We start from the raw sequence: 55,040 nt of genomic DNA on the forward strand, positions 1-55,040 counted from the left end.
GGCGGGCGCCAAGCCGGGCATCGAGTTCCAGCGCGCGGGCGGCCAGGCGGTCATTCGATTCGGCGATGGCCGCGCGGTCCAGCAGCGCGCCGGCGGCGGCCTGGTCCGCGGCCTCCGCCCGCTGCCGGGCGCGGTCGGTGAAGAAGCCCACCAGCGCCGCGGCGCAGGGCCAGGCCAGGGGTTCCACCCAGGCATTGGCGGTCCAGGCCTCGCTCGACAGCGCGATGCCGATGCGCAGCAGCCCGGCGGTGAGCGCGATGGCGACGCCCGGCACCAGGCCATGCCGCGCCGCGACGTAGAGCACCGGCAGCGCGAAGGGGGAGACGGGCCAGCCGCCGAAGCCGTTGCCCCGCATCGCGAGGTCCAGCAGCAGCAGCGCCACCAGCGCGCCGAAGCCTTCCAGCAGGGGACGGAGCGGCAGGTCCGCGCCGCCGGCGGCGCGGGGCGCGGGCGGGGGCTGGTCGGCGGCGGGATCGGGATCAGGCTCGGGGGCCGGTGCGGCACGGTCCGCCTTGCCGCCCTGGGTCTTTCCCCCAAGGGCCCGGAGCCGGTCCGCCGCTTCCTCCGCCGGCTTCGGCGCGCGGGACCAGGGCAGGCGCCGGCGGGTTGCAGCCTCGGGTGCCGCCGGGGGTGCCGTTGGGGGAACCGCCGGGGGAGCCGCCGCTGCGGTCGCGGCGGAGTCCGGCGCCCGCGCGGGGCGCGGGGGGGGTGCGGGGGTTTCCGGCGGTGGGGCCTGGCGGGGGGAGGGTTCGGGGCGGATCAGCGGCGTGGCGCGCGGCGGCGGCGTGGTGGCGGCGTTGCGGGCGGGCACGGGGGAACCCGCGCCCTCCAGCCCCGCCATCGCGGCATGGGCGGCCCAGGGATCGGCGCCGGACAGCTTGCCGCGTGGCGCCATGACGGGTTCCGCCATCGGCGGCGCGACCGGGTCCGTCCGCAGCAGGCCCGGGCGGGGTTCCGGCGCGGCGGCGGGGCGGGGCCGCGCCGACTGGGGCGGGGCCTCCTCCGCGCTCATCGCGGGCGGGTCTCGGCGCCGGCCCGACGAGGCCGTCGGCATCTTCACGCCAGCATCCCCGCCACCATCCCCGAACCTGCCTTCATCCGAGCCCCGATCGCCTGCACCGGTTGCCAGCCCCCGTTTGCCATCCGGCCCGCGGGATGGCCGCGACCGTCGCATGAACAGGTGCTTATCGGGAAGGATGGCCCAGCGCCAGGGTGGTATCCCTGGTCGCCATCCCCTGGCGGGGTGCCGTCTGCATCCCCCTGGCGGGGGGCGGGCCAGGGGGGTAGGTGTTGCGCGCCACCGATCCGGGTCCGATGTCCGCCACCGCCGCGCCCCCTGATGTGTCACCTGGCATGCCCCCTGGGATGTCCCCTGGCCTGCCGGCCCGCGACGGGCGGCATTTCGCGTTGGCCTTCGCCGCCGCGTCGCTGGCGGCGATCGGGGCCATGGCGCTGCTGCCCGCCCCCAGCGCGCCACGCCCGGCCCGCTTCGTGGAAGCGCCGCCATCGCCGGCCGATCGCGCCGCCGCCACGCTGGAACGCGCCTCCGCCGCCCGGCCGATGGATGCGGAGGCGCTGCGCCGCCTGGCCGACCAGCTGCGGGCCACCCACCGGCCCCTGCAACTCGCCATCGCGCTGGAACGGCTGCATGCGCTGACCGGGGAACCCGCGCCGCTGCGGGAGGCGATGGAGCTGCGCACGGACCTCGGTGACCAGGCGGCAGCGCGGGCGGCGCTGGACCGGCTTTCCGCCATCGGCGCGACGACGGAGGCGGAGGCGCTGCGCCTGGCGGCGCTGCGGATCGAGGGCGGCGACGCCGCCGGCGCGGTATCCGGCCTGATGCAGGCGCTGGCGCGGCGGCCGACGCCGGAACTGGCGCTGCGCACGGTGCAGGCGGCGATGCGGCTGCCGGAGCCGGGGATCGCGCTGCGGGCGCTGGGCGCCGCGCTGTTCCAGGGGGCGCCAGACCTGCTGGAGGCGCTACGCCGCGTGCTGATGGGCGATGCGCGCCCCGATCTGGCGCTGATGCTGCTGGAAGGCCTGCCCCTGCCCGCGCAGGCCGATCCCGCCACCGCCTTCGCCCTGGCGCAGGCGGAAGCGCGGGCGGGCTGGGGGGGCGCGGCGCTGGCGCGGCTGCTGGCGCTGCGCGCGACCGATGGCCTGCCCGCCGGCGCCGGCGCGCTGCTGGTGGACCTCGCGCTGCGGGAGGGCAGGCTGGACGAGGCCTTCGAGGTCGCGGCCCTGCTGCCCGCGGAAGCCTGGCCCGCCACCCTGCCGGGCCGGCTGGCGGAAGCCGCGCGGCTGGCGCAGCGGCCGGAGCTGCTGCGCCGGATCGACCCGCAGCGCCTGGCATCCCGCCCCGAGATGGCGGCGCAGGTCGCGCTGGCGCGCGGCGACCGGGTGGCGGCCAGGCGGCTGGCGGAACTCGCGGCGGGGCGCCCGCCGAATACCATCGAAGGCGCGCGCGGCCTGGCGCTGGTGCTGCGCGATGCCGGGCAGGACCAGGCAACCTGGGACCGGCTGCGGCGTGACCTGCAGGGCCCTCGCCCCGATCCTGGCGCGTTGAGGTTGTTCGCCGAACTGTCGATGACGCCGGCGCGCAGCGGCCCGGGACTGGCGCTGCTGGAGCGCCACCGCGCGGATGGCCCGGCGGCCGGGGAGGCCTGGCTGCGCCTGGCCCTGGCGGAGGAACGGGGCGAGGAGGCCGCGCGCTTCCTGGCGGATGGCGGACCGGCCGGGGGTTCTCCCGTCGGCGCCGGCGCGCTGGTCGAAGCGCTGTCCCAGGCGGCGCGGCGGCGCGACGCCGGCCTGGCCGATGCCGCCGCGGCGGCGCTGCGGTCCCGCCGCGAATGGCCGGATGGCTGGACGGCGGAGGAAGCGCGGGTGACGGCGGCGCTGGCCCGGCCACTCGGCACCGGCAGCCTTGGCCTCGCGCTCGACATGCTGGACTGGGCGTCGGAGCAGGAGGCGCGCAACCGCATCGTGCTGCTGCTGGCCGCGGCGCCGGAGATTGGCGCCATCGCGGCGCAGCTGTCCCAGGTGGCGCAGCACCCCGCGCTGCGACGGCTGCGGCGGGAGGCGGAGGCGGCGGGTGCCCAAGGCGCGGTGAGCGAGGGCACCACGGCCCGGCTGGCACTGCTGGCGGTGCTGTCGCCGCGCGATGCGGCGCCCTTGCTGGCCCGGCGGGCGGAGACGGAGCCGGCGCGCTTCGGCCCCGCCCAGGTGCTGGCGGTGTTCCGCGCGGATGGGCCGGCGCAGGGGGAGGCGAGCCTGCGCGCGCTGCTGCCCCGCCTGGCCCGCCCGCAGCAGGAAAGCACGCTGTTCCTGCTGCTGGGCGCGGCGCCGGCGGAGGCCCGGCCGCTGCTGGCGCGGGTGGCGGATGAGGTACTGGGCGCCGGCTGGCGCCCGCGCTTCGAGGCGCTGCTGGCGCGGCAGGGAAGGCGGGCGGAGCTGGTGGCGGCGCTGCGTGCCCGTGCCGCGATGCCGGGCGAGGACCGGCGGGAGATCGCCCGGCGCCTGGCCGAACTGGGCGAGAGCGATACGGGAGAATGATCATGGGCATCATGTTGTACGAACTGGCGGGCGCCGATCCGGCGCGGCGCTTCAGCCCCTATTGCTGGCGCACGCGCTACGCGCTGGCGGCGAAGGGCCTGGACTTCGAGGGCGTGCCCTGGCGCTTCACGGACACCGACGCGATCCGCGCGCATGGGGCCGACAAGGTGCCGGTGCTGGTCGATGGCGGCCGCGCGGTGGCCGATAGCTGGGCGATCGCGGAATACCTGGAGGATACCTACCCCGACCGGCCGAGCCTGTTCGGCGGCGATGCGGGCCGGGCGCTGGCGCGCTTCGTCAATGCCTTCGCCGATGCCGTGGTGGTGCCGGGCATCGCGCGGCTGGTGGTGGCGGACATCCTCCCGGTGCTGGACGCCAAGGACCAGGCCTATTTCCGCGGAAGCCGGGAGAAGCGCTTCGGCATGACGCTGGAAGCGGCGCAGGGGGACCGGGATGTCCGGGTGGAGGCGTTCCGGCAGTCCCTGCACCCGCTGCGGATGGTGCTGCGGGCGCAGCCCTTCCTGGGGGGAAGCGCGCCGCTCTATGCCGACGCCATCGTCATGGGGTGCTTCCAATGGGCACGCTGCGTCAGCGCGTTCCAACTGCTGGCCTCCGACGATCCGGTGGAGGCCTGGCGGCAGCGGATGCTGGACCTGCATGGCGGCATGGCGCGCAAGGTGCCCGCCTTCGATTGAGGACCTTCGATTAAGGGCCTTCGACCAAGGGATGAAATAAAGAAGATTGGCAGCGCCCCCCGCGCCATGGCCTGATGCGTGGCATCAACCGGGCTCGGGGAGAGCGGTCCATGCGGGTTTCCATGCTGGCGGGCGCCGTGGCGCTGACGCTTTCCCCCTTGGGACTTCTCGCCGTAGGGGCGGCCGCGCAGCCGAGGGCGCCCTACACGCCCGGGCCCCACAACATCGAATTGCCGGCGGATTGGCAAAGCCGCTTCATCCGCTACGCGACGGTGGACAAGGCGGACCGCAAGATCATCCGGCACATGTATGTGAACCCCGAAGCCTATGCGGCGACGCGGGCCGGGCAGCCGGCGCCGATGGGCACGCTGCTCATCATGGCGGATACGCGCGCGCGGCTGGATGCGCAGGGCAACCCGCTGCTGGACACCTCCGGCCGCTTCATCCCGGAACCCGGCTGGATCGCACTCGGCGTGCAGCAGAAGGAGGCCGGCTGGGGCGAGGGCTATGGGCCCGACCAGCGCAACGGGAACTGGGAATACGCGGCCTTCGACGGCGCGGGCGCGCGGCGCAACGTATCGATGAATTCGTGCTTCGGCTGCCATCTGGGTGCGCGGGCGCAGCAGGATTTCACCTTCACCTATTGGGACCATGCGGTGGCGCGGCGCTGAGCGCGCCGCGCGCACGCCGTTACTTTTTCGGCCACGACGTGGCCCCGCGCACAGCGCACCCTTGCCGGCGGGCGCCACAGCGCGTAGGCGCGAAGGCAAGCGGCCGGAGGCCGCGCCCGCCGTCTGAGGGCTTCAATTTATGACCTTTTCGTTGATCGGGCGCTGCGCGCGCACGGGGCAGTTCGGGGCCGCGGCCACGACATCGTCGCTGGCCGTGGGGGCGCGCGTGCATGCCGTCGCGCCAGGGGTGGGGGCGGTGCTGACGCAGCACCGGACGGACCCTCGGCTTGGCCCGCGCGGGATCGGGCTGCTGCGGTCCGGATGCTCGGCCGAGCAGACCATCGCGGCGCTCGTTGCCTCGACGCCGGATCACCAATGGCGGCAGCTGGCGGCGATCGATGCCGCGGGGCGTACGGCGCATTTCCATGGCGCGCGGGTGAAGCCGGAACATGGCGCGGCGCATGCGCAGGATGTCGTCGCCATCGGGAACATATTGTCGTCGAGCCGCGTGCCCGATGCGATGGCGGCGGCCTTTGCGGCGGAGCCTGGATTGCCACTGGCCGAACGGCTGATCCGCGGGCTGGAAGCCGGGGAGGCGGCGGGTGGCGAGCATGGCGCGGTGCGATCCGCCAGCCTGCTGGTCTTCGGCGACCATGATTTCGCGCTGGTGGACCTCCGCGCCGATGGCCATGACCAGCCCATCCCCGCGCTGCGCGCGCTGTGGGAGGAATATGCGCCCGTGGTCGATGCCTATGTCGTCCGCGTGATCGATCCCGACAACGCCATCGCCCTCTAGGGAAATTCTGCCATGCCCGTCATCAACCGCATCGCCGATTTGCAGCCCGAGATGGAGGTCTGGCGCCGCGACCTGCACGAATACCCGGAGTTGCGGTTCGAGGAGCAGCGGACGGCGCAGCAGGTGGCGAAGCTGCTGGCGTCCTGGGGGATCGAGGTGCACACCAACATCGCCAAAACAGGCGTGGTCGGTGTGCTGCGCGGCACCGGCCATTCAGGCCGCACCATCGGGCTGCGGGCGGACATGGACGCGCTGCCGATGACGGAGGCGACGGGGCTTCCCTATGCCTCCAAATCTCCGGGCCGGATGCATGCCTGCGGGCATGACGGACACACGACGATGCTGCTGGGCGCGGCGAAATACCTGGCAGAGACGCGCAACTTCGACGGCACGGTGCATTTCATCTTCCAGCCCGCGGAGGAAGGCGGCGCCGGCGCCAAGGTGATGATGGATGAGGGCCTGTTCGCCCGCTTCCCCTGCGATACTGTCTATGGCGTGCACAACGACCCGTCGCTGCCGCTGGGCGAGGCCGATGTGCGGGACGACGTGATGATGGCGGCGAGCGACATCTTCTTCATCACCGTGCGCGGCAAGGGCGGCCATGCCGCGCGGCCGCATGGGGGCATCGATCCCATCGTGGTGGGCGCGCATATCGTCGCCGCGCTGCAGACCATCGTCGCGCGGCGGGTAGACCCGCTGGAAGCGGCGGTGATCTCCACCACGCAGTTCCATGCCGGCACGGCCACCAACATCATCCCGGACGAGGCGCAGCTCTGCGGCACGGTGCGGACCTTGAAGGCCGAGGTGCAGGACCTGATCGAGGCCTCGATGCGCCGGGTGGTGGAGGCGACGGCGGCGGCGCATGACGCGGTGGCGGAATTCACCTACCAGCGCGGCTATCCCGCCACGGTCAACCACGCGGACCAGGCGCGCCGGGCGGCGCGGGCGGCGGCGAGCGTGCTGGGGGATGGCAAGGTGCGGCGCGACATGCCACCGGTGATGGGCGGCGAGGATTTCTCCTTCATGCTGCTGGACCGGCCGGGGGCGTATCTCAAGCTCGGCCAGGCGGCGGGGGCAAAGGGGTCGGCGCCGGTGCATACGGTGCAATACGACTTCAACGACGATCTGCTGCCGGTCGGCGCCAGCTACTTCGCGACGCTGGTGGAGCAGGAGATGCCGCGGGGGTAGTCAGCCGGCGGCGATGTCCTCCATCGCCCGGCGACGCAACACATCGACGGTGGCCTGCGCCGTGCTGGCGGCGACGCCGAGGCTCTGCATGGCGTAGTCCGCCATGCCGAGCGCGGTCTCCCGTTCCCCCATCAGCACCAGGCCGGTACCGGCGAGTTCCGCCTCCAGCCAGGTGGCTTCCTCATCCGTGTGGGTGCGGACCACGGCGGGGATGGCGGGATTGGCGGCGCGGGCCAGGCGGAGCACCTCCCTCGCCTGGGGGGCGTCGGGCAGGGCGACGATGACCAGGCGGGCGCGTTCGGGGGCGGCGGCGTGGAAGACCTCCTCCCGCGTCGCATCGCCCCAGATGGCCGGGATGCCCTGGGCGATCAGGCGTTCGGCGCCGGCACGGTCCTCCTCCACCACGATCAGCGGCAGATGGTGGCGGCGGAGGGCGGCGATGACGAGGCTGCCGACGCGGCCGGAGCCCACGATGACGGCGTGATTCTCGAGCACCGGCCAGGGAAGTTGCGGCGGCAGGGCCTGGGCGGGGCCGGGCGCGCGGGCCAGGCGCTGCTCCAGCCAGGGGGCCAGCGCCTCCGCCCCCTTCAGCAGCAAGGGGGTGGCGATGATACTGCCGACCGCGGCGACCAGGATGGGACCGCGCACGCCATCCGGCAGCAGGCCCTGGCGGATCGCGACCTCCGTCAGCAGGAAGGAGAATTCGCCGATCTGCGCGATGCCAGCGGCGACGACCAGCGCGATGCGCGGCGGCACGCGGAAGGCCAGCATCACCGCCAGCGCGCCGCCGCCGATGCCGGCCAGGACCGCGACCAGCGCCGCGGCGGCGGCCAGCGGTTCGGCGGCCACCACGTTCATGTCCAGCAGCAGGCCGACGGAGACGAAGAAGATGGCGGAGAAGATGCGCGCCAGCGGCGTCGCCTCCGCCGCCGCCTGGTGGCCGACATCGCTTTCGCCGAGCACGATGCCGGCGAAGAAGGCGCCCAGCGCGAAGGAGACACCGAAGAGCGAGGAGGCCAGCACCGCGACTCCCAGCGCCGCGGCCAGCACGGCGAGGGTGAACAACTCCCGCGACCCGCCGCGCGCCACGCGCACCAGCGCCCAGGGCAGCGCCCGCCGGCCGGCCAGCACCATCACCAGCGCGAAGGCGATGAGGGAGGCCGCAGCCTTGCCGATGTCGAAGGCCAGCGCCTGGCCATCCCCGCCGCCCGCCAGCGCGGGCAGAAGCACCAGGGCGAAGACCACCACCAGGTCCTGCATCACCAGCCAGCCGAGCGCGAGGCGCCCCGGCGCGCCGCCGAGCTTGCCGCGTTCCTCCAGCGCCTTGGTGGCAACGGCGGTGGAGGAGATGGCCAGCGCGAGGCCGAAGGCGAGCGAGGCCCCCGGCGAGAGGCCGAGCAGCCCCTGCCCCACCAGCGAACCGAGCCCCAAGGCGAGGGCGATCTGCAACACCGCCCCCGGCACCGCGACCCGCCACACCGCCAGCAGATCGGCCGGCTTGAAATGCAGGCCGACGCCGAACAGCAGCAGCGCGACGCCGATCTCCGCCATGGCGGCAACCATGCCGCGCTCCGCCAGCGATCCCGGCAGCCAGGGGCCGATGACCATGCCGGCGGCGATGTAGCCGATCAGCGCGGGCATCCGCAGCAGGCGCGCGCCACTGCCGAGGATGAAGGCCAACAGGATGCAGGCGACGATGGTCGCCAGCATGGGGTCGGGTCCGTGGGGCATGGTGCCAGCATAGCGGAGGGCCGCGGCGCTGGCATGCCCGTTGCGGCCGGGGCGGCGGCTTGCCACGATGGGCGGGATGCGCGCGCCCGACCCCTTCGACCTGATCTACGCCCGAGGCTCCATGCTGGCCTGGGACCCGCCCGCGCCCCGGCCCGGCGCCCCCGCGCTGCTGCTGCTGCACGGCGCGGCCTGCGGCCCCTGGGTCTGGGCGGAGGGCTTCGGCGCCAGGCTGTCGCAGGCCGGCTTCCGCGCCTTCGCCCCGGGCTTCAACCGCGGCACGGTGCAGCGCCCGGCGGGCATCGCGGATTTCGCGGATGATGCGCGGGCGGCGATCGCGGCGATCCGCCAACCCGTCGTGATCGTCGGCCATTCGCTGGGCGGCCTGGTCGCGCAGCGGTTGCTGGCGGAGCCGGGCGTAGCCGGTATCGCGCTGCTGGCGCCGGCGCCGCCGGAAGGCCTGGCCTGGGCCAATTGGCGGCTTGCCATGGCGGACCCGCCGCTGTGGCGGGCGGTGGCGCGGATGACGGAGCCGGGCGCGGGCCTGGCCCATGCCGCCCTGCTGAAGCGCGCCCTGTTCAGCGCCGCGATGCCGGAGGCGCTGGCTTTGCGGCACCTGGCGCGCATGGGCGCCGAAAGCCGCAGCGCGCTGCTGGAAGCGCAGGCGCCGCAGCCCGTGCCGCCGGCCTGGGGGGTGGGCAAGCCCGCCGTGATCTATGGCGCGCGGCGGGACCCGCTGGTGCCGCCCGACGCCGTGGTGCGCACCGCCGCCTGGCACGCCGCGCCCTTCGCCCTGCTGGATGGCATGGCGCATGCGATGATGCTCGATTGGGGCTGGGAGAGCCTGGCGGACCGTCTGCTGGCCTGGGTGGAGGAAAGCTGGAAATGAGCGACGCGGTCCTGATCACCGGCGGCTCCGGCGGCATAGGCCGCGCCATCGCGCGCCGGGCTGTGGAGGCGGGGCTTTCGGTCGTGAACCTCGACATGCGGGCGCCCGACACCCTCCTGCCGCGCGAGAGCTTTTTCGAGTGCGACTTCGGCGACCTTGCCGCCGCCCGCGCCGTGCTGGCGGAAGCCGCGGCCAAGCACGCGCCGCTGCGCCTGGTGAACAATGTCGGCGTGGTGAAGCCCGCCAGCATCGAGGAGACGACGCCGGAAGATCTGGCGACGGTGATGGACGTGAACCTGCGCAGCGCGCTGCTGGCGGCGCAGGCGCTGCTGCCGGCCATGCGGGCCGCGCGCTTCGGGCGCATCGTCAACATCGCGTCCCGCGCCGCGCTGGGGAAGGAACTGCGCAGCGCCTACGGGGCGAGCAAGGCGGGGCTGATCGGCCTGGCACGGACCTGGGCGCTGGAACTGGCGGCCGATGGCATCACGGTGAACGCCATCGGGCCCGGGCCCATCGCGACGGAACTGTTCCGCCGCGCCAACCCCGACAACAGCCCCCGCACGCGCGCGATCATCGATGGAGTGCCGGTGAAACGGCTCGGCACGCCGGAGGATGTGGCGCATGGCGTCCACTTCTTCCTGGATGAGCGCGCGGGCTTCGTGACGGGGCAGGTGCTGTATGTGTGCGGGGGAATGACGGTGGGGCTGGCGCCGGTCTGAGGATGCCGGGGAAGGCTCTGGCGCGGGGGTCCCCCCGCCAGCCTACCCAGCCGACACCCAGGGCGTGGCCAAATCCGCCGGTCCCAGCGGCCGGCTGCCGCGCACCATCGTCCGGTGCAGCCGCCACGCCGCGGGGAAGGCCGCGCGGTGCAGGACGGCGCGGTTGTCCCACACCACCAGGTCACCCCCCCTCCAGCGATGGCGCAGCGTGATGGCGGGGTCCGTCGCCGCGGCCAGCAGGCGGTGCAGCAGCGCAGCGCCCTCGGCCTCCGGCAACCCGCGCACCCGCGCCGTCGTGTCATGGTCCAACACCAGGGCGCGGCGGCCGGTGGCGGGGTCGATCCGCACCAGCGGATGCACCACCGGGGCCAGGCCGGCGGCGCGGCCGCGGGGATGGGCGTGCTCCACCGCCAGATACTCGATCCGCTCCCGCAGGTGCGGGTCGAGCCGCGCATAGGCCGCGACCTGGGAGGCGAAGGCGATGACGCCGCCCTCAGCGGGAATCGCCGCGGCGAAGAGCGCGGAATAGCGGCTGGGCTCCGTCGACCACGTCATGTGCGCATGCCACTGGGCGTGGCGGTCATCGGGCTCGTCCTGCTCCAGCACCACCTCCGGCACACCCGGCAAAGCGAGGCGGGAGAGCGGGTGGCGGGACAGCGTGCCGAGGCGGGCGGTGAAGGCCACCTGCTGCACGGGGTCCAGCACCTGGCCGCGCAGCACCACAACCCCATGCGCCTCCAGCGCCTGGCGCAGAGCGGCGGCACCGCCCTCATCCAGGTCGCGCGTCACGTCGAGGCCGAGGATCTCCACCCCGAAGGCCGGGTGCAGCGGCCGCGATTCAAGGCCGAGGGCGGACAGGGCGGCGGGGCGGGCGGGCAGGATGGCGGTGGGGATGGAGGACATGGGGGCGGTGTTCCGGGCAGGCTGAGGCGGGATGGCGGCGGGGTGGGCTCGGTCGGAGCGTCAACACCCCTGGCGGATCGCGTCCCTTCGGGCCGGCATGAAAAAACTCTCATTTTGCGTGAAATTTGGATACACCCATTCCGCATCGCGAGTCCACCATTCCGCACCGTCTGATCTGATAAAAACAACCCAACATCGCGCATAACTTGATGCGTCGATTGAAATCGTGGAATATGCGGGGATGGCTCGATCACCCCGACAGGTCTCTCCTTTGGCCGACCGCATGGCGCTATTCCTGGAAGGGCCTGGCGCGCTGGCCTTGCGGGCCCTGCTGGTACTGGGCGCCACCGCGGCCACGCTGGTGGCGCTGGGGCTGATCCGGCCGTGACCCAGGCAGCCGCCATCACGGCCGCCGCCATGCTGGGCTGGCTGGTTGCCATCCTCCTCGCCGCCCCGCCGCTGGAGCATGAGGCGGAGGCGCTGCTGGCCGCGACGGTGGTCCTGTAGGCGGCGCTTCCGTTACGGCGGCGCTGCCCCTATCTCGCGCCAAACCGGGGAGGGCTGGGGCCGTGGTGCAGGTGGCGGGGGCGGCGCTGCTGGTGGCGGGTGGCGGGGCCTGGCTGGCGCAGGAGGATGGCTGGCGGCAGGGCGCGCTCTGGCTGCTGGGGGCGGCGTTGGGCCTGGTGCTGTTCCAGGCGAGCTTCGGCTTCGCCGGCGCCTTCCGGCGGTTGCTGGCCGAAGGGCGCGGCGCGGGGCTGCGGGCGCAGATGGTGCTGCTGGCCGTGGCGACGCTGCTGATGCTGCCGGCGATCGAGGCAGGCAGCCTGTTCGGCGCCCCCGTCCGGGGCTTCGTCTTCCCCACCGGCGTCGCGCTGCTGCTGGGGGCCTTCCTGTTCGGCATCGGGATGCAGGTCGGCGGCGGCTGCGCCTCCGGCACGCTCTACACCGCGGCGGGCGGCCAGGGTGCGCGCATGTGGATCACGCTGGCGGCCTTCATCGCGGGGGCGACGCTGGCAGCCTGGCAGTATGAGGCGTGGTTGGCATGGCCTTCCCTGGCGCCGCTGTCCCTGCCTGGGGCGCTCGGCCTGTGGCCGGCGGTCGGGATCAGCCTGGCGGTCTTCGCGCTGGTCTGGGCGGCGTCCCGCGCCATCGAGAAAGCCCGCCATGGCGCGGTGGAACCGATGGCGTGGCGGGCGGAAGGGCCCTTCCCCGCCGTGCTGTGGCGCGGGCCCTGGCCGATGGCCTGGGGGGCGGTGGGGCTGGCGGTCCTGTCGGTGGCGACGCTGTGGCTGGCGGGACGGCCCTGGGCCATCACGGCGGCCTTTCCGCTGTGGGGTTCGAAGGCGGTGGAGGCGCTGGGCTGGGACGACCCCGCCTTCTGGCCCTTCTGGGAGGATCCGACCCGGACGGAGGCACTGCTGAGGCCGCTGCTGGCGGACCGGACGACGCTGATGGATCTCGGCCTGATGGCCGGCGCCTTCCTGGCGGCGGCGCTGGCGGGGCGGGCGGGCGGGTGGCGCTGGCCTCAGGCGAGGGAGGCAGTGGCCTCGATCCTCGGGGGCCTGCTGCTGGGGGTGGGGGCGGTGATGGCATCGGGCTGCAACATCAGCGCCTATCTCGGGGGCATCGCCTCCGGCAGCCTGCATGGCTGGGTGTGGATCGGGCCGGCGCTGCTGGGCAATGCGGTGGGGCTGCGGCTGCGGCCCCTGTTCGGCCTGGGTCGTTCGTGATTCGGCGGATTTGACATCGGCAATTCGTGCATTGTAGCAACCACCCCGGAACGACGCCGAATGTCGCCGGGGAAAGAACCATGATCCGCATCACACTGGCCGCCGCCGCGCTGGCGGCAGGGCTGCCTCTGGCCGAGGCGCGCGCGCAGGCGCCGCTGGTGGCGGAAGGCTGCATCGGCTGCCACGGGCCGAACGGCGCGGGCATGGGCGGCGTGCCGGCCCTGGCGGGGCGGGACCGGGCGGAGCTGGTGGCGCTGATGGCAGCCTTCCGGGCGAATGAGCGGCCCGCGACCATCATGGGCCGCATCGCCCGCGGCTATACGGATGCCGAGATCGCCGCCGCCGCCGACCATTTCGCCCGCCTGCCGCGCTGAGGATGCCCGCCATGACCCTCTCTCGCCGTGCGCTGCTGGGCGCCGCCGCGCTTCTCGCCACCCCGTCCCTGTCCCGCGCCCAGGGCCAGGCCAGGCTGCTGGTGGTGGGGGGCGGCTTCGGCGGTGCCTCCGCCGCGGCCTTCGCCCGCCGCCGCTACCCCGACCTGGCGGTGACGCTGGTGGAGCCGAAGACACGCTTCGTCACCTGCCCCTATGGCAACCTCGTCATCGGCGGTGTCCGGCAGATGGGTGACATCACCCATGGCTATGACGGGCTGCGGGCCAAGGGTGTCCGCGTGGTGCATGACTGGGCCACGGGGATCGACGCTGCCGCGAAGCGCGTGCGGCTCGGCGGCGGTGAGACGCTGGCCTATGACCGGCTGATCCTGTCCCCCGGCATCGCGCTGCGCTGGGGGGCGCTGGAGGGCTATGACGAGGCCGCGGCCGAACGCCTGCCCCATGCCTGGGTCCCCGGCGACGGCGCCCAGACCCTGCTGCTGCGCCGGCAACTGGAAGAAATGCCGGATGGCGGCGTGGTGGGGATGGCCATCCCCGGCAACCCCTTCCGCTGCCCGCCGGGCCCCTACGAGCGCATCAGCATGATCGCGGCCTACCTGAAGCGCCACAAGCCGCGGTCGAAGATCCTCGCGCTGGATGCCAAGGACGCCTTCAGCAAGCAGGGGCTGTTCCAGGATGGGTGGAACGCCCTCTATCCCGGCATGATCGAATGGGTGCCGGCCAACCGCGATGGCCGCGTGACGCGGGTGGATGCGGCGGAGCGGGTGCTGGAGACGGAATTCGGCACCCGCCACAAGGTGGACGTCGCCAACGTCATCCCGCCGCAATCGGCAGCGCGCATCGCGATCGAGGCCGGGCTGGCGGATGCTTCCGGCTGGGTGCCGGTGAACCCCGTGACCTTCGAAAGCCGCGTCGCGCCGGGCATCCATGTGGTGGGGGATGCGAACATCCCCGGCCCCATGCCGAAATCCGGCTACATCGCGAACAGCACCGCCAAGCAGGCGGTGGCGAGCGCGGTGGCGTCGCTGCGGGGCGAAGCGCCGCCCCAGGCCCTTTACTACAACACCTGCTACAGCCATGTGGGCGAGGATTACGGCATCTCCATCGTCGGCATCTTCCGCCCCAATGCGGAAGGCACCGCGATCGTGGAGGTGCCGAATTCCGGCGGCGTCTCCCCCCGCGGCGACCTGCCGGAGCAGCGGCGGCTGGAGGCGACCTATGCCGACAGCTGGTATGACAGCATCACGAGGGACATGTTCGGCTGATGACCCCTGCCCTCTCTCGCCGCGCCGCCCTTGGCCTGGTGCTGCTCGCGCTGCCCGGCGGCGCGTGGGCGCAGGAGGATGCGGTGGCGGCCGCGATCCGCGACCAGGTGGGCGACACCCCGGCGACCGAGGGCGGCATCACGCTGCGCGCGCCGCCAGTGGCGGAGAATGGCGGCCAGGTGCCGGTGACGGTGCTGGTGGACAGCCCGCAGACGGTGGAATCCCACGTGACCGCCATCCATGTCTTCGCCACCCGCAACCCGACGCCGGGGGTCGCAAGCTTCCGCCTGACGCCCCTGATGGCGCGGGCGGAGGTGCAGACGCGCATCCGCGTGGCGGAGGACCAGCGCATCATCGCCGTGGCGAGCATGAGCGACGGCACGGTGCGGCAGACAGCGGCGGAACTGCGCGTGACCACCGGGGGGTGCCTCTCGTGACACTCGCCACGCCCCGCATCCGCGTCCCCCGCAGCGCCCGCGTGGGCGAGGCGGTTGAGATCCGCGCCCTGATGGAACACCCGATGGAGACGGGGCTGCGGCATGAGGGCGGACGCCCGGCACCGCGGGACATGCTGCAAAGGCTGACCGTTTCCGTGAACGGGGCGCTGGCCTTCCAGGCGGAGTTCCGCAACGGGACCTCCGCCAACCCCTACCACGTGTTCTTCCTGCGCCTGGACCGGACCAGCGAACTGGTCTTCACCTGGACGGATGAGCAGGGGCGGAGCGCGCGGGCGCAGGCCAGGGTCACGGTGGGGTAAAAGCGGGGGGCTGAACCCGGCCCGCAAGGCCGGTTTCTGCCGCCGAGCCTTGCATCCGACCCCTTCATCCGCTAGGCGTTCCACCGCGTCGGCACCCCTGGAGGCCGGCGCTTTTCTTTTCAAAGGAGCCTGGCAATGGTCCAGACAGTTCGGATCGAGGCCGTGGCGCGCGAGCACGCAGGTAAGGGGGCAGCACGCGCGACCCGCCGTTCGGGGCTTGTCCCCGGTGTCGTCTATGGCGCCAAGCAGGAGGCGACGCTCGTGTCGCTCGACCCGCGCGACGTCATGAAGGAACTGACCAAGGGTGGCTGGCAGTCGCACCTCTATGAGGTTGCGGTGAAGGACGGCCCGACGGAGCGCACGATCATGCGCGACGTGCAGTTCGACCCGGTGACCGACCGCCCCATCCATGTCGATTTCCAGCGCGTCGCCCCCGGCGCCCGTATCCGCGTGCGCGTCCCCGTGACGTTCCTGCACGAGGATGTCTCCCCCGGCATCAAGGCCGGCGGCGTGCTGAACGTCGTCCGTCGCGAGATCGAGGTGATGGCCGAGATCGACAAGGTCCCGGACCACTTCCAGATCGACCTGGCCGCCGCCAAGGTGGGCGAGAGCCTGCGCTGGTCCGCGATCAAGGACAATTTCGGCGCCCGCCCGGTGATCATCGGCCGCGACTTCGTGGTCGCCACGGTTGCCGCGCCGACGACCGATGAGTCCCTGATGCCCGTCGCCGCGCCGGCGCCGGACCCCAAGGCCAAGGGCAAGGGCGGCAAGGCCGCCCCCGCCAAGGCTGCCGCGGCCCCGGCCGCGCCCGCCAAGAAGAAGTAAGACCCGACCGGGCCCGCCCCGCCAGCGATGGCGAGGCGGGCCCTGCTGGTGGAGGATGTCGTGGCGCTGTTGTGGGTTGGCCTCGGGAATCCGGGGCAGGAACACGCGAAGCAGCGCCACAACATCGGCTTCATGGCGATGGATGCCATCGCCCGCCGCCACGGCTTTTCCGCCTGGCGCAAGCGCTTCAAGGGATTGGTGGCCGAAGGCGCCATCGGCGGCACCAAGGTGCTGGCCCTGAAGCCCGAGACCTACATGAATGCCAGCGGCGATTCCGTGCAGCAGGCCGCCGCCTTCCTGAAGCTGGCGCCCTCCGACGTTTGGGCCTTCCATGACGAGTTGGACCTGGCGCCAGGCAAGGTGCGGGTGAAGAAGGGCGGCGGTGCCGCCGGCCATAACGGGCTTCGCGACATGCAGCGCGCCTTCGGCAGCCCGGATTTCTGGCGCGTTCGCCTCGGCATCGGGCATCCCGGCCACAAGGACCGCGTGCATGGCCATGTGCTCGGCAATTTCGCCAAGGTCGATACCTGGGTGGAGCCGCTGCTGGACGCGGTCGCCGATGCCGCGCCGCTGCTGGCCGGGGCCAAGGCCGAGGATTTCATGACGCGCGTGGCGCTGCTGACTCAACAGGGATAGGCGCGATGGAAAACGACGAAGCCATGTTCGGCGGCGATTTCGGCGGCCCGGGGCCGGAGGATTTCGCCAATGGCGCCGCGGCGCTGGCCGCGGGGCTGATCCGCGAAGCGCAGGCGCTGGCCCAGGCTGCGGCCGCGCTGCGCGCCACGGGCAACCCCAACCCGCCAGGCGTGGCCGCGGCGGAGCCGATTTCCGATGTCCGCCGCCTCCGGATGGTGCTGCACACCGCCGGTGAGGCCGCTTTGCGCGCCGCGCTCGCCCTGGATGCGGCGGCGCTGCTGGCGGAGAATCGCAGCCCGCAGGAACACGCCATCCGCATCGCCGATGCCGCCAAGCGCGTCGGCCTGCCGGCGGGGACGCTGGCGCCGCTGCTGCGCTCCGCGGCACTCGATTTCCGCACCGACGACGCGGCGGCGCGCATCGCCGCCTCCACCCTGGCCGCCGATCTCTGCGCGCTGCTTTCTCAGGAATCCTGATCCCATGGGCTTCAATTGCGGCATCGTCGGCCTGCCCAATGTCGGCAAGTCCACCCTGTTCAACGCGCTGACGGCCACCGCCAGCGCCCAGGCCGCGAACTATCCCTTCTGCACGATCGAGCCGAATGTGGGCCGCGTGGCGGTGCCGGATCCGCGGCTCGGCACGCTGGCGAAGATCGGCAAATCGCAGAAGATCATCCCGACCAGCCTGGAATTCGTGGACATCGCCGGCCTGGTCCGCGGTGCCTCCAAGGGCGAGGGCCTGGGCAACCAGTTCCTGGCGAACATCCGGGAGGTGGATGCGATCGTCCATGTGCTGCGCTGCTTCGAGGATGACGACATCACGCATGTCGAGGGCAGCGTCGATCCGGTGCGGGATGCGGAGACGGTCGAGACGGAGCTGATGCTCGCCGACCTCGACAGCCTGGAGAAGCGCGTCATCGGGTTGCAGAAGCGCGCGCGCGGCGGCGACAAGGAAGCGACGGCGCAGGTGACGCTGATCGAGCCGATCCTGGCGGCGCTGCAGGAAGGCCGCCCGGCGCGGACAGCGATCCCGAAGGGTGAGGAGGAGGCGGTGCGTCGCCTCCAGCTCATGACCTCCAAGCCCGTGCTGTACGTGTGCAATGTGGAGGAAGCCTCCGCCGCCACCGGCAACGCCTTCAGCGCGCGGGTGTTCGAGATGGCGAAGGCGCAGGGGGCCAAGGCCGTCATCGTCTCCGCCGCCATCGAGGCCGAGATCAGCCAGATGGCGGATGCGGACCGGGCGGAGTTTCTGGAGTCGCTTGGGCTGCCCGACAGTGGGCTCGATCGCATCATCCGCGCGGGGTACGAGCTGCTGGGGCTGATCACCTATTTCACGGTGGGGCCGAAGGAGACGCGGGCCTGGACGATCATCCGCGGCACCAAGGGGCCGGGCGCGGCGGGCGTTATCCATGGGGATTTCGAGCGCGGCTTCATCGCGGCGGAGACCACGGCCTATGACGACTATGTCTCGCTGGGTGGCGAGCAGGGCGCCAAGGAAGCCGGGAAGATGCGCGTCGAGGGCAAGGAATACGTGGTGAAGGACGGCGACGTCCTGCTGTTCCGGTTCAACGTATAGCCTGTTGCCCGGGGGAAACGCCGTTTCCCCCGTACCCCCTTTGCCAAGGGCCCCATTGTTCCCATTGGGGGCCCTTGGAACCCTCGTTTTGACGACGGTCCAGGGGCGGTTCGCCCCTGGCAGGGGGTGAAGGGGGACGGCGTCCCCCTTCAGGCCGCGAGCCCCCGCTTCCTGAGCAGCGCATCCACCGCCGGCTTGCGCCCCCGGAACCCCACATAGAGTTCCATCGGGTCCCGCGTATCCCCCGCCTCGAACACCGCCTTCAGCCGCGCGGCGAGATCGGCGTGGAAGGGATCGCCCGCTTCCTCGAAGGCTTCGAAGCCGTCGGCGTCCAGCACTTCCGCCCAGAGGTAGAAATAGTACCCCGCCGCGTAGCCGCCGCCGGCAAACAGGTGCCCGAAATGGATGGGCCGGTGGCGGAGCCCGATCGCTTCCGGCATGTCGATCCCGCGCAGGAAATCGCTTTCGAAGGCGGCGAGGTCGAGCGTTTCCGGTGCCGCCACGCGGTGCAGCGCCAGGTCGATGAGGGCGGAGGAGACGTATTCGACCGTCGCGAAGCCCTGGCCCTCATTCCGCGCGGCGAGCAGCTTCTGGAGTAGCGCCTCAGGCAAAGGCTCGCCCGTTTCGACATGGCGCGCGTAGCGGCGCAGCACGTCGGGGACGCTCAGCCAGTTCTCCATCACCTGCGACGGGAATTCGACGAAATCGCCGAGCACGGCGGTGCCGGATTGCGAGGGGTAGCGGGCAGTCGAAAGCAGACCGTGCAGCGCGTGGCCGAACTCATGAAACAGGGTGCGCGCATCGTCGAAGGACAGCAGCGTAGGCGATGCCTTCGCCACGTTGTTGTTGTTGACGATGATGGGGGAAACGCGCCCATCCAGCGCATCGGCCACGCGGAAGCTGCTCATCCAGGCGCCGGACCGCTTGCCGGCGCGCGCGAAATTGTCGAGCAGGAAGACGCCGCGATGCGTGCCATCCGTGTCCGTTACCTCGAAGGCGCGGACATCGGGGTGGTAGCGCGGGATGTCGGCGCGTTCCTCGAAGCGGATGCCGAAGAGGCGCTGCGCCGTGTCGAAGACCGCGGCCAGCATGGCGTCGAGCGCGAAATAGGGCTTGAGGGCGCCGGCATCGATATCGTGCTTTGCCTGGCGGGCGCGTTCGGCCCAGAAGCGCCAGTCCCAGGCCTCGATGGGCTCGTTGTGGCCGGCGGCGCGGGCGAGCGCGGCCAGTTCCTCACGCTCCGCCGCCGCACGGGCCTTGGCGGGCTCCCAGGCCGCGCGCAGCAGGCCCTCGGCGGCTTCGGGAGTGCGGGCCATGGTGTCCACCAGCCGGTATTCCGCGAAATCGGCATGGCCGAGCAGGCGGGCGCGTTCCGCCCGCAGGGCCAGGATTTCCCGCACCAGGGACGCATTGTCGCGGTCGGGATGCAGGGCGCCGCGGGCGACCCAGGCGCGCCACGCCTTTTCGCGTAGCGCGCGTTCCGTCGAGAAGGTCAGGAAGGGCTCGACGGAGGACCGCGCGAGGGTGATGACATAGCCCTCCGCGCCGCGTTCCTTCGCGGCCTCCCGCGCGGCCTCGACCAGGCTCGTGGGCAGGCCGCCGAGCTCGTCCGGGGTCAGCACCATCTGCCAGTCATTCTCGTCCGCCAGCACGTTCTGCCCGAAGCTGGTGTGCAGCGTGGCGAGGCGGGTGGAGAGTTCCGTCAACCGGTCGCGCGTCGCCAGGTCCAGCGCCGCGCCGGCCCGCACCAGGCCCTGGTAGCGGCGGGCGAGCAGGCGCTTCTGGTCGGGGGCGAGGGCGAGGCTGTCGATCCGCGCATGCAGCGCTGCGACGCGGCCGAAGATGCCGGGGTCCAGCGCGATGGCGGATCGGTGGCGCGCGAGCTTCGGCGCCCAGTCCCGCTCCACCGCCTGCAACTCCAGCGTGGCCTGGCTGAGAGTGAGGTTGAAGAAGACGGAGGCGATCCGCGTCAGCATCCCGCCGGCGCGTTCCAGCGCCTCCATCGTATTGGCGAAGTCGGGCGGCGCGGGGTTGTCGCCGATGGCGGCGACTTCCGTCAGATGGGCTGCCAGCGCGGCCTCGAAGGCCGGCGCGAAATGCTCGGCCCGGATGAGGTCGAAGGGCGGGACGCCGAAGGGGGTGGTCCAGGGGCGGAGGAGCGGGTTCTCGGTCATGCCCTAAGTTGTGGGGTGCCGGCCCGTACCGGTCCAGGCCTACTCGACAGGATCGCGCGATCCGCTAGCGTCCTGCACAAGCACCCGGGACGGAACGTGACCATGCAGCGCAGCGAAACCCGCATCCTGACCACCCATACCGGCAGCCTGCCCCGACCGGCGGCGCTGACGAAGCTCTATGCGCGGCGCGTGCGCGGCGAAGCGGTGGACCCCGCGGCGATCGAGGCGGAGGGGCGCGCGGCGCTTGCCGGCATCATCCCGAAGCAGATCGAAAGCGGGCTCGACATCATCAACAATGGCGAGCAGCAGCGGGAAAGCTTCGTGCTGTATCTCCGCCATCGCCTCAGCGGGCTCGGCGACAGCAGCAGCCGCACGGGCTGGGCGGACCTCGATGCCTATCCCGACTACAAGGCGCAGTTGAAGGAGTTGGCGAGCAAGCAGGAAGCCGTGACCAACACGGATTTCCTGCCTGCCGCGATCGGGGAGGTCCGGTACCTCGACCCCGCCGCGGTCAACGATGAATGCACGGATTTCCGGACCGCGCTGGCGGCGCATTCCGGCAGCTATGCGGAAGCCTTCCTGACCGCGCCATCGCCCGGCATCATCGGGTCCATCGTGCAGAACCGGCATTATGCGACGGAGGAAGCCTACCTCGCGGCGCTCGGCGATGCGCTGAAGGTCGAATACGAGGCGATCGTCGCGCAGGGCTTCCTGCTGCAGCTGGATTGCCCGGATTTGGCGCTGGAGCGGCATTGTTCCTATCGCGACCGGCCGCTGTCCGACTTTCTTCAGTTCTGCGAGCGCGTGGTAACCGCCATCAACCGCGCCATCGCGGGCATCCCGCGGGACCGCGTGCGGCTGCATGTGTGCTGGGGCAATTACGAGGGCCCGCACGACCATGACGTGCCGCTGGAGGATATCCTGCCCATCGTCACGCAGGCCAATGTCGGCGGATTCGTGCTGCCCTTCGCCAACCCGCGCCACGCGCATGAATACAAGATCTTCGAACGCAAGCCGCTGGCGGAGGACCAGATCCTCGTCGCCGGCGTTCTCGACACCACCACCAACTTCATCGAGCACCCGGAGGTGATCGCGGACCGGATCGAGCGCGTGGTGCGGGTGATGGGCGACCCGCGGCGCGTGCAGGCGGGCACGGATTGCGGCTTCGATACTTCCGCGGGGCGCGGCCGCGTGGCGAATGACGTGGTCTGGGCGAAGCTGAAATCGATGCGTCAGGGGGCGGAGATGGCCTCCGCCCGGCTGTTCAGGAACTGATCGCGATGTGCTGGTTCTGCATGGGCCCCGACGCGCAGCTGGGCTTTCACGCCGAGATCGTCGAGGAGGACGAGGAGGAGGCGCCGGTTCAGGAAACCGGCGCGCCCACCGCCTCCAGCCCCGCGCGCGCCACTTCCATGTCATCGGAATAGTGGCCGCCGGAGACGCCGATGGCACCGATCATCTGGCCCTCCTCCATCACGGGGTAGCCGCCGCCGAAGATGACCAGGCGCGGCGTGTGGGTGATGCCGTGCAGCAGCGGCGGGTCGTTCTTGATGAAGTCCCACCAGACATGCGTAGCGATGCCGAAGGAGGACGCCGTCCAGGCCTTGTCCTGCGCGATCTGGATGGCGAGGTGCGCGGCGCCGTCCATGGCGTGGAAGGCCTTGAGCTGCCCGCATTCATTCACCACGGCGATGCACATCGCCTTCTTCAATTCACGCGATTTCGCGATGGCGGCCTCGATCATCCGCTGCGCGGTGTCGCCATCGATGCTGCGCTTGATGATGGACATCGGATTTTCCTCTACACCGCCCGCGCGGCGATCTGAGCTTCGACGAGCGCCACCGCCACGCGGCGGGGCGCATAGGCATCGCCGACGAGGTGCGTGCGCTCCACCCCCGCCCGCTTCAGCGCCTCCACCAGCCCGTTGCGCGATTGCGCCTGGCCGATCCAGAGCAGCGCGGCGCAATCCTCCACCCAACCCTCACGCCCCGTGAGGTAGTGGCGCAGCACCACCGCGCCGCCCTCGATCCGGACCGGCGCCATGGAGGTGCGGAATTCCGCGCCGACCTTGTCGAGTTCGCGGAGCGTCGCGATGCGGGACACCATCGGCAATTCGCGGAAGGGTTCGAAGAAGCGCGTCGTCACCATCAGTTTGCCGAGTGGCGCCACGGCTTCCGCGATGGCGGCGGCCCAGTAGTAGCCATCCTCATCCATCAGCAGGATGCGACCGGGCTTGCCGCCTCGCAACGAGGCGAGGTCCCCGATGGAGGTCGGCGCAAGCACCGGCACGCTGCCATCGCCGGGCAGCGACGGCGCCACGGCCTGCGCACCCGTGGCGACGATCACGGCGTGCGGCTGCTCCGCCATGATTTTTGCCAGTGTCGCATCCTCGCCAAGGCGAATCTCGACGCCCGCGCGCTTCAACGCGCCTTCCTGGAACAGGGTGAGGTGCCGGACCTCCCCGCCCAGCGGGAAGTGGCTGGCGTCGCGGAACTTGCCGCCGAGCACGGCATCCCGTTCGAACAGCACCACGCGATGGCCGCGATCGGCGGCAGTGCGCGCGGCTTCCATCCCCGCGGGGCCACCGCCGACGACGACGACGGTGGAGCGCACGGCCTGCTTCAGCACACCGAAAAAGTGTTCCCGGCCGGCGAGCGGATTGGTGGAGCAGCCGATGGGCTCGCCGCTGGAAATCCAGTCCCAGCACTGGTTGCAGGCGATGCAGCGACGGATTTCGGCAGCACGGCCGGTGCGCGCCTTGTTCGCCCATTCGGGATCGACGATCAGCGCGCGGCATAGGCCGACCATGTCGCCATCGCCGGATGCGATGATGCTCTCCGCCTGTTCCGGCGTCTGCACGCGGGTGGATTGCACCACCACGCAATCATCACCGACCGCGCGCTTCACCGCGGCCTGGATGCCCCGATAGGATTCCTGCGGCCAGTGGCGGTCCGGCAGATGCGTGTCGATGGTGTTAAAGTTGCCCTGGCTGAGGGAGACGTAGTCGCAGAGCCCTTCACGGGCGAGACGCGCCGCGATTTCGCAGGCCTGGTCGGCATCGATGCCGCCATCCGTGAATTCCTCCACCGCCAGGCGATAGCCGATGATGGCGCGGTGGCCGATGCGGCGGCGGACGCCCTGCAGGATCTCGGTCGGGAAGCGGAGGCGATTCTCCAGGCTGCCGCCGTAGCGGTCATCGCGCTTGTTCGTGTAGGGGGAGACGAACTGGCCGATCAAATGGCCCTGCGCGCCATGCACCTCCACGCCATCGGCGCCGGTCTCCATGGCGTTGAGCGAGGCGGAGACGAAGGCTTCCACCATATCCTCCACCTCCCGCGTCGTCAGCGCATGCGGCGTGCCGCCGGAACGCGGGCACGGGATGGCGGAGGGCGCCAGCAGGGTGCCGACGCGGCGGCCGAGATGCTGGCGGCCGCCATGGTTCATCTGGAAGACGAACAGCGCCCCGGCCCTGTGCACCTGGTCCACCAGCTTCCGCAGGCCGGGAATCGGGCCACGGTCGAACAGCGGGATGGCCTGCGGGGTCACGGCATCGCCAGGATGCACGCGCGCGGCTTCGCTGACCACCACACCCGCGCCGCCTTCGGCAACGGTGCGATAGAAGGCCAGCATACGTTCACCGACGCGGTTCTGCTCCGCGAGGTTCGATGTGGTGGCCACGCGCATGACACGGTTGCGCGACGTCGCCGCGCCGATCCGCACCGGCGTGAACAGCCTTGGAAAAGCCTGAACGCGTCCGCCGTCCATGCGCCGGATGTCCTCCCGATTGGAGCTACCCTATGGCCATAAAGTTGTACGGACAAGGTAGCTTGCGCGACGCGCGCGGATCGGGCGATGCTGGCCCCTGGGAAGAAACGTCACCAGGAACGCCATGGCGCGTCTCGACGCAGCGGTCAGCCTGTTCTGGGTCATGCTCGGCATCGCGCTGTGCTGGAGTTCGATGGGGCTTGGCCTGAGCGACCCGAGCGGACCCGCATCCGGCTTCTTCCCCTTCCTCGCGGGGCTGCTGGTGCTGGGCGGGGGTGTGGGGCTGCTGGTGCGCCATGTCGTGACGGGTGGCCAGCCGGCGCCGGGGGAGGAGATAGCCCCGCAATTCTGGGAAGCGCCCGGCGCGCCCTTCCGCACCGCCGTGCTGATCGTCGTGGTCGGCGGCATGATCCTGGCCGTGCCGTATCTGGGCTTCGCGCTGGCGGGCGCGGTGGGGCTGCCCATCCTGTTCCGCGTCATCGCGCCGGAGAAGTCGTGGGTTGCCGCCATCGTCACCGGCATCATCGCCGCCGGCAGCATGCATCTTCTGTTCGCGGTCGCGCTCGGCACGCCGCTGCCGCGCGGCCCCTTGGGGTTCTGAGGCATGGATCCGATCAGCGGCCTGCTGGCGGGGTTCGAGGTCATCCTGACCTGGCAGAACATCCAGTTCATCTTCATCGGCAGCGTCATCGGCACGCTGATCGGCGTGCTGCCCGGCATCGGGCCGCTGGCCGCGCTGTCGCTGCTGCTGCCAGCGACGGTGGCGCTGCCGCCGGTGGGCGCTGTCGCGATGCTCTGCGCCATCTTCTACGGCTCGATGTATGGGGGATCGATCACATCGATCCTCGTGAACATCCCGGGGGAGGCCGCATCCGTCGTCACCTGCCTCGATGGCTATGCCATGGCGAAGCAGGGGCGGGCTGGGGCGGCGCTCGGCATGGCGGCGCTGGGGTCCTTCATCGCGGGCACGGTCGGCATCGTGGTGCTGTGCCTGGCGGCGCCGATGCTGGGCGCCTTCGCCATCCGCATGGGACCGCCGGAATACGCCGCGCTGATGCTGCTGGGCCTGGCCTGCACCATCCTGATGATTCAGGGATCGGCGCTGAAGGGCGCGATCATGATCGGCCTAGGCGCCTGGCTCGCCGCCATCGGCATGGACATCGTGACGGGCGAATTCCGCTTCACCGCGGGCAGCGTAGACCTCTCCGCGGGGATCGAGTTGCTGGCCGTGGTCATCGGCCTTTTCGGCGTGTCGGAGATCCTGCTGAACGTGGAGCAATCCGCACGCGGCATGGCGGTGAAGGCGAAGCTGTCGAATCTGTGGCCGACGCGGGCGGATTGGCGCGCATCCTGGGCGCCGATCCTGCGCGGCACGGGGCTCGGCTTCGCGATCGGGCTGCTGCCGGGCGGCGGGCCGGTCACGGCGTCATTCCTTTCCTACGCCGTGGAGCGGCGCGTCGGGAAGAATCCCGAGACCTTCGGCAAGGGAAGGATCGAGGGCGTGGCGGGGCCGGAGGCCGCGAACAACGCGGCTGTATCGTCGGGCATGATCCCGCTGCTCTCGCTCGGCATTCCCGGCAATGCGGTGACGGCGCTGCTGATGGGTGCGCTCATCATCAATGGCGTGCAGCCGGGCCCGACGATGATGATCGACCGCGCCGATGTCTTCTGGGGCGTGATCGCCAGCCTCTATATCGGCAATGTCTTCCTGCTGGTGCTGAACCTGCCGCTGGTGGGCTTGTGGGTGCAGTTGCTGCGCGTGCCCTATGCCGTGCTGTTCCCAGCCATCCTGCTGCTGGCGCTCGTCGGCACCTATTCGGCCAACCGCAACCTCTTCGACCTCTGGGTCATGCTCGGCTTCGGTGTCGTGGGCTGGGCGCTGCGCAAATTCGGCTATGAGCTGGCGCCGCTGGTGCTGGCCTTCGTGCTGGCGCCGCTGCTGGAACAGTCGCTGCGCCAATCCATGGTGATGTCGCCCGATGGGGCGATGATCTTCCTCCAGCGTCCGCTGGCCGCGGTGATGATCGCCGCTGCCGTCGGGGTTCTTCTGCTGGTCGTCTTCAAGCGCAAAACAACAACCCTTGTGGGAGGAACAACATGAGCATCACCCGACGCGGATTGATCGCCACCGGCGCCGCCTTGCCCTTCGCCGGCGCCGCGCTGGCGCAGGACACGCATCCCGCGCGCGCCGCCCTCAACGCCATCAAGCCCGCTGGCTATCCGCGGGAGCCGATCGAGATGGTCGTCGTCTATCCCGCCGGCGGCGGCATGGACATCACCGGCCGCGTCGTGCAGCGGTTCTTCGAGCGCGTGACGGGGGAGCGTTCCTTCGTCAACAACCGCACCGGCGGCGCGGGCCTGGTCGGCCACACCTGGCTGGCGACGCAGGCGCCGAGCGACGGGCATGCCATCGGCATCATCGCCAACCTGGTGATCTCCGACGCCGCGCGGTCCCAGGGCCGCTGGCAGGTCAGCGACCTCGACCACATCGCGCATCTGAACGCCGAACCGCTGAACCTGATGGTCAATGCGGAAGGCCCCTTCAAAACGGGCGGGCTGCGCGGGTTGCTGGAAGCGGCGCGGGCGCGGCCGGGGACCATCCGTGTCGCCAACGTCGTCGGCGGCTACTACGAATACCTGATCGAGCAGTTGGAACAGGCCAGCGGGTCGCGCTTCCTCAAGGTGCCGTTCCAGGGCGGTGGCCCCGGCATCACGGCGCTGCTCGGCAACAATGTGGACCTGGCCTTCGGCTTCTTCGCGGAGGTGCGCGGCCACATGCAGGGCAACCGCCTGCTGCCCGTGGCCGTCACGGGCCGCCAGCCCACCGCCTTCCTGCCGGAAACGCCGACGGTGAACAGCGTGATCGGACGGGATGACGTGAATTGGGGCGTCAGCCGCTGGATCGCGGTGCCGAAGGCGGTGCCGGCGGATCGCAAGGCCTGGCTGGCCGCGGCCTTCCGCGCCGCCGTTGCAGACCCCGCGCTGGTGGAGGAATTCCGCAACCTCGGCGCCCTGCCCGACCCGGCGCTGAACTCGCCGGCCGCGCTGAACGCCGCGGTGGCGCAGATGGCGGAAGCCGAGCGCGCCTACCTCGTCGCCTCCGGCCGGGTTCCGCGCTGACCATGGCCGATGTGTTGGGGTGGCGGGGCTGCTTCGGGGTGGTCACGCCCTCCACCAACACGGTGGTGCAGCCTGAATACGACACGATGCGCCCGCGCGGCATCACGAACCATGTCGCGCGGATGCACATCGCCAATGACGCGCTGAACAGCGATGCGGATTTCAACACGCTGATCAGCCGCATCGACGCGGCGCTGGAAGGCGCGCTGGAGCGAGTGCTGACGGCGCAGCCCGATCGCATCGTCCTCGGCATCTCCGCCGAGAGCATCTGGGGCGGCGGCCTGGCCGCCGCCCGCGCGATCCAGGAGAGGGTGGACCGCATGACCGGCGGCCTGCCCTTCACCCAGGCCGCGGATGCGCTGCCCGTCGCGCTCAAGGCGCTCGGCGTCAGCGGCCCGGTCGGGCTGGTGACGCCCTATTTCCCCGTCGCGCACAGCCATCTGGTCAACTACCTCGCCGAGATCGGGTGCGAGGTGGTGGCGGCGAAGCATCTGCAGCGCCCCTCCCCCGTCGGCATCGGCCTCACGCCGCTGGCGACGCTGCGGGATGCGATCAATGAGGTGAACCTCCCGGAGGTCCGCGCCATCATCCAGTTCGGCGCGAACCTGCCGATGATGCATCTGGCGGCGCAGGCGGAGGCCTGGCTCGGCAAGCCCGTCATCGCCATCAATGCCGCGACCTATTGGCACGCACTGCGCAGCCACGGGATCACGGACCGCATCGCGGGCTGCGGGCGGCTGCTGGAGGAGCATTGAGCATGGCCACCAACGAAGAACGCCTCGCCGCCCTCGGCGTCACCTTGCCGCCGCCCTTCCGGGACGAGGCGAACCGCGTGCGCGCGCTGCGGTCCGGCATCCATGTCTACATGAGCGGGCATGGGCCGCTGGGCGAGGGCAACGTCCCCCTCGTGGTCGGCAAGCTCGGGCGGGAATTGTCCATCGAGCAGGGGCGGGAGGCCGCGCGGATCACGGCGCTCTGCTGCTTGTCCACCCTGCGGCACTACCTCGGCACGCTGGACCCGGTGGTGCGCTGCGTGCGGGTGATGGGCTTCATCAACTGCGCGCCCGGCTTCAACCGGCCGTCGGAGGTGCTGCACGGCTTCTCCGACATGATGGTCGATGTGTTCGGGGAAGGCGGGCGGCATTGCCGCTCCGCGATCGGCGTCGCGGAGCTTTATTCCGATATCCCGATCGAGGTCGAGGCGCTGTTCGAGCTCGGCTGACCCGCCAGCATCGGCTCGATCACGCCGCGCATGGCTTCGGCGAAGACGCCGGAGAGGATGGGCTGCGCGGCGCGCTCCGCGGTGAAGAGGCGCAAGGTCTGCGACGGCATCATCAAGAAACTGATCTGCCTGCACCAATGGCCCCTGCCCTCACTCATCCCGCCGCTGGCGGGAGCGATGCGGGAGGGGCAGCACATGGCGATCTGCATGGTGGCCGCGCCCTTCTTCGAGAGTTTCGAGAGCCTGGCACGCGATTTCGGCGGCACCATCACGGCGACGGCGCTGGAGGGCCAGGGCAGCTATGGCGCGCCGGCCGACGAATTCGCCTGGGGCCACACGCGCTTCCACGTGAACAAGCAGGATCGCAGCCTGGTGAACTGCATCGGGCTGTATCGCGACGCCGGGCTGGTGGAGGCGGTGGGGCGGTCGGTGAAGCGCTTCGCGGGCCTTGGCCCCTTCCACCTGGGGGCCAAGCGCTTCGACGGAACGCTGTCCTTCCAGGGATCGCCGCTGTTCCGCTACGAGGATGAGGCGCAGCTGGCCGCGGTGATGGCGGGGATGCAGGAGGATGGCGCGATCGGCGCCAACAACCACACCTTCCTGGTGCGGGAGAACGGCATGAAGCCGGTGGATGAGACGGAGATCGCCTTCAAGCGGGCGATGGACCCCTACAATTTGCTGAACCCCGGCAAGCTTGCCATCGACCAGGCCTCCGTCGCGGCGAGTTCGGGGGCGAAGGCGGCGGAGTGAGGGTCAGAGAAGGCGCAGAGGGCCGTCATTCTTCACCTCCTCCATCACGGCGTAGGTCCGCGTTTCCTTCACGCCGGGCAGGCTGAGCAGGACCTCCCCCAGGAAGCGGCGATAGGCGGCCATGTCGGCGAGGCGCGCCTTGACCAGATAGTCGAAGCCGCCGGCGACCATGTGGCATTCCAGCACCTCTGGCGCCCGCGTAACGGCCTCCGCGAAGCGGGCGAAGGCGTCGGGGGTGGTCTTGTCCAGCAGCACCTCCACGAAGGCCAGCAGGCCGAGGCCGAGCTTCTGGGGGTTCAGACGGGCGCTGAAGCCGAGGATGTAGCCCTGGGCTACCAGCCGCCGAAACCGCTCGCTGGTGGCGGCGGGGGAGAGGCCGATGCGCTCCGCCAGCTCCGCATTGGTGATGCGGCCGTCGCGCTGGAGGATGTCCAGCAGGCGGAGGTCGATCCTGTCCAGCACCGTTGATCCTTCGGGTTTATGGAGCCTGAAGCATGATTTGTATGGCATCTGACGAAAAATGCCAGATACAGATCCGGTGGCGGCGCCCCTAGCCTGAGGCGACAGACCGGGAGCCCGCCCCATGACCCCGCCCTTCGCCGCCCTGCTGGCCGATGCCCCCCCGCGCGACGCGCTGCGCCGCGCCATCACCGCCGCAACCCGCCGCGCGGAGACAGACTGCCTGCCGCCGCTGATCGAGGCCGCGCGCCTCGACCCCGCCCGTCAGGCAGCGGCGGCGGCGCTCGCCCAGCGCCTGGTCGCCACGCTGCGCGCCCGCCCCCGCAAGGGCGGGGTGGAGGCGCTGGTGCAGGAATTCTCGCTCTCCTCCCAGGAGGGCGTCGCACTGATGTGCCTGGCGGAGGCGCTGCTGCGCATCCCGGACGATGCGACGCGGGACGCGCTGATCCGCGACAAGATCGGCGGCGGCGACTGGGCGGCGCATCTCGGCCATTCGCCGTCCCTCTTCGTCAATGCGGCCACCTGGGGCCTGGTTGTGACGGGGCGGCTGGCGGTGACAACGACGGAAGGCGGCCTCGCCACGGCACTGACGCGGCTGGTGGCAAGGGCCGGGGAGCCGGTGATCCGCCGCGGCATGGACATGGCCATGCGCATGATGGGGGAACAGTTCGTCACCGGCGAGACGATCCACGAAGCCCTGAAGCGCGGCCGCGTGATGGAAGCGAAGGGGTTCCGGCACTCCTTCGACATGCTCGGCGAAGCGGCGATGACCTCGGCCGATGCCGCGCGCTACCTGCGCGCCTATGAGGGCGCGATCCACGCCATCGGGAAGGCGAGCGCGGGGCGGGGAATCGTCGAGGGGCCGGGCATCTCCATCAAGCTCTCTGCCCTCCATCCCCGCTATTCCCGCGCGCAGCGGGCGCGCGTGATGGCGGAATTGCTGCCACGCCTGCAGGGCCTCGCGCGGCTGGCGCGGGGCTACGACATCGGGCTGAACATCGACGCCGAGGAATCGGACCGGCTGGAATTGTCGCTCGACCTGCTGGAGGCGCTCTGCGCGGACCCCACGCTGGCGGGGTGGAACGGGATCGGCTTCGTCGTCCAGGCCTATCAGAAGCGCGCGCCCTTCGTCATCGACCTGGTCATCGACCTCGCGCGGCGGACGGGACGGCGGATCATGCTACGGCTGGTGAAGGGCGCGTATTGGGACAGCGAGATCAAGCGCGCGCAGGTGGACAGCCAGACAGATTTTCCGGTGTTCACGCGGAAGGTCCATACGGATGTCAGCTACCTCGCCTGCGCACAGCGGATGCTGGCGGCGCCGGATGCGGTCTTTCCCCAGTTCGCCACGCACAACGCGATGACGGTCGCCGCCATCGATGCCATGGCGGGCGCCGATGCGGATTACGAATTCCAGTGCCTGCACGGGATGGGGGAACCGCTTTATGGGGCGGTGGTCGCGACGCTCGGCCGCGCCTGCCGCATCTACGCCCCCGTCGGCACGCATGAGACCCTGCTGGCCTATCTCGTGCGGCGACTGCTGGAGAACGGGGCCAATTCCTCCTTCGTCAATCGCATCCATGACCCTGCCGTGCCGGTGGCGGCCCTGCTGGAGGATCCGGTCGCCGCGGCCTCCGCGCTCGATCCGGTCGGGCGGCCGCATGACGGCATCGCCGCGCCGCGCGCGATCTTCGGGGATGCGCGCGCCAACAGCGCGGGGATGGACCTGGCCGATGAGAACACGCTGGAAGCCCTGGCCACGACGCTGCGCGAGGGCCTGACGCTGGCGCTGCCGGATGGCGGCGCGCCCCCGCGCGCCGTGCTGAACCCGGCCGATACGCGCGACGTGGTGGGGGAGGTGCGGGAAGCCACGCCGGCGATGGTGGAGGCCGCGCTGGCCGCCGCCGATTCCGCCGCGCCCGCCTGGGCCGCGACATCCGCCGCAACGCGTGCCGAGCTGCTGGAGAAGGCCGCCGCGCTGATGGAGGCGCGGATGCCCGCCCTGCTGGGCCCCATCGTGCGGGAGGCCGGAAAATCCCTGCCCAATGCCATCGCGGAGGTGCGGGAGGCCGTCGATTTCCTGCGCTACTACGCAGGCGAGGCGCGCGGGCTGGCGGGAACGCCGCTCGGCCCCGTCGCCTGCATCGCGCCCTGGAATTTTCCCCTCGCCATCTTCACCGGCCAGGTCGCCGCCGCGCTCGCCGCGGGCAATACCGTGCTGGCGAAGCCGGCGGAGGAAGTGCCGCTGATCGGCGGGCTTGCGGTCGCGATCCTGCATGAGGCCGGCGTGCCGCGGGATGTGGTGCAGCTGGTGCCAGGCGACGGCACGGTCGGCGCCGCGCTGGTGGCGGATGCGCGCGTGCAGGCCGTGATGTTCACGGGATCGACGGACGTCGCGCGCCTCATCAACCGGGAACTCGCGACGCGGCTGGGGCGGGATGGGCTGCCCGTGCCGCTGGTGGCGGAGACGGGGGGACAGAACGCGCTGGTCGTGGACAGTTCCGCCCAACCGGAACAGGTGGTGGCGGATGTCATCGCCTCCGCCTTCGACAGCGCGGGGCAGCGCTGTTCCGCGCTGCGGCTGCTGTGCCTGCAGGAGGAGATCGCGGACAGCGTCATCGCCATGCTGAAGGGCGCGATGGCGGAGCTGTTGGTGGGGCGGCCAGACCGGCTGGCGGTGGATGTGGGGCCGGTGATTTCCGTCGCGGCGCAGGGCGGGCTGCTCGCCCATGTCGCCGCGATGCGCGAGGCGGGCCACGCGGTGCATGCGCTGCCACTGCCGGAGGATTGCGACCACGGACATTTCGTCGCGCCGACACTGATCCAGATCGACCGGGTGGGCGCGTTGAAGCAGGAGGTCTTCGGCCCCGTCCTGCATGTGCTGCGCTTCCGGCGCGACGGGATGGAGGCGCTGCTGCGCGACATCGCCGCGACGGGCTACGCGCTGACCTTCGGCGTGCATTCGCGCATCGACGAGACGATCGATCGCCTGGTGGCGGCCGCGCCGGCCGGCAACGTCTATGTCAACCGCAGCATCATCGGCGCGGTGGTCGGCGTGCAGCCCTTCGGCGGGCATGGGCTGTCCGGCACCGGGCCCAAGGCGGGCGGGCCGATCTACCTCCGGCGGCTGACGCGCGTGGCGCCTTCCGGGCAGGGCGCGGCACCATCGGCGGCGGGGCGCTTTCTCGCCTCGCTGGAAGCCGGCGGGCATGACGCGGCCGCCGCCTTCTGCAAGCAGGCCATGGCCGCCTCGCGCCTCGGCGAGGATCGGCTGCTGCCGGGGCCGGTGGGGGAGAGCAACCGCTACCTGGTGGAGCCGCGCGGCCGCATCCTCTGCGTGCCCGTCACGGAGGAAGGCGCCTGGCGCCAGGTCGCGGCGGCGCTGGCGACGGGTAATGCCGTGCGCGTGGTGGCCCCCGCAGCCTTCCGCCTGCCGCCGGGGCTGGTGGAGCGGGTGGACAGCGTCGAGGCCGAGGATTGCGCCGCCGTGCTGGCCGAAGCCGAGGGCGAGGCGCTGGTGGCGCTGTGCCGTGCCGTCGCCGTGCCGGACGGGCCCATCCGGCCCGTCCTGGCGCTGCGCCCCGGCGACGATGCAGGGGCGCTCGACTTCCTGGTGGCGGAACGCTGCATCAGCACCAACACCGCCGCGGCGGGTGGCAATGCGAGCCTGATGAGCCTGGGCTAGGGGCCGACCTTGCTGATCTGCTCCATGCCCGGCTGGTAGGGGAAGGTCGCGCGCCAATGCTCCGCGATCTCGGCGCGGCGCGCGACCCAGACGCCCTCGAACTTCCCGATATAGTCGAGGAAGCGCATCAGCCCCGCCGCGCGGGCGGGATGGCCGATGGAGCGGAGGTGCAGGCCGCAGGACATCATCCGCGGCATCGTCTTGCCCTCTGAGTAGAGCATGTCGAACTGGTCGCGGAGGAACTGGAAATAATCATCCGACGTCCCGAAGACGCCGCGGCCGAACTTGCTGTCATTGGTGACGAGGGAATAGGGCACGATCAGCTGCGGCTTGCCGTCCTGCAGCACCCAGTAGGGGATCTCGTCATTGTAGCAGTCGCTGTCGTAGCGGAAGCCGCCTTCCTCCACGAGCAGGCCGCGGGTGTGGATGCTGGGTCCATAGCGGCAATACCAGCCGAGGGGGCGGGAGCCGAGCGTCTTCTGCAGGCTTTCCACCGCCATGCGGATATGCTCGCGCTCCTGCTCCTTCGTCAGCTTGTAGTGTTCGATCCAGCGCCAGCCATGGCAGCAGATGTCGTGCCCGGCTTCCCGGATCGCGGCCGCGGCGGGCGGGTGGCGTTCCAAAGCGAGGGCACAGGCGAAGATCGTCATGGGCAGGTTGCGTTCGGCGAACAGGCGCATGATGCGCCAGAAGCCGACGCGGACGCCGTATTCGAACATCCCCTCCGCCGCCAGATCGCGACCGCCGGCGGGCACGACATTGGCGGCACTTTCCGTCAGCGTGGCCTCCGAGAATCCGTCGCCATCCAGCAGCGAATACTCGGACCCTTCCTCGTAGTTCATGACGAAGTTGATCGCGATGCGCGCGCCGCCCGGCCACTGCGGATGCGGCGGGTTGCGGCCGTAGCCGATGAGGTCCCGGGCAAAGGGACCGGTAAGGGCCGAGGACATGGGCGTGGCTCCGTGGTCGGGGCGCCATCATGCCGCAAGCCGCGCGCGGCGCCAGCCATCTGGGCAGCCATTGGAGGCGCGGCGCTATTCCGCCATGCTGCCCGCCCCCCGAGGAAGGATCGCCGCATGACCCGCCGCCTGGTACTGGAACCGCTGACGCAGGACGCCTTCGCCCCCTTCGGCGACGTGATCGATGCGCCCGCTCGGGGCGAACGGCCTTCGCTGGAGCAGACGATCGGTGGCAGCGACGGCGCCACGCAGCCGAAGCTGGCCTTCAGCCATGTGGAGCCCTGGGCCCTGCCGATCCAGGCCACGCAGATGGAACGGCACAACCGTTCATCGCAGTGCTTCGCGCCGATGGATGTGGCGCGCTGGGTGGTGATGGTGGCGCCCGATCTTGACGGAAAGCCGGATGAGGCCGGGCTGCGCGCCTTCCTGGTCCGCGGCGACCAGGCCGTGAACTATCACACCAGCGCCTGGCACCACCCCGTGCGCGTGCTGGACAGGCCCGGCCGCTTCGCCGTGCTGATGTGGACCACCGGCACGACCGCGGATGATGAGGAATGGGCGACGCTGGCGGAGCCGGTCTCGATCGAGGCCGGCTGACGCGCCTTCAGCCGAGTGCGGCGACCAGCGCCTTCGAATCGGCGACCGTGCCGAAGACGCCGCCCTGCATCTTCACCATCTTGATCGCGGCCTGGTGGTTGCCGGCATCGGTGGCGCCGCAGCAATCCTCCAACAGCAGGCATTCGAAGCCGCGGTCATTGGCTTCCCGCATCGTGGTGTGGACGCAGACATCGGTGGTGATGCCGGTCAGCACCAGGTTGCGGATGCCGCGCGTCCGCAGGATGAGCTCCAGGTCGGTGGCGCAGAAGCTGCCCTTGCCGGGCTTGTCGATGATCGTCTCCCCGGGCAGGGGCGCCAGTTCGGGGATGATCTCCCACCCCGGCTCGCCGCGAACCAGGATCTTCCCGCAGGGGCCGGGATCGCCGATGCCGGCGCCGATCTGCTGCGACCGCCAGCGCTTGTTGGCGGGCAGGTCCGACAGGTCGGGCCGATGGCCTTCCCGCGTGTGCAGGATGTGGAAGCCGCCTTGGCGCATGGCGTGGAGGACGGCGCGGATGGGCTCGATCGGCGCGCGGGTCAGCGAGATGTCGTAGCCCATGGCGTCGACATAGCCGCCGCGGCCGCAGAAATCCGTCTGCATGTCGATGACGATCAGCGCCGTGTTGTCGGGCCGGAGATCGCCATCGAAGGGCCAGGGATAGGGATCGGCAGGAATGGAGCGCATGGATCTGCTGGCTACTCCGCCACCATCGCGGGCACAAGCTTCGGGAAGAACTGGCTCTCCGGCCGCTTGAGGCCGACGACGTCGCGCAGCGTGCTGCCGGGGTAGCTGGTGCGGTACAGGCCGCGCCGCTGCAGTTCGGGCACCACATAATCCACGAAGTTGCCGAGGCCATCGGGCTGGTAGCCGACATGGACGTTGAAGCCATCGCAGATGCCGGCGCGATACCAATCCTCCATCATGTCCGCCACCTGCTTGCCGTCACCCTTCATGACGGGATGGCCGAAGGAGGGGAGGAAGCGTTCATAGGTCTGGCGGATGGTCAGGGATTCGCGCCGCGCGACCTCGCTGATCGCATAGCGGCGGGAGGAGCCGCCGATGCCGTCGGGGGTGAGTTCGGGGAAGGGCTCGTCCAGGCCGAAGCCCGTGAGGTCCATGTTGACGTAGTGCGAGAGGTGGCGGACGCCGACGACGGGATCGATCAGCGCCTGCTGTTCCTGGAAAATCGCCTCCGCCTCCGCTTCCGTGCGGCCGACATAGACGACGCAGCCCGGCATGATCTTCATCTCATCCGGTGCGCGGCCGTATTTCGCCAGGCGGGACTTCATGTCCTTGTAGAAGGCCTCGGCCTGCTTCTTCGTAGGCGTGGCGCAGAACATGCAATCCGACAGCGCGGCGGCCAATTCGCGCCCGGGCTCAGACTGTCCGGCGCTGAACAGCACCGGATAGCCCTGCGGCGGGCGGGCGGCGTTCAGCGGGCCGCGCACCCGAAAGTGCTTGCCCTTGTGGTTGAGCGTGTGCACGCGGTTGAGGTCGATATACTTCCCGCGCGCCTTGTCCTGCGGGAAGGCATCCTCCGCCCAGGAATCCCACAGGCCCTTGCACACCTCCACGAATTCCTTCGCGCGCTCGTAGCGGTCGTAGCGTGCCAGGTGTTCGTCCTTGCCGAAATTCAGGCTGTCGGAGGCATTGGACCCGGTGACGACGTTCCAACAGGCGCGGCCCTTGCTGATGTGGTCGAGCGAGGCGAATTTCCGCGCGAGCGTGAAGGGTTCCTCGTAGGTCGTGGTCGCCGTCGCCAGCAGGCCGATGCGCCTGGTGTGCATGGCGATGGCGGATAGGACCGTCACGGGTTCGAAGACCGCGGGCTTGCCGGTCAAGGCATTGGCCTCGAACAATTCGGGCCATTCCATGCCGGCCACGCCATTGCCATCGGAGATGAAGAGCATGTCGAACAGCCCGCGCTCCGCGGTCTGCGCGATCTCGATCATCTGCTCCAGGTTCATCATGGTGTTGTCGTAGGCGCGGGGATGGCGCCAGCCAGCGGGATGGTTGCCCGCGGGATGCAGGCCGGTGATGAGGCTGAGCATCGCGTTCTCCTTGCGTCAGGCCGGGACGGCCATCGCCTCGCGCTGGCTCAGCAGCCCGCGGGGGATGGCCTCGGCGAAGGGGGAATGGCGCAGCGCCGCCAGGTCCGGCGCCGGCATGGGCAGGGCCTGTTCGATGGCGAGGCAGGCGCGCAGCACCAGCGCATCGGCGTAGAGCGGCCCGACCACCTGCATGCCGACCGGCAGGCCGGATGCGGTGACGCCCACAGGGACGGAAGCGGCTGGCTGCTTCGTCAGATTGAAGGCGGCGCCGAAGGGCAGTGGATTCGCGAAAGCGGCGTAGCGCGGATCGCGCGGCGCATCGGCATCCGCATCGCAGCCCGGTATGGCGCCGACCGGCGTCACCAGCAGGTCGTAGCGTTCATGGAAGGCGCGCATGCGGGCGCCGAGCTTCTCCCGCGCCTCCCGCGCCGCGAGATAGGCCATCATCGGCACGGCGGCGCCGCGCGCGGCGGTCTCCACCAGGCGCGGTAGCATCAGCGCCTGCTGCGCCTCCGTGAAGCCGAAGATTCGGAAGGCATTGGCGAGGCCCGGAGCCATCAGCGTGCCGAGCATGGCGGAGGGATCGTCCATCACGTGATCAACGATCTCGACGATCGCGCCCATCGCCTCCAGCGCCTTGACGCCGGCGGCGACGATGGCGGCGACTTCGGGATCGACCTTCGCGAAGCCGAGCGTCGGGCTGTAGGCGATGCGCAGCCCCTTCACGCCGCCTTCGATGTCATCAAGGAAGCTGTGGCCGGGAGGCGGCAGCGCGTAGCTGTCCCGTGCATCGGGCTGGCTGATGACGTCCATGCACAGCGCGGCCTCCCGCACCGTGCGGGTGATGGGGCCGATGACGGCGAGCGTACCGAGGTAGGACGAGGGATAATCCGCGACACGGCCGAAACTGGTCTTCAGGCCGAAGACGCCGCTCATGCTCGCCGGCGCGCGGATCGATCCCGCGGCGTCGGAGGCCAGCGCGATGGTGCCCATCCCCGCGGCGACGGAGGCGGCGGAACCGCCGCTCGATCCGCCTGGTGTCATGGCGGGGTTCCAGGGGTTGCGGGAGATGCCGCAGAGTTCGGATTTCGTGACATAGGCGGCGCCGAATTCGGGCACCGTCGTCTTGCCGATCAGCACCGCGCCCGCCTCCCGCATCCGGGCGACGGAGGGACTGTCCTCCAGCCACGGGCCCTCGGCCGGGATGGCCCGGCTGGCGCGGCGCGTCGGCCAGCCGCGCGTGACGGAGAGGTCCTTCACCGTCGCCGTCACGCCATCCAATGCGGAGGCCGGTGCGCCCGCCTTCCAGCGCGCCTCGCTGGCCCGGGCGTCGCGTAGCGCGCTGTCTTCATCCAGCCAGCAGAAGGCGTTCAGCACGGGGTTCAGCGCGGCCACCTGCGCCAGCACGGCGCGGAGGTGTTCGACCGGGGATGCATGGCCGGTGCGATACAGCGCCACCAGATCGCCCGCCGGCATCAGCGCCAGATCCTGCGTCATGCCATCATCTCCCACGATAGGCCCAGCCGGTCAGCCGGCGTTCAAGGAACAGCGAGGCCGCGTAGAGCGTGACGCCCATGGCGGCGAGCACGCTGAGCGCCGCGAAGGCCAGCGCGCCATCCATGCTGTTGGTGGCGACCACCATCACGTAGCCGATGCCCGAATTGGCGGCGATCGTCTCCGCCACGATGGTGCCGATGAAGGCGCCGGTGATGGCGAGCTTGAGGGAGCCGAAGAATTGCGGCAGCGCCCGCGGCAGCGCGACCTTCAGCATCACGTCACTTCGCGTGGCGCCGAGCGATCGCAGCACGTCGTCGAGTTCCGGCGCCGAGGTCGCGATGGCCGTCGCCATGATGACGGTGACGGGGAAGAAGCAGACCACGACGGCGGTGATGACGGCGATATGCGGCCCCGCGCCGAACCAGATGACGAAGAGCGGGATCAGCGCGACCGAGGGGATGGTGTGGAAGCCGATCAGCGCGGGGTAGACCATGCGATAGATGGTGCGGGAGGACCCGATGACGCCGCCCAGCACGACACCGAGGCTGACGCCGATGGCGAAGCCCGTCAGGGTGGATCGCGCCGTCTGCGCCGCCATCATCAGGATCGGCTCATACCGCGCGACGAGGACACTGAAGAAATTGCTCGGCGCCGGCAGGATGTAGGGCGGCAGGGCGGCGATCCGCACCACCGCCTCCCACAGCGCCAGGACGGACAGCGCGAAGCCCAGCGGCACCAGCACGGCCGCCAGGGCACGCCGGCGGCGCCCGCGTGGCCTGGCGGGGCGCGGCGCAGCCACGGCAGCCGGCGCGGTTTCCGCCGCGGCACTCATGCGAAGTAGGGCACCGGCGTGCGGGCCTCCGCGATATGCGCGCGCAGCTCCGCCAGGGCCTGGACGAAGCGCGTGTCATAGGTGCTGTCGACGGTGCGCGGGCGCGGCAGGTCGAAATTCTTGCGCAGCAGGATGCGGCCGGGACGCGCGCTCATCACATAGATCGTGTCGGCGAGGTAGAGCGCCTCCCGCAGATCATGCGTCACCAGGATCACCGTGAAGGGCTTCTGCATCCAGAGGGATTGCAGCACGGCCCACAGCTCCTCCCGCGTGAAGGCATCCAGCGCGCCGAAGGGTTCGTCCAGCAGCAGCAGCGATGGTTCATGCATCAGCGCCCGGCAGAGGCTGGCGCGCTGCTGCATGCCGCCGGAGAGCTGCCAAGGCAGCTTCTGCTCGAATCCCTCCAGCCCGACCGTCCGCAGCAGCTGGCGCGCGCGCTCCACATAGGGCGCCTTGTCGCGGCGGTAGCGGGCGCGGTGGGGCTGCACGATCTCCGCCGGCAGCAACACGTTGCGGAGCGTGCTGCGCCAGGGCAGCAGGTTCGGGTTCTGGAAGGCCATGCCGACGATCTTGATCGGCGCCGTCACCTCCTGCGCCGCCACGACCACATTGCCGCTGCTGGCCTTCAGCAGGCCGGAGACGAGTTTCAGCAGCGACGATTTCCCACAGCCGCTGGGGCCCACCACCGCGACGAACTCGCCCTCCGCGATGCCGAGGCTGGTCGGGTCGAGTGCCGGCGTCGCCTCCTCCCCCTCGCCATAGGTCAGGGTGACGCGATCGAATTCGACGAAGGGGCGGGCCATGGATCAGACGCGCCCGACGGCCGGGATCACGCGGGCGGAAGCCGGGGGCAGGAAGGACATATCCATGAAGTCGGATACCGCGATGGCAGCGGGCAGGCCCTCCGCCGCGGTCACGATCTCGATGGAGCGGCGGACATTCGCCTCGTTGTAGAAGCCGAGGCCACCTTCGCGCGCATCCGGCTGCTCCACCATGCGGGCGATGCTGTACATCAGGCGCTCGCCCTCGATCGCGCGGTTCAGCAGCGGGTCCTTCCGCATCAGCGCATCAAGGCTGGCGGCGGGGTTGGCGACGGAATCGACCAGGCCGCGATTCACGGCACGGAGCACCTTGCGCACCGTCTCCGGCTTGTCGCGCAGGAAGCTCTCATTCGCCATCATGCCGGCATTGACGATGTTGATGCCGAAATCGGAGTAGCGCAGGAAGACCATGTCCTCCTCCCTCACCCCCGCGGCCTTCAGGTTGAACAGCGCCGTGCCTTCATTGGCGGTGATGGCGTCCACGCGGCCCTGGATGAGCATCGCCTCCCGGATGTTGGGGGCCATGTGTTCCCAGCGGATGGCGCTGGCGGGCACGCCGGTTGCGGCGGTGAAGGCGGGGAACATCTTGAAGGCGGCATCACCGACGGGCGCGCCGACCAGGCGGCCGCGCAGATCCTCGGGCTTCGTGATGCCGCGGCCGCGCAGCGACAGCACCACCAGATCCGCAGGCGTCTGGTTGTAGATCGCCTTCACGCGGCGTTCGGGATTCTGCGCGTTGAAGCGCACCAGGGACGCGACGTCGCCGAGGCCGATCTGGAAGGCGCCGCCCGCCAGGCGGTTCACGACATTGGCGGAGCCATCGCCCGCGACGATGTCGGGGTTCAGGCCCTCCGCACGGAAATAGCCGCGCTCCAGCGCCAGGAAGAAGGCGCCGTGCAGGCCCTGGATCTTCCAGTTCAGCGTCAGCGGCAGGCGTTCCAGCGGCTGCGCGATGGCGGGGCTTGCCAGGGCCCCCGCAAGGGCCGCGGCACCGCCGCGCAGCAACAACGAACGGGTCACGGTCATGCGCGTCTGGTCCCTTGTCGGATGAAAAGGTCAGCCACGGCGATCCGCCCATCCCACCAGGCGCCGTTCCAGCGCGAGGGAGGCGAGGTAGAGCGCGATGCCCATGGCGGCGAGGGTAAGGAGCCCGCTGTAGACAAGCTCCACATCGAAGTCGGAAGCGGCGCGGTTCATCATGAAGCCAAGCCCGCGATTAGCGGCGACGGATTCCGCCAGGATCGATCCGATGAAGGACAGCGTGATCGCGACCTTCAGCGCGCCGAAGAAGGCCGGCATGGATTGCGGCACGCCGACCTTGGCCAGCGCCAGCAGCCGCCCCGCACCAAGCGAGCGCAGCACATCCGCCAGTTCCGCATCCATCGTCGCGATGGAGGCGGAGACGACGACGGCGATGGGGAAGATGACGATGACGGCGGAAGTGACGACGGCCGGCACGGTGCCGATGCCGGCCCAGAGCACCAGCAGCGGCACGATCGCCACCTTCGGGATGCTGTTCACGCCGATCAGCGTCGGGAAGACCATGGCGTAGAAGCGGCGCGACGCGCCGAGCGCCACGCCCAGCGCGAAGCCCAGCGCCACGCCGACGACGAAGCCCGCCAGTGTGGTGGACAGCGTCTGGATCGCATGCGGGAGGATCTCCGACCCGCGCTGCGCGAAGATGGGCAGGATCTCGGAGGGTTTGGGCGCGACGAATTTGGAGATGCCGAAGGCGCGGGCGGCGATCTCCCACGCCAGCAGAAGGGCTGCCACGAACAGCACGGGGCTCAGCCCCTCCCGCAGCCGTCGCCGTGCCACCGCGCCCATCGCTCAGGCACCCCGCGCGATGACGCAGACCAGGTTCGACCCCGGCGCGCCCTGGTGTTCCGCGCCGGCATTGCCGAGCACCAGCGTTTCCTGCGCGATGCCGGCGATGGCGGCATGGGCCACGGCCTTGGCGACATGGCCGGAGAAGCCGGCCAGCATGTCGGACAGCATGGTGTGTCGCCTGCCCTGCCAGTCGCCCACGGAATCCGCGCCCGCATTGACGAAGGCGGCGGCCAGGCGGGGCCGGTCCTCCGCCACCACCATGCCATCCACCAGGCGCAGCCCGGCGGCGGTGAAGGCGGCGCGCGCCCCCGCCAGGTCCAGCTGATGCGCCATGACGCCGCGCGCGGCCACATGGAAGCCCGGCGCGCCGGCGACATTGCCGATGACCACCACGCGCACCGCCACCTGTTCATTGCCGGAGGAGGCGGAGCCGCGCTGCGTAAACAGGTCCGGCCGCCCCGCGATGGCGGCCTGGGTGATGGCCTCCGCCGACACCTCGCCCAGCGCAACGGCGCAGCCAAGGGCGGAGGCGCCGCGGCTCATCGACGATGCGGCGGCGGCGCTGGGGTGGACGGTGGCGGCGCCGCGGCTGGCGGCGTCCTGCGCGCGGGTCGCCGTCATCTGCGGGCATTTCATCTCGACGCAGGCGACATCATCGGGCGATTCGATGCCGGCCTGCGCCATGGCGGCGCGTACGGCTTCCGCCACCAGCGCGACATGGGTGGGCGTGCCGTATTCCTCCGGCAATAGCGCCCGGGTGCTGGTGACGCCGATCGCCAGGCGCTTCGGGCCGCCGGGCACGCTCGCCTGGCCGGGGATGTTCACGAACAGGGTGATGTGCGGGCTCATCAGCCCCGCCGTGCCGCCGATCATCAGCATCGGGATGCGGTCGAAGATGGCCGCGCGTGTCAGGCCCAGCCGTTCCGCGAACAGCAGTTGCAGGCAGGTGGCGGCGTAGCCGCGGGCATGGCCATCGCCCTCGGTCTGCGCGATCAGCGCGACGACATGGGCGGGATCGACGACGCCATCATCGAAAAGCCGCGCGACGGCGGAGACATCCTCCGGCGCGTTCATCGGCACGGTCATCACCCGCGCCTCGTTCATCCTGGGGCCAGCGGCGGTCACGGGGAATGGATCATCCTTGCCATGCTGGGCGGGATCATGCGGCGGTGCAGCAAGGCCCGACGACCATCGAATTCAGCCAGGGGCGTGCTGGTTTTCAGCACGCTGCGCAGGGCCGCGCTCAGTCCGCCCGCAGCGCCGCGGCCAGATGCTCCGCCAGCCGCGCCGCGGCCGGGGACAGCGCGCGGCCGCGCCGCGCCACCAGCGCCAGCCGCCCCCGCGCCAGGGTGCGTTCCGCGAGCGGGATCGCCACCAGCGTGCCGCGCGCGACCTCCGGCGCCACGCCGATGGCGCTGTGGAAGGACACGCCGCCGCAGCCCGCGGAGAAGCGGGACAGCATCTCGAAGCTGTCGGATTCCAGCACCGGTTCGATCCGCAGCGAGGATCCGGCCAGCGCTTCCTCGATCAGCGTGCGACCGCCGGTTTCCTGGCAGGACAGGGCGATGGGATAGGCCAGGCAATCGGCAAGCCGCAGGCTGGCGCGCCCGGCCAGGGGATGGTCCGGCGCCACCACGGCGAGCAGCGGCGCGGCGCGTTCGGCCAGCAGCTGGAGGTCCCCGCCCTCCGGCGGGTTGTAGGCGAGCGCCAGTTCCAGCTCCTCCCCCAGCAATTGCTGCACCAGCGGCGCGGTGCCGCCCAGCGTGACGGTGAAGGCGATGCGCGCGTGCTGGCGGTGGAAATCCAGCAGCAGTTCGGGCAGCAGGCCGCGCGCCACCGCCTCTATCGCGCCCAGGCGCACCTGGCCGCGCCGGGCGCCGCGCAGTTCATGCAATTGCTGGCGCAGCGCCTCCCCTTCCCCCCGCTGGCGGCGGATATGGGCCAGCATGAGTTCCCCCGCCGCCGTGGCGCGCATGCCGCGGGGCAGGCGCTCGAACAGCTCCAGGCCCATCTCCTCCTCCAGCTCGATCAGCTGGCGGTTGACGGCGGAGGCCGCGACATTCAGCCGCTCCGCCGCCTTCCGCACGGACCCGGCGCGCGCAATCTCATCCATGTAGTGCAGGGCGCGGGGCAGCATGGGCTGGGCGGAGGCCGGGCGCGGTGCGGGACGGGGCGGCATCGGGCGGGGCGTCGCCGGACGGGTGATGAGGGCGGCGGGGAAGCGGCTGGTCGCACGCATGGGCCGATGCTCCTGGGCTGCGCGCTCGCGGCGCCGGGACAGCGAAGCAATTGCCGGTGTTGCCGCATATTGCCAATCTGGCCCCAGGCCGGCGCCGGAAAGTGGTCGCCGGCGGATAGGAGGCCCCGTTGCGCGATCCCGACCGCCTGCCCGACCGGTGGCGCCCGGAACCCGGTGCCTTCGCCATGCGCCACATGCGCGTCTGGACCTACCTCCTCGCCATCGAGCACACCGGCTCCATCCGCCAGGCGGCGGAGCGGCTGAACATCGCCCCCTCCGCCCTGCAGCGCCGGCTGCGCGACGTGGAGCAGGATTTGGGCTTCGACCTGTTCGAACGCTCCGCCGCCGGCGTGCGGCCAAGCGCGGCCGGGGAGATCTTCCTGGGCTGGGTGCACCGGCAATGCGCGGACCTCGACCGGTCCCGCCAGCAGATGGAGGCGCTGCGCGGCCTGCGCCGGGGCCATGTGCGCATCGCCGCCAGCCAGGCGGTGGCCTGCGACCTGCTGCCGCGGGAGATCACGGCCTTCCAGGCGCGCTACCCCCTCATCAGCTTCGAATGCCCCCTGGTGGGGCATGACGCGGCGGCGGAGCGGCTGATGGACGGCACCGCCGACCTGGTGCTGGCCTTCGGCCTGGCGCCGAGGCCGGAGGTGCTGCCCCTGCTGTCCATCGGCCAGCGGCTTTGCGCCGTGATGGCGCGGGACCACCCGCTGGCGGGGCGGGCGCCGCTGCGGCTGCGGGACTGCACGGCGCATCCGCTGGCGCTGCCCACCACGGATTACGGCGCGCGCCGCATCCTGGATGCCTGGGCCGCGCGGCGCGGCACCCCGCTGGACCTGGCGCTGGAATCCGATTCCTTCGAATTGCTGCGCCACTACGTCCGCAACGCCCGCGCCGTGACCTTCCAGATCGAGATCGGCGCCCTGCCCAGCGGCGCGGCGGAGGGGCTGGTCGCGATCCCGGTGGATGACCGGGATTTGGCCCATGGGCCGCTGGTGCTGGCCCAGCTGCGCGGCCGCGCCCTGCCCGTGGCGGCGGCCGCCTTCGCCGAACACCTGGCCCGGGCGCTGGACGGGCGCCGCACCACGCCGATGCTGGATGACACGGGGGCGTGAGACCAACGGCATGAATGGAGCGACCTGCGGCCGGCAAAGCCGGCCGAGGCGCCGAATGGCGCCCGCCGCCTGTGCGGCGAAGCCAAGCCCGCGGAGCGGGCGCCGGCGATTGAGGCACAAAAAAGGAATACCAACGAGTCGCTGCAAGCGGCCGTTGGTATGATTGTCCCTGTTCTCCCCCCGGCGGCGGCGCGGTAATGATCCCCCCATCATCAGCGGAGGGTCACCCCATGTCGGAACAGAACCCGGTCTATCTGCGCTGGCGCGCCGGGCGCCCGCAGCCGGAGGAGGAGCGGTTCGACAACCTCGATGCCGCGCTGGATGCGGTGGAAGCGCGGTGGGAGACGCTGCAGCACCAGGTGCCGCAGATCCTCGACCACCGCCGCATCCTGATGCTCAGCACGGCGGAACTGCTGACCATGGCGGAGGAGGAGGCCCCCGCCGCCAAGGGTTAGCCTGGAGGCTGGAGCGCGGCTTCCACCCAGCGGCCGCAATCCAGCAGCGCCGCGTCCTGCCCCGCCGGCGCCACCAGCTGGATGCCGAGCGGCAGGCCCCGCGCCCCGCGTCTCACCGGCAGGCCCAGCGCGGGGCCGTGCAGCAGCGTCCAGACGCCCTGGAAGCGGGAATCGCCGGTGGAGCCCAGGCCCTCCGGCGCTTCATCAGCGGCACCCGGCACGAGAAGCGCGTCGCAGCCCGCCATGGCCGACGGGAAGGCCGCGCGGGCCGCCATCCCCGCCGCCTGCGCGGCCGTGTAGTCCGCCAGCGTCACGCCGCGCCCGGCCTCGATCGCCGCGGCCAGGCGCGGGCTTAGGCGCGGGCGCTCGGCGTGGTATTCCCAGGCAAGGGCGCGCGCGATCTCGAAGTCGTTGATGCGGGCGCGCACCTCCAGCAGGGCATCGAAGGACGGCGGGAGGCTGACGTCCACCACCGTCGCGCCGGCATCGGCCAGGCGCGCCGCCGTCTCCTCCACCACGTCGCGCGCTTCCTGCGATGCCAGCGCCCAGGGATGCACGCGGCAGACCCCGATGCGCGGCGGACGCGGCGCGGCGGGGGCCAAGGCGGGCAGCCCCGCCAGCACCGGCAGCAGCAGCGCCACATCGGCGACGCGGCGCGCGAAGATGCCGATGGTGTCGAGGCTTTCCGCCATCAGCTTGAGGCCGCCGCGATGGATCAGGCCGAAGCTGGGCTTGAAGCCCACCACCCCGCAGAAGGCCGCCGGGCGCAGCACCGAACCGCCGGTCTGGGTGCCGAGTGCCAGCGGCACCATCCCCGCAGCGACCGCGGCGGCGGAGCCCGAGGAGGACCCGCCAGGGGTATGCGCGGGATTGTGCGGGTTCGTGGTCGGCCCGGGATGCACGAAGGCGAATTCCGCCGTCACCGTCTTGCCGAGGATCAGCGCCCCGGCCGCGCGCGCCAGCGCCACGCAGGCAGCATCCGCGCGCGGCTGGTAGCCGGCGAAGATGGGCGATCCCATCGCGGTCGGCAGGTCAGCGGTATCCAGCACATCCTTCACTGCGACTGGCACGCCATGCAGCGGCCCGCGCAGCTGCGCCGCATCCAGCGCGCGCGCGGCGCGCAGCACGGCATCGGGATCGATGGCGGCGAAGGCCCGCACCACGGGTTCCCGCACGGCGATGCGGTCCAGCAGCGCGCTGGCGACATCCTCCGCGCGGAGCGATCCCTCGGCGATGCGGGCGGCGATGGTCGCCGCGTCAAGTTCGGTGATGGTCATTCCCCCTCCCGCCCCGGCAGCCGCAGCGCCGATTCCAGCGTGAATTCGAAGCGTTCGCCGTGGAAGCGCACCGCGCCATGCAGCAGCGGCGTGCCGGAGGCGGCGAAGTAGGTGTGCTCCGTCTCCAGCAGCGAGGTGCGGGAGGCGACGCCGAGCAGCCTGGCCACGCGCGCATCCGCGGGCAGGCAGCGCACCGTGTTGACGATGCGCGCCGGCGGTTCGCGCATCGCCGCGCCGAGGAGGGAGATGATGGCCATCTCCTCCAGCATCGCCTGCGTCACGTGGCGCGATACCGCGGGCGGGAACCAGCGCTGTTCGAAGGCGAAGACCTCATCATCCAGGAAGCGCAGGCGTTCGACATATTCAACCTGCTCGCCCGGCGGCAGTTGCAGCTTCTGCCGCACCCGTTCCGGCGCCACTTCCTGCCGCCGCAGCAGGACCTGGAGGCGGATGCTGCGGCGCGCGGCGCGCATCTCATCCTCGAAGGCCATGCTGACATCGTGGTTCAGGCGTTCCGGCGCCACGAAGGTGCCGCGGCCCCGCCCGCGCGTGACCAGGCCGGCGGCGACCAGATGCGCCATGGCCTGGCGGATGGTCGGGCGGCTGACGCCGAAATGCGCCATGCACTGCGCTTCCGTCGGCATGGCGAAGCCCGCCAGCGCGGCCTGAGCACCCCGCAGCGGCGCGGCCAGGCGATCGGCCAGTTGCTGGTGGAGCGGCACGGCGCTGCGGGAATCCAGCGGCGGCAATTGCTGCAGCACCAGGGCCTGTGGCGGGGCTTCCCGCCCCTCGCCTGCATCGCGGCGCGGGGGCATCATGCGGCACTCCCTTCGCGAAGGAATGTCCGATGAAGCTGCCCGACCAGAACCGCTACGCCCCCAGCGCCATCGTCAACCGCCCCGACTACAGCTGGCCGGATGGACGCAGGCTGGCCGTGCAGATCTTCACCAATATCGAACATCACGCCTTCCGCAGCGGGTTGGGCAGCGACAGCACCGTGCCGGGGTCGCCCCAGACGCAGCGCAATTACGCCTGGCGAGACTACGGGAACAGGGTGGGCATCTGGAATATCCTCTCCCTGCTGGATGAACTCGGCCTGCCCGCCGCGCATAACTGCAATTCCGCCGCGCTGGACCAGATGCCGGAGATCGGCCGCGCCCTCGTCGCCCGCGGCGATGAATTCGTCGGCCATGGGCGCACCAATGCCGAGCGCCAGGAAGGGATGTGGGAGGAGGATGAGCGCCGGCTGATCCAGGAATCCCGCGACGGCCTGGCCCGCCATGCCGGCACCGCGCCGCGCGGCTGGCTCGGCCCCTGGCTGTCCCAGGGCGCGCATACGCTCGACCTGCTGAAGGAGGAAGGCTTCGACTACATGATGGACTGGCCGGCGGACGACCAGCCCTTCTGGATGGCGACGCGGTCCGGCCCCATCCTCTCCATCCCCTACAGCATCGAGCTGAATGACAGCCCGGCGATGGTGTTCCGCCATCACACCGGCCGCGAATTCGCGCAGATGATCACCGACCAGTTCGACGAGATGCTGGACCAGTCCCGCCACCGCCCACTGGTGATGAGCATCGTCCTGCATACCTTCGTCGTCGGCCAGCCCTTCCGCCTGCGCCCACTGCGCGATGCGCTGAAGCACATGCTGGCGCATCGGGACCGGCTGTGGATTACCAGGCCCGGGGAACTGGCCGCGCATATCGCCGGCCTGCCCAAGGGGATCGTACCGGGGTCCGAGATGCTCAGCTGACCCGGATGCCCGCGGCCCGGATCACCTCGCCGAGGCGCGGGCCTTCCTCTCGCAGGAAGGCCGCGAAGGCGTCGGGCGGGGAACCGAGCGGCGGGCTCGACAGGTCATCGAGCCTGCGCGCCACTTCAGGCTGCGCCAGCGCGAAGGCGATGCCGGCATGGACGCGGCGGATGGCGGCATCCGGCGTGCCGGCGGGCGCGAACATCGCGCACCAGTCGGACAGCGCGAAGCCCGGCACACCGGATTCCGCGATGGTCGGCGTTTCCGGGTAGCTGGGCAGGCGTTCCGGCGTGCAGACCGCCAGCATCTGCACGCGGCCGGATTGCAGCAGCGGCAGCGCCGTCGATGTCGTCATGAAGGCGGCATCCAGCACCCCGGCCGCCAGATCCCGCGCCGCATCGGCGCCGCCGCGGTAGGGGATGTGTTCCAGCCGCGCGCCGGTGCGCATCCGCAGCATCTCCGCCACCAGATGCTGCGCCGTGGCATTGCCAGGGGTGCCGTAGCTGACGGGGTTCGCCCGCGCATGGGCCAGGAATTCGCCGATATTGCGCGTGGGAAAGCCGTTCTTCACCGCCAGCAGCTGCGGCCACAGCACCACCTGGCTGATGGGTGCGAAGGCGGTGGCGTAGTCGAAGGCCAGGCCGCTGAGGAGGAAGGGATTTGTCGCATGGCTGAGCGTGGTGAAGAGCAGCGTCGTGCCATCCGGCGCGGCCTGCGCCACCGCCGAAGCGGCGATGGTGCCGCTGGCGCCGGCGCGGTTCTCCACGACGATGGAAGCGCCGAGATGTTCGCCGAGGCGGGGCGCGATCAGCCGTGCGACGGTATCGGCGGCGCCGCCCGGCGCGAAGCCGACCAGCAGGCGGATGGGGCGCGCGGATTGCGCGCGCGCGATGCCAGGCAGGGCCAGCAGCGCCAGCGCGGCACGGCGGGGAAGGCGAAGGGTCATGGCAGCGTCCTCAGCCCGCGGTGATGCGCTGGGTGGTGATGAGGTTGCGCCACATCTCGAATTCCGATCGCAGGGTGCGTTCGGATTCCGCCGTGGTGGTGAAGCGCACCTCCGCGCCCGCACGCTCGAAGGCCGTCGCGGTCTCCGGGCGGCGCAGCGCGGTCTGCAGCGCGGCATGGAGCGAGGCGACGGTCGCCGTGGGGGTGGCGGAGGGCACGAAGACGCCGAGCCAGAGATCGACGACGAAATCGGCGAAGCCGGCTTCCGCCAGCGTCGGCACATCCCGCAGGCTGGATGGCCGCGTGGTGCCGGTGGTGGCGATGGCGCGCAGGCGGCCATCCGCGATCAGCCCGCGCGCGCCGGCGATGCTGCTGAAGGTGAAGGGAACAGCGCCCGACATCACATCCGGCATGGCCGCCGCGATGCCGCGATAGGGCACATGCGTCGCATTGATGCCGGTGCGCAGGTTCAGCAATTCGCCCGCCAGATGCGGCGTGGTGCCGACACCGGCGGAGGCGAAGGTCAGCGCGCCGGGCCGCGTGCGGCCGAAAGCCACCAGTTCCTGCATCGTCCGGAAGGGCTGGTTCGGCGCCGCGACGACCACCAGCGGCGAGGAACTGATGATGGAGACGCAGGTGAGGTCACGGAAAAGGTCGTAGGGAACATTCGCCTGGAGCGACGGGTTGATCACCACCGCCGGGTCCATGACCAGCGCCGTGGTGCCGTCCGGCGCCGATTTCGCGACATGGTCGGTGCCGATCATGCCGCCCGCGCCGGGGCGGTTATCCGCCACCGCGGCGATCCCCGCGGTCTCCCCCAACGCCATGCCGACGACACGGCCGAGCGTGTCCACCACGCCGCCCGGCGCATAGGGCAGCACCAGGCGCAGGGGCCTCTGCTGTGCGCGCGCCGGTGCCGCCATGGCCAGCGTTGCCAGGCCGGACAGGAAGGCCGCGCGGGTGATGGAATGCGTCATGGTGGAAACCCCCGATGGATGTGTCGCCGAACCCTGTTTTGTTGTTGCCTGGAGTGCCGTGTGGTGAGGGCCGCGTCAGCCTCGGCCGACGATCGATCTCAGCCAGGACATCAGCGCCCGCCACAGCAGCCCGAACCCGCCGATCGGCACGGCTTCAGGCGGTGGCGGCGGTGCGGCGGCCGGCGCCTCCGCCGTTGCAGGCGCGTCCTGGGCGATCATGGCGCGCAGGCGTTCGGAGAATTGTCCGATCAACTCCGCCGCCACCGCCTGGATGATGCCCGCGCCGCGGCCATACTGCGCCACGGCGCCGGAGAGCGTGACATCGGTGGTGATGTCGACCCGCGTGCCACCCGGGATGCCGGCCAGCGCGAAACCCACCACGGCATTGGCGCCACCGCGGCCCTTCTGGTCCGTGCCCTGCGCCTTCACCTTCGCGACCAGCGCGGTGTCGTCCAGTTCCTCGAACCGCGCGGTGCCGGCGAAGGTCAGCGCGACGGGGCCGAGCTTGACGGCAACGCGGCCCTTGAAGCTGCGCGCATCGATCACCTCCGTCAGTTCCGCGCCCGGCATGCAGGGCGCGATGCGCTGGACATCCTGAAGCAAGGCCCAGGCCTGGGCGGGCGGCAGCGGAACCTCGAAGCTGTTGTCGAACTTCATCGTGCGGCGTTCCCCAGCATCGCCGCCACAACGTCATGCGGCGCGATCGGCACGCGGTTCATGCGCGCGCCGAAGGGCGAGAGCGCATCCTCCACCGCGGAGGCGATGGCCGCCGCCACCGGGATCACGCCGGATTCACCGACGCCCTTGATGCCCAGCGGGTTCAGCGGCGTCGGGCTTTCCAGATGGCCGATGGAGATGGCGTGGGGCATCTCCGTCGCGCTCATCAACAGGTACTCCGCCAGGTTGGTGGTCACGGGCTGCGCCTGGTCGTCGAAACCCATCCATTCGAACAGCGCATTGCCGATGCCATGGGCGATGCCGCCCAGCACCTGGCCCTCCACGATCTGCGGGTGCAGGGCGCGGCCGCAATCATGCATGAAGGACAGCCGCGTGATGGCGACATTGCCGGTGCCGGCATCGACCTCGACTTCCGCCACGCAGCTGCCATTGGCGTAGGTCATGGGGTCGATGACCACTTCCTCCGCCGCCGCGATGCCGGCGCGGCCACCCGGCAGCGCGAAGCCCGGCAGCCCGGCCGCGGCGCGCGCGATTTCTGCGAGTGTCACCTGCATACCGGTTCCCGTGACTCGAACCGCGCGGCCGGCGATTTCCAGGTCCGCTTCGGATGCTTCCAGCAGCGTTGCCGCCACCTGCAGCACGCGGTCGCGCACCTTGATGGAGGCGACATGCGCCGAGGTGCCGGCCATCACCGCCTGGCGGCTGTTGAAGCCGCCGAGGCCGAGCGGCGAGGTCGCGGTATCGCCCGCGGAGACCTCCACATTGGCCATGTCGCCGCCCAGTTGCTCCGCGACAAGCTGCGCCAGCATGGTGCGCGTCCCCTGCCCCATCGGCGCGGCGCCGGTGGCGACGAAGATCCGGCCGGAGGGTTCGAGGCGCACCGAGACATGCTCGAAGGGCCCGCGCCCGGTGCCCTCGACGTAGTTGGCGACACCGATGCCGAGGTGGCGGCCCTCGGCCCGCGCGATTGATTGCCGTTGTCCGAAGCCGTCCCAATCCGCCCGCGCCAGCGCTTCCGCCATGCACCGCGGATAATCGCCGGAGTCCAGCACCACCTGCATGCCGCCGCGCGTCTTCAGCGGCGTCGCGTAGGGCATGCGGTCGGCGGGCACCAGGTTGCGCCGCCTGATCTCCGCGCGGTCCAGGCCGAGTTGCTGCGCCGCGCGGTCCAGCAGCCTTTCCATCGCGAAGACGCCCTGGGGCTGCCCGGCGCCGCGGATCGGCGTGACCGGCACCTTGTTCGTGACGGCGGAGCGGGAGCGGATGCGATAGGCCGGCACGATATAGGCCAGCGGCATGGCGGAGACCGCGCCATAGGCCACGTTCAACCCGCGCGCGGTCCAGGCGCCGTGATCGTGGATCATCTCCCCCCGTACGCCCAGGATGCGGCCTCCCGTATCCACCGCGAGTTCGACATCCCAGACCTGGTCGCGTTCCTGCGTGGCGGCGATGAAATGCTCCCGCCGGTCCTCGATCCATTTCACCGGGCGGCCGAGCATACGGGCCGCCGCCGCGACCGCCGCTTCCTCGGGGTAGAAGACCAGCTTCGGCCCGAAGCCGCCGCCGACATCGGGCGTGACCACGCGCACGCGGTCCTCCGGCAGGCCGAGGATGTCGCAGAGCATCCGCCGCGCGACATGCGGTGTCTGCGTGCTGGACCAGACCGTCAGTTTGTCTTCGATCGGGTCGGGGATCGCGACGAGCCCGCGGCATTCCATGGAATGCGCGACGCCGCGATGTTGCGAGAGTGTCTCCCGCACCGTGACGGCGGCACTGGCGAAGGCGGCATCCGGATCGCCAAAGCCGAGGGTGAAATCACCAACCAGGTTGTGCGGCGCGCCCTGATGCGCCGTGGGCGCGCCGGGTTCCAGCGCCGCCACGCAATCCGCGACGGCGTCGAGGGGATCGTAATCGACCTCGATGAGAGAAAGCGCATCCTCCGCGATGTAGCGGTCATCGGCGACGATGATCGCGACGGCCTCCCCCACATGCACCACTTCCGTTGCCGCCAGCACGGGGCGGTCCAGCGTCTGGCGGAAGGCGGGGCTGGGCAGCGCGACTTTCAGGTGCGTCTCCGCCAGATGCGGATTCAGGTCGGCGGCCGTCAGCACCAGGTGCACGCCGGGCAGGGCGCGGGCGGCGCTGGCGTCGATGGAACGGATCGCGGCATGAGCGAAGGGGCTGCGCAGGAAGGCCGCGTGCAGCGCGCCCGCCGGACGGATGTCATCGACGAAGCGCGCGCGGCCGCGTAGCAGCGGCGGGTCCTCCAGGCGCGGCACGTCGCGGAAGGCGGTCTGCGTGGTCATGCGCCACCCCGCATCACGGCGGCGGCTTCCAGCGTGGCCGTCACGATCGGCTCATACCCCGTGCAGCGGCAGAGATTGCCGGAGATGGCGACGCGTACTTCCTCCGCCGTCGGTGCCGGCACCTCCTCCAGGAATTCCAGCAGCGTCGTCAGCATCCCCGGCGTGCAGAAGCCGCACTGCAACGCGTGATGCTTCGCGAAGGCGGCCTGCAGGGGATGCAGCGTGACGGCATCCGGCGCGATGCCTTCCACCGTCGTCACCGCGCAGCCCTCGGCCTGCACCGCCAGCATCAGACAGGACCGCATGGCGCGGCCATCCACCAGCACCGTGCAGGCGCCGCAGACGCCATGCTCGCAGCCGAGATGCGTGCCCGTCAGGCCGAGGTCCTGCCGCAGGTAATCCGCCAGCGTGCGGCGGACGGACACGTCGGCCGCCTGTGCCGTGCCGTTCACCAGGCAGGCGACGCGGCGCTGGAGCGTCCGATCCATGCTCATGCCCGCCCCATCCGCGACTGCGCGATCGTCAGCGCGCGGCCGAGCAGCACGCCGGCGAGGTGGCGGCGATACCAGGCAGGCACCAGCGCATCCTCCATCGGCTCCAGCGATTTCGTAGCCGCTACCGCCCCGGTGACGTCGTCGGCGCCGCGCAGCGCATCCTCGGCCTCCGGCAGGCGCAGCGGCACGGCGCCGACGCCGCCGAGCGCCACGCGCGCCTGCGCGATCCGCCCCGCCGCATCCGGCACCAGCATCACGGCGACCGAGGCGATCGCGAAGTCGCCATGCCGCCGGGCATATTCGAGAAAACAGCTTCCCGCACCCGCGGGCTGCGCCGGGATGCGCACGGCGACCAGCAATTCCTCCGCCTCGATCCCCGGCGTCATGTAGCCCTGCGCGAAATCCGCGAAGGCGATGTCGCGCAGGCCGCCCGGCCCCGCGACGCGCACCACCGCCTCCATCGCCGCCGCCACCAGCGGCAGTTCGGCGGCAGGGTCGAGGTGGCAGAGCGATCCGCCGATGGTGCCGCGGTTGCGCGTCTGCCGATGGCCGACCTGCGCCAGCGCCTCCGTCATCAACGGGCAGCGTCGTGCGACATCCGCGTGGTTCTCGAGCACGCGCTGCCGCGCCATGGCGCCGATCAGCAGCGCGCCATCGCTCTCCACCGTCACGCCATCCATCCCCGCGATGCGGTTGAGGTCGACCAGATGGTCAGGC

General features: G+C 71.0%; 55 protein-coding genes (2 of these 55 running past the window's edge). 30 read left to right on the forward strand and 25 right to left on the reverse strand.

Annotated elements, in window-relative coordinates:
* Positions 1-1,060, reverse strand: the 5' portion of a protein-coding gene (locus ACTIE5_RS22670) for a hypothetical protein (protein WP_439551993.1). Its footprint begins 863 nt before the window's first position; the window shows 1,060 of its 1,923 coding nt (coding positions 1-1,060); it begins with the start codon at positions 1,058-1,060; the stop codon falls past the left edge of the window.
* A 305-nt stretch (positions 1,061-1,365) separates the two neighbouring features.
* Between ACTIE5_RS22670 and ACTIE5_RS22675 the strand changes: the two genes are divergently transcribed.
* The 5 genes from ACTIE5_RS22675 to ACTIE5_RS22695 all read left to right on the forward strand — a co-directional run bounded on the left by ACTIE5_RS22675 (position 1,366) and on the right by ACTIE5_RS22695 (position 6,902).
* A complete protein-coding gene (locus ACTIE5_RS22675; protein WP_439551994.1) occupies positions 1,366-3,552 on the forward strand; it encodes a hypothetical protein in 2,187 nt (728 codons plus the stop codon).
* Between the two features lie 2 nt (positions 3,553-3,554).
* Positions 3,555-4,247: a glutathione S-transferase family protein gene (locus ACTIE5_RS22680; RefSeq protein WP_439551995.1), complete on the forward strand. Its 693-nt coding sequence runs from the start codon at positions 3,555-3,557 to the stop codon at positions 4,245-4,247.
* 110 nt (positions 4,248-4,357) lie between these two features.
* Positions 4,358-4,918 carry a cytochrome P460 family protein gene (locus ACTIE5_RS22685; RefSeq protein ID WP_439551996.1) on the forward strand — a complete coding sequence of 187 codons (561 nt, stop codon included), beginning with the start codon at positions 4,358-4,360 and terminating at the stop codon, positions 4,916-4,918.
* A 139-nt stretch (positions 4,919-5,057) separates the two neighbouring features.
* Complete coding sequence (locus ACTIE5_RS22690) at positions 5,058-5,714, forward strand: DUF1028 domain-containing protein (RefSeq protein WP_439551997.1); 657 nt, start codon at positions 5,058-5,060, stop codon at positions 5,712-5,714.
* Positions 5,715-5,726: 12 nt separating this feature from the next.
* Positions 5,727-6,902, forward strand: coding sequence for a M20 aminoacylase family protein (locus ACTIE5_RS22695; RefSeq protein ID WP_439551998.1), 1,176 nt, complete (start codon positions 5,727-5,729; stop codon positions 6,900-6,902).
* Here ACTIE5_RS22695 and ACTIE5_RS22700 read toward each other — a convergent pair whose 3' ends face one another.
* On the reverse strand, positions 6,903-8,633 hold the full coding sequence (locus ACTIE5_RS22700) for a cation:proton antiporter (RefSeq protein WP_439551999.1): 1,731 nt from the start codon (positions 8,631-8,633) through the stop codon (positions 6,903-6,905).
* Positions 8,634-8,709: 76 nt separating this feature from the next.
* On the opposite strand from ACTIE5_RS22700, the gene ACTIE5_RS22705 reads away from it, so the two are divergent.
* Positions 8,710-9,519, forward strand: a complete 810-nt coding sequence (locus tag ACTIE5_RS22705; protein ID WP_439552000.1) for an alpha/beta fold hydrolase — start codon at positions 8,710-8,712, stop codon at positions 9,517-9,519.
* Positions 9,516-10,238 (forward strand): SDR family oxidoreductase, encoded by a 723-nt coding sequence (locus ACTIE5_RS22710; RefSeq protein WP_439552001.1) that lies wholly within the window; start codon positions 9,516-9,518, stop codon positions 10,236-10,238. Before ACTIE5_RS22705 ends, ACTIE5_RS22710 begins: the two co-directional genes overlap by 4 nt.
* Before the next feature lie 42 nt (positions 10,239-10,280).
* On the opposite strand, the gene ACTIE5_RS22715 is transcribed toward ACTIE5_RS22710, so the two are convergent.
* On the reverse strand, positions 10,281-11,141 hold the full coding sequence (locus ACTIE5_RS22715) for a TauD/TfdA dioxygenase family protein (protein WP_439552002.1): 861 nt from the start codon (positions 11,139-11,141) through the stop codon (positions 10,281-10,283).
* Positions 11,142-11,382: 241 nt separating this feature from the next.
* On the opposite strand from ACTIE5_RS22715, the gene ACTIE5_RS22720 reads away from it, so the two are divergent.
* From ACTIE5_RS22720 to ychF, 11 genes are all read left to right on the forward strand, one after another.
* Positions 11,383-11,529, forward strand: a complete 147-nt coding sequence (locus ACTIE5_RS22720; protein ID WP_439552003.1) for a hypothetical protein — start codon at positions 11,383-11,385, stop codon at positions 11,527-11,529.
* Complete coding sequence (locus tag ACTIE5_RS22725; RefSeq protein ID WP_439552004.1) at positions 11,526-11,648, forward strand: hypothetical protein; 123 nt, start codon at positions 11,526-11,528, stop codon at positions 11,646-11,648. Before ACTIE5_RS22720 ends, ACTIE5_RS22725 begins: the two co-directional genes overlap by 4 nt.
* A 62-nt stretch (positions 11,649-11,710) precedes the next feature.
* On the forward strand, positions 11,711-12,871 hold the full coding sequence (locus ACTIE5_RS22730; protein ID WP_439552005.1) for a YeeE/YedE family protein: 1,161 nt from the start codon (positions 11,711-11,713) through the stop codon (positions 12,869-12,871).
* Between the two features lie 80 nt (positions 12,872-12,951).
* Entirely contained in the window at positions 12,952-13,245 is a 294-nt protein-coding gene (locus tag ACTIE5_RS22735; protein ID WP_439552006.1) for a c-type cytochrome, read from the forward strand.
* Between the two features lie 11 nt (positions 13,246-13,256).
* A complete protein-coding gene (locus ACTIE5_RS22740; RefSeq protein WP_439552007.1) occupies positions 13,257-14,528 on the forward strand; it encodes an FCSD flavin-binding domain-containing protein in 1,272 nt (423 codons plus the stop codon).
* Positions 14,528-14,965 carry a thiosulfate oxidation carrier protein SoxY gene (locus ACTIE5_RS22745; RefSeq protein WP_439552008.1) on the forward strand — a complete coding sequence of 146 codons (438 nt, stop codon included), beginning with the start codon at positions 14,528-14,530 and terminating at the stop codon, positions 14,963-14,965. Before ACTIE5_RS22740 ends, ACTIE5_RS22745 begins: the two co-directional genes overlap by 1 nt.
* The gene (locus ACTIE5_RS22750) at positions 14,962-15,285 is read left to right on the forward strand and encodes a thiosulfate oxidation carrier complex protein SoxZ (RefSeq protein ID WP_439552009.1); all 324 of its coding nucleotides are present in this window, start codon (positions 14,962-14,964) and stop codon (positions 15,283-15,285) included. The genes ACTIE5_RS22745 and ACTIE5_RS22750 overlap by 4 nt, the downstream gene beginning before the upstream one ends.
* A gap of 135 nt (positions 15,286-15,420) precedes the next feature.
* Complete coding sequence (locus tag ACTIE5_RS22755) at positions 15,421-16,110, forward strand: 50S ribosomal protein L25/general stress protein Ctc (RefSeq protein WP_439552010.1); 690 nt, start codon at positions 15,421-15,423, stop codon at positions 16,108-16,110.
* A 27-nt stretch (positions 16,111-16,137) separates the two neighbouring features.
* The gene (gene pth / locus ACTIE5_RS22760) at positions 16,138-16,746 is read left to right on the forward strand and encodes an aminoacyl-tRNA hydrolase (RefSeq protein WP_439552011.1); all 609 of its coding nucleotides are present in this window, start codon (positions 16,138-16,140) and stop codon (positions 16,744-16,746) included.
* Positions 16,747-16,751: 5 nt separating this feature from the next.
* A complete protein-coding gene (locus ACTIE5_RS22765; protein WP_092955420.1) occupies positions 16,752-17,222 on the forward strand; it encodes a hypothetical protein in 471 nt (156 codons plus the stop codon).
* A 4-nt stretch (positions 17,223-17,226) separates the two neighbouring features.
* Positions 17,227-18,321 carry a redox-regulated ATPase YchF gene (ychF, locus tag ACTIE5_RS22770; RefSeq protein WP_439552012.1) on the forward strand — a complete coding sequence of 365 codons (1,095 nt, stop codon included), beginning with the start codon at positions 17,227-17,229 and terminating at the stop codon, positions 18,319-18,321.
* Between the two features lie 149 nt (positions 18,322-18,470).
* Here ychF and ACTIE5_RS22775 read toward each other — a convergent pair whose 3' ends face one another.
* Positions 18,471-20,495 (reverse strand): M3 family metallopeptidase, encoded by a 2,025-nt coding sequence (locus tag ACTIE5_RS22775; RefSeq protein ID WP_439552013.1) that lies wholly within the window; start codon positions 20,493-20,495, stop codon positions 18,471-18,473.
* A 102-nt stretch (positions 20,496-20,597) separates the two neighbouring features.
* Here ACTIE5_RS22775 and ACTIE5_RS22780 point away from each other — a divergent pair, with 102 nt between their 5' ends.
* A complete protein-coding gene (locus tag ACTIE5_RS22780) occupies positions 20,598-21,770 on the forward strand; it encodes a cobalamin-independent methionine synthase II family protein (RefSeq protein ID WP_439552014.1) in 1,173 nt (390 codons plus the stop codon).
* An 88-nt stretch (positions 21,771-21,858) separates the two neighbouring features.
* On the opposite strand, the gene ACTIE5_RS22785 is transcribed toward ACTIE5_RS22780, so the two are convergent.
* Both ACTIE5_RS22785 and ACTIE5_RS22790 read right to left on the reverse strand, forming a co-directional pair.
* Positions 21,859-22,284 carry a GlcG/HbpS family heme-binding protein gene (locus tag ACTIE5_RS22785; protein WP_439552015.1) on the reverse strand — a complete coding sequence of 142 codons (426 nt, stop codon included), beginning with the start codon at positions 22,282-22,284 and terminating at the stop codon, positions 21,859-21,861.
* Positions 22,285-22,295: 11 nt separating this feature from the next.
* Positions 22,296-24,260: an FAD-dependent oxidoreductase gene (locus tag ACTIE5_RS22790; RefSeq protein WP_439552016.1), complete on the reverse strand. Its 1,965-nt coding sequence runs from the start codon at positions 24,258-24,260 to the stop codon at positions 22,296-22,298.
* Positions 24,261-24,384: 124 nt separating this feature from the next.
* Between ACTIE5_RS22790 and ACTIE5_RS22795 the strand changes: the two genes are divergently transcribed.
* From ACTIE5_RS22795 to ACTIE5_RS22820, 6 genes are read left to right on the forward strand one after another with little or no spacing between them, the layout of a single operon-like run.
* Entirely contained in the window at positions 24,385-24,861 is a 477-nt protein-coding gene (locus tag ACTIE5_RS22795) for a tripartite tricarboxylate transporter TctB family protein (RefSeq protein ID WP_439552017.1), read from the forward strand.
* A 3-nt stretch (positions 24,862-24,864) separates the two neighbouring features.
* Positions 24,865-26,361, forward strand: coding sequence for a tripartite tricarboxylate transporter permease (locus ACTIE5_RS22800; protein ID WP_439552018.1), 1,497 nt, complete (start codon positions 24,865-24,867; stop codon positions 26,359-26,361).
* Positions 26,358-27,380 (forward strand): Bug family tripartite tricarboxylate transporter substrate binding protein, encoded by a 1,023-nt coding sequence (locus ACTIE5_RS22805; RefSeq protein ID WP_439552019.1) that lies wholly within the window; start codon positions 26,358-26,360, stop codon positions 27,378-27,380. The genes ACTIE5_RS22800 and ACTIE5_RS22805 overlap by 4 nt, the downstream gene beginning before the upstream one ends.
* Positions 27,381-27,382: 2 nt before the next feature.
* Positions 27,383-28,135, forward strand: a complete 753-nt coding sequence (locus tag ACTIE5_RS22810; protein ID WP_439552020.1) for a maleate cis-trans isomerase family protein — start codon at positions 27,383-27,385, stop codon at positions 28,133-28,135.
* Positions 28,136-28,137: 2 nt separating this feature from the next.
* Positions 28,138-28,602, forward strand: coding sequence for a RidA family protein (locus ACTIE5_RS22815; protein WP_439552021.1), 465 nt, complete (start codon positions 28,138-28,140; stop codon positions 28,600-28,602).
* A 30-nt stretch (positions 28,603-28,632) separates the two neighbouring features.
* On the forward strand, positions 28,633-29,352 hold the full coding sequence (locus tag ACTIE5_RS22820; protein ID WP_439552022.1) for a hypothetical protein: 720 nt from the start codon (positions 28,633-28,635) through the stop codon (positions 29,350-29,352).
* 3 nt (positions 29,353-29,355) lie between these two features.
* On the opposite strand, the gene ACTIE5_RS22825 is transcribed toward ACTIE5_RS22820, so the two are convergent.
* Positions 29,356-29,814, reverse strand: a complete 459-nt coding sequence (locus ACTIE5_RS22825; protein WP_439552023.1) for an Lrp/AsnC ligand binding domain-containing protein — start codon at positions 29,812-29,814, stop codon at positions 29,356-29,358.
* A 121-nt stretch (positions 29,815-29,935) separates the two neighbouring features.
* On the opposite strand from ACTIE5_RS22825, the gene putA reads away from it, so the two are divergent.
* A complete protein-coding gene (gene putA, locus ACTIE5_RS22830; protein ID WP_439552024.1) occupies positions 29,936-33,496 on the forward strand; it encodes a bifunctional proline dehydrogenase/L-glutamate gamma-semialdehyde dehydrogenase PutA in 3,561 nt (1,186 codons plus the stop codon).
* Here the strand turns inward: putA and ACTIE5_RS22835 are convergent.
* Positions 33,493-34,446, reverse strand: coding sequence for an allantoinase PuuE (locus ACTIE5_RS22835; RefSeq protein WP_439552025.1), 954 nt, complete (start codon positions 34,444-34,446; stop codon positions 33,493-33,495). The two genes, putA and ACTIE5_RS22835, sit on opposite strands and share 4 nt — an antisense overlap.
* Positions 34,447-34,572: 126 nt before the next feature.
* Between ACTIE5_RS22835 and ACTIE5_RS22840 the strand changes: the two genes are divergently transcribed.
* Positions 34,573-35,052 (forward strand): ureidoglycolate lyase, encoded by a 480-nt coding sequence (locus ACTIE5_RS22840; RefSeq protein WP_439552026.1) that lies wholly within the window; start codon positions 34,573-34,575, stop codon positions 35,050-35,052.
* A gap of 7 nt (positions 35,053-35,059) precedes the next feature.
* Here the strand turns inward: ACTIE5_RS22840 and biuH are convergent, their stop codons facing one another.
* The 9 genes from biuH to ACTIE5_RS22885 form a co-directional block, all read right to left on the reverse strand.
* The gene (gene biuH / locus ACTIE5_RS22845) at positions 35,060-35,737 is read right to left on the reverse strand and encodes a biuret amidohydrolase (protein ID WP_439552027.1); all 678 of its coding nucleotides are present in this window, start codon (positions 35,735-35,737) and stop codon (positions 35,060-35,062) included.
* Between the two features lie 11 nt (positions 35,738-35,748).
* Positions 35,749-37,104, reverse strand: coding sequence for an LLM class flavin-dependent oxidoreductase (locus tag ACTIE5_RS22850; RefSeq protein WP_439552028.1), 1,356 nt, complete (start codon positions 37,102-37,104; stop codon positions 35,749-35,751).
* Between the two features lie 15 nt (positions 37,105-37,119).
* Complete coding sequence (locus ACTIE5_RS22855) at positions 37,120-38,601, reverse strand: amidase (RefSeq protein WP_439552029.1); 1,482 nt, start codon at positions 38,599-38,601, stop codon at positions 37,120-37,122.
* A gap of 4 nt (positions 38,602-38,605) precedes the next feature.
* Positions 38,606-39,400 carry an ABC transporter permease gene (locus tag ACTIE5_RS22860; protein WP_439552030.1) on the reverse strand — a complete coding sequence of 265 codons (795 nt, stop codon included), beginning with the start codon at positions 39,398-39,400 and terminating at the stop codon, positions 38,606-38,608.
* 29 nt (positions 39,401-39,429) lie between these two features.
* Positions 39,430-40,236 carry an ABC transporter ATP-binding protein gene (locus tag ACTIE5_RS22865; protein ID WP_439552031.1) on the reverse strand — a complete coding sequence of 269 codons (807 nt, stop codon included), beginning with the start codon at positions 40,234-40,236 and terminating at the stop codon, positions 39,430-39,432.
* A gap of 3 nt (positions 40,237-40,239) precedes the next feature.
* On the reverse strand, positions 40,240-41,280 hold the full coding sequence (locus ACTIE5_RS22870) for an ABC transporter substrate-binding protein (RefSeq protein ID WP_439552032.1): 1,041 nt from the start codon (positions 41,278-41,280) through the stop codon (positions 40,240-40,242).
* Between the two features lie 30 nt (positions 41,281-41,310).
* Positions 41,311-42,081 (reverse strand): ABC transporter permease, encoded by a 771-nt coding sequence (locus ACTIE5_RS22875; protein WP_439552033.1) that lies wholly within the window; start codon positions 42,079-42,081, stop codon positions 41,311-41,313.
* A 3-nt stretch (positions 42,082-42,084) separates the two neighbouring features.
* Positions 42,085-43,209 carry a ring-opening amidohydrolase gene (locus ACTIE5_RS22880; RefSeq protein WP_439552034.1) on the reverse strand — a complete coding sequence of 375 codons (1,125 nt, stop codon included), beginning with the start codon at positions 43,207-43,209 and terminating at the stop codon, positions 42,085-42,087.
* 118 nt (positions 43,210-43,327) lie between these two features.
* Positions 43,328-44,323: a LysR family transcriptional regulator gene (locus tag ACTIE5_RS22885; RefSeq protein ID WP_439552035.1), complete on the reverse strand. Its 996-nt coding sequence runs from the start codon at positions 44,321-44,323 to the stop codon at positions 43,328-43,330.
* Between the two features lie 128 nt (positions 44,324-44,451).
* On the opposite strand from ACTIE5_RS22885, the gene ACTIE5_RS22890 reads away from it, so the two are divergent.
* Positions 44,452-45,438 carry a LysR family transcriptional regulator gene (locus tag ACTIE5_RS22890; protein WP_439552036.1) on the forward strand — a complete coding sequence of 329 codons (987 nt, stop codon included), beginning with the start codon at positions 44,452-44,454 and terminating at the stop codon, positions 45,436-45,438.
* A 230-nt stretch (positions 45,439-45,668) separates the two neighbouring features.
* The gene (locus tag ACTIE5_RS22895; RefSeq protein WP_439552037.1) at positions 45,669-45,893 is read left to right on the forward strand and encodes a hypothetical protein; all 225 of its coding nucleotides are present in this window, start codon (positions 45,669-45,671) and stop codon (positions 45,891-45,893) included.
* Here ACTIE5_RS22895 and ACTIE5_RS22900 read toward each other — a convergent pair.
* Both ACTIE5_RS22900 and ACTIE5_RS22905 read right to left on the reverse strand, forming a co-directional pair.
* Positions 45,890-47,170: an amidase gene (locus ACTIE5_RS22900; RefSeq protein WP_439552038.1), complete on the reverse strand. Its 1,281-nt coding sequence runs from the start codon at positions 47,168-47,170 to the stop codon at positions 45,890-45,892. The two genes, ACTIE5_RS22895 and ACTIE5_RS22900, sit on opposite strands and share 4 nt — an antisense overlap.
* Positions 47,167-47,988 (reverse strand): GntR family transcriptional regulator, encoded by an 822-nt coding sequence (locus ACTIE5_RS22905; protein WP_439552039.1) that lies wholly within the window; start codon positions 47,986-47,988, stop codon positions 47,167-47,169. Before ACTIE5_RS22905 ends, ACTIE5_RS22900 begins: the two co-directional genes overlap by 4 nt.
* Before the next feature lie 29 nt (positions 47,989-48,017).
* Between ACTIE5_RS22905 and ACTIE5_RS22910 the strand changes: the two genes are divergently transcribed.
* The gene (locus tag ACTIE5_RS22910; protein ID WP_439552040.1) at positions 48,018-48,923 is read left to right on the forward strand and encodes a polysaccharide deacetylase family protein; all 906 of its coding nucleotides are present in this window, start codon (positions 48,018-48,020) and stop codon (positions 48,921-48,923) included.
* Here ACTIE5_RS22910 and ACTIE5_RS22915 read toward each other — a convergent pair.
* The 6 genes from ACTIE5_RS22915 to ACTIE5_RS22940 form a co-directional block, all read right to left on the reverse strand.
* Positions 48,916-49,869 (reverse strand): Bug family tripartite tricarboxylate transporter substrate binding protein, encoded by a 954-nt coding sequence (locus ACTIE5_RS22915; RefSeq protein ID WP_439552041.1) that lies wholly within the window; start codon positions 49,867-49,869, stop codon positions 48,916-48,918. The genes ACTIE5_RS22910 and ACTIE5_RS22915 overlap by 8 nt on opposite strands.
* Before the next feature lie 10 nt (positions 49,870-49,879).
* A complete protein-coding gene (locus tag ACTIE5_RS22920; protein WP_439552042.1) occupies positions 49,880-50,845 on the reverse strand; it encodes a tripartite tricarboxylate transporter substrate-binding protein in 966 nt (321 codons plus the stop codon).
* Between the two features lie 75 nt (positions 50,846-50,920).
* A complete protein-coding gene (locus tag ACTIE5_RS22925) occupies positions 50,921-51,502 on the reverse strand; it encodes an SRPBCC family protein (protein WP_439552043.1) in 582 nt (193 codons plus the stop codon).
* Positions 51,499-53,829 (reverse strand): xanthine dehydrogenase family protein molybdopterin-binding subunit, encoded by a 2,331-nt coding sequence (locus ACTIE5_RS22930; protein ID WP_439552044.1) that lies wholly within the window; start codon positions 53,827-53,829, stop codon positions 51,499-51,501. The genes ACTIE5_RS22925 and ACTIE5_RS22930 overlap by 4 nt, the downstream gene beginning before the upstream one ends.
* Positions 53,826-54,323: a (2Fe-2S)-binding protein gene (locus ACTIE5_RS22935; RefSeq protein ID WP_439552045.1), complete on the reverse strand. Its 498-nt coding sequence runs from the start codon at positions 54,321-54,323 to the stop codon at positions 53,826-53,828. The genes ACTIE5_RS22930 and ACTIE5_RS22935 overlap by 4 nt, the downstream gene beginning before the upstream one ends.
* Positions 54,320-55,040, reverse strand: the 3' portion of a protein-coding gene (locus ACTIE5_RS22940; RefSeq protein WP_439552046.1) for an FAD binding domain-containing protein. It continues 137 nt past the right edge of the window; only the last 721 of its 858 coding nucleotides appear in the window; its start codon lies beyond the right edge, outside the window — the gene reads right to left on this strand; its stop codon occupies positions 54,320-54,322. The genes ACTIE5_RS22935 and ACTIE5_RS22940 overlap by 4 nt, the downstream gene beginning before the upstream one ends.

It is taken from the genome of Falsiroseomonas sp., from assembly GCF_051859025.1.
GTDB lineage: Bacteria > Pseudomonadota > Alphaproteobacteria > Acetobacterales > Acetobacteraceae > Falsiroseomonas.

Bases quoted from the DNA above. Each gene is read 5' to 3' on its own strand.
- ACTIE5_RS22675 (WP_439551994.1), top strand. From the start codon at position 1,366: ATGTCCCCTGGCCTGCCGGCCCGCGACGGGCGGCATTTCGCGTTGGCC.
- ACTIE5_RS22680 (WP_439551995.1), top strand. From the start codon at position 3,555: ATGGGCATCATGTTGTACGAACTGGCGGGCGCCGATCCGGCGCGGCGC.
- ACTIE5_RS22685 (WP_439551996.1), top strand. From the start codon at position 4,358: ATGCGGGTTTCCATGCTGGCGGGCGCCGTGGCGCTGACGCTTTCCCCC.
- ACTIE5_RS22690 (WP_439551997.1), top strand. From the start codon at position 5,058: ATGACCTTTTCGTTGATCGGGCGCTGCGCGCGCACGGGGCAGTTCGGG.
- ACTIE5_RS22695 (WP_439551998.1), top strand. From the start codon at position 5,727: ATGCCCGTCATCAACCGCATCGCCGATTTGCAGCCCGAGATGGAGGTC.
- ACTIE5_RS22700 (WP_439551999.1), bottom strand. From the start codon at position 8,633: ATGCCCCACGGACCCGACCCCATGCTGGCGACCATCGTCGCCTGCATC.
- ACTIE5_RS22705 (WP_439552000.1), top strand. From the start codon at position 8,710: ATGCGCGCGCCCGACCCCTTCGACCTGATCTACGCCCGAGGCTCCATG.
- ACTIE5_RS22710 (WP_439552001.1), top strand. From the start codon at position 9,516: ATGAGCGACGCGGTCCTGATCACCGGCGGCTCCGGCGGCATAGGCCGC.
- ACTIE5_RS22715 (WP_439552002.1), bottom strand. From the start codon at position 11,141: ATGTCCTCCATCCCCACCGCCATCCTGCCCGCCCGCCCCGCCGCCCTG.
- ACTIE5_RS22720 (WP_439552003.1), top strand. From the start codon at position 11,383: ATGGCTCGATCACCCCGACAGGTCTCTCCTTTGGCCGACCGCATGGCG.
- ACTIE5_RS22735 (WP_439552006.1), top strand. From the start codon at position 12,952: ATGATCCGCATCACACTGGCCGCCGCCGCGCTGGCGGCAGGGCTGCCT.
- ACTIE5_RS22740 (WP_439552007.1), top strand. From the start codon at position 13,257: ATGACCCTCTCTCGCCGTGCGCTGCTGGGCGCCGCCGCGCTTCTCGCC.
- ACTIE5_RS22745 (WP_439552008.1), top strand. From the start codon at position 14,528: ATGACCCCTGCCCTCTCTCGCCGCGCCGCCCTTGGCCTGGTGCTGCTC.
- ACTIE5_RS22755 (WP_439552010.1), top strand. From the start codon at position 15,421: ATGGTCCAGACAGTTCGGATCGAGGCCGTGGCGCGCGAGCACGCAGGT.
- pth (WP_439552011.1), top strand. From the start codon at position 16,138: ATGGCGAGGCGGGCCCTGCTGGTGGAGGATGTCGTGGCGCTGTTGTGG.
- ACTIE5_RS22765 (WP_092955420.1), top strand. From the start codon at position 16,752: ATGGAAAACGACGAAGCCATGTTCGGCGGCGATTTCGGCGGCCCGGGG.
- ychF (WP_439552012.1), top strand. From the start codon at position 17,227: ATGGGCTTCAATTGCGGCATCGTCGGCCTGCCCAATGTCGGCAAGTCC.
- ACTIE5_RS22775 (WP_439552013.1), bottom strand. From the start codon at position 20,495: ATGACCGAGAACCCGCTCCTCCGCCCCTGGACCACCCCCTTCGGCGTC.
- ACTIE5_RS22780 (WP_439552014.1), top strand. From the start codon at position 20,598: ATGCAGCGCAGCGAAACCCGCATCCTGACCACCCATACCGGCAGCCTG.
- ACTIE5_RS22785 (WP_439552015.1), bottom strand. From the start codon at position 22,284: ATGTCCATCATCAAGCGCAGCATCGATGGCGACACCGCGCAGCGGATG.
- ACTIE5_RS22790 (WP_439552016.1), bottom strand. From the start codon at position 24,260: ATGGACGGCGGACGCGTTCAGGCTTTTCCAAGGCTGTTCACGCCGGTG.
- ACTIE5_RS22795 (WP_439552017.1), top strand. From the start codon at position 24,385: ATGGCGCGTCTCGACGCAGCGGTCAGCCTGTTCTGGGTCATGCTCGGC.
- ACTIE5_RS22800 (WP_439552018.1), top strand. From the start codon at position 24,865: ATGGATCCGATCAGCGGCCTGCTGGCGGGGTTCGAGGTCATCCTGACC.
- ACTIE5_RS22805 (WP_439552019.1), top strand. From the start codon at position 26,358: ATGAGCATCACCCGACGCGGATTGATCGCCACCGGCGCCGCCTTGCCC.
- ACTIE5_RS22810 (WP_439552020.1), top strand. From the start codon at position 27,383: ATGGCCGATGTGTTGGGGTGGCGGGGCTGCTTCGGGGTGGTCACGCCC.
- ACTIE5_RS22815 (WP_439552021.1), top strand. From the start codon at position 28,138: ATGGCCACCAACGAAGAACGCCTCGCCGCCCTCGGCGTCACCTTGCCG.
- ACTIE5_RS22820 (WP_439552022.1), top strand. From the start codon at position 28,633: ATGGCTTCGGCGAAGACGCCGGAGAGGATGGGCTGCGCGGCGCGCTCC.
- putA (WP_439552024.1), top strand. From the start codon at position 29,936: ATGACCCCGCCCTTCGCCGCCCTGCTGGCCGATGCCCCCCCGCGCGAC.
- ACTIE5_RS22835 (WP_439552025.1), bottom strand. From the start codon at position 34,446: ATGTCCTCGGCCCTTACCGGTCCCTTTGCCCGGGACCTCATCGGCTAC.
- ACTIE5_RS22840 (WP_439552026.1), top strand. From the start codon at position 34,573: ATGACCCGCCGCCTGGTACTGGAACCGCTGACGCAGGACGCCTTCGCC.
- biuH (WP_439552027.1), bottom strand. From the start codon at position 35,737: ATGCGCTCCATTCCTGCCGATCCCTATCCCTGGCCCTTCGATGGCGAT.
- ACTIE5_RS22850 (WP_439552028.1), bottom strand. From the start codon at position 37,104: ATGCTCAGCCTCATCACCGGCCTGCATCCCGCGGGCAACCATCCCGCT.
- ACTIE5_RS22855 (WP_439552029.1), bottom strand. From the start codon at position 38,601: ATGACGCAGGATCTGGCGCTGATGCCGGCGGGCGATCTGGTGGCGCTG.
- ACTIE5_RS22865 (WP_439552031.1), bottom strand. From the start codon at position 40,236: ATGGCCCGCCCCTTCGTCGAATTCGATCGCGTCACCCTGACCTATGGC.
- ACTIE5_RS22870 (WP_439552032.1), bottom strand. From the start codon at position 41,280: ATGACCGTGACCCGTTCGTTGTTGCTGCGCGGCGGTGCCGCGGCCCTT.
- ACTIE5_RS22875 (WP_439552033.1), bottom strand. From the start codon at position 42,081: ATGGGCGCGGTGGCACGGCGACGGCTGCGGGAGGGGCTGAGCCCCGTG.
- ACTIE5_RS22885 (WP_439552035.1), bottom strand. From the start codon at position 44,323: ATGCGTGCGACCAGCCGCTTCCCCGCCGCCCTCATCACCCGTCCGGCG.
- ACTIE5_RS22895 (WP_439552037.1), top strand. From the start codon at position 45,669: ATGTCGGAACAGAACCCGGTCTATCTGCGCTGGCGCGCCGGGCGCCCG.
- ACTIE5_RS22900 (WP_439552038.1), bottom strand. From the start codon at position 47,170: ATGACCATCACCGAACTTGACGCGGCGACCATCGCCGCCCGCATCGCC.
- ACTIE5_RS22905 (WP_439552039.1), bottom strand. From the start codon at position 47,988: ATGATGCCCCCGCGCCGCGATGCAGGCGAGGGGCGGGAAGCCCCGCCA.
- ACTIE5_RS22910 (WP_439552040.1), top strand. From the start codon at position 48,018: ATGAAGCTGCCCGACCAGAACCGCTACGCCCCCAGCGCCATCGTCAAC.
- ACTIE5_RS22915 (WP_439552041.1), bottom strand. From the start codon at position 49,869: ATGACCCTTCGCCTTCCCCGCCGTGCCGCGCTGGCGCTGCTGGCCCTG.
- ACTIE5_RS22920 (WP_439552042.1), bottom strand. From the start codon at position 50,845: ATGACGCATTCCATCACCCGCGCGGCCTTCCTGTCCGGCCTGGCAACG.
- ACTIE5_RS22925 (WP_439552043.1), bottom strand. From the start codon at position 51,502: ATGAAGTTCGACAACAGCTTCGAGGTTCCGCTGCCGCCCGCCCAGGCC.
- ACTIE5_RS22930 (WP_439552044.1), bottom strand. From the start codon at position 53,829: ATGACCACGCAGACCGCCTTCCGCGACGTGCCGCGCCTGGAGGACCCG.
- ACTIE5_RS22935 (WP_439552045.1), bottom strand. From the start codon at position 54,323: ATGAGCATGGATCGGACGCTCCAGCGCCGCGTCGCCTGCCTGGTGAAC.